Annotated in this window: 38 protein-coding genes (2 of these 38 running past the window's edge); 7 read left to right on the plus strand and 31 right to left on the minus strand. The window is 52.8% G+C overall.

From position 1 onward, the window contains the following. The 7 genes from KJW29_RS22725 to pdxR all read right to left on the minus strand — a co-directional run. Positions 1-988 carry the beginning of a beta-xylosidase family glycoside hydrolase gene (locus KJW29_RS22725; protein WP_214626315.1) on the minus strand. Its footprint begins 4,253 nt before the window's first position, so 988 of the gene's 5,241 nt are visible here — the first part of the coding sequence; the start codon lies at positions 986-988; the stop codon falls past the left edge of the window. A 118-nt stretch (positions 989-1,106) separates the two neighbouring features. Continuing rightward, complete coding sequence (locus KJW29_RS22730) at positions 1,107-1,988, minus strand: carbohydrate ABC transporter permease (protein ID WP_214626316.1); 882 nt, start codon at positions 1,986-1,988, stop codon at positions 1,107-1,109. 11 nt (positions 1,989-1,999) lie between these two features. Further along, positions 2,000-2,926 carry an ABC transporter permease gene (locus tag KJW29_RS22735; protein ID WP_108994031.1) on the minus strand — a complete coding sequence of 309 codons (927 nt, stop codon included), beginning with the start codon at positions 2,924-2,926 and terminating at the stop codon, positions 2,000-2,002. Positions 2,927-3,021: 95 nt separating this feature from the next. After that, positions 3,022-4,722: an extracellular solute-binding protein gene (locus KJW29_RS22740; protein WP_246608341.1), complete on the minus strand. Its 1,701-nt coding sequence runs from the start codon at positions 4,720-4,722 to the stop codon at positions 3,022-3,024. 148 nt (positions 4,723-4,870) lie between these two features. Then, on the minus strand, positions 4,871-7,246 hold the full coding sequence (locus KJW29_RS22745; RefSeq protein ID WP_214626317.1) for an AraC family transcriptional regulator: 2,376 nt from the start codon (positions 7,244-7,246) through the stop codon (positions 4,871-4,873). Positions 7,247-7,265: 19 nt separating this feature from the next. Then, entirely contained in the window at positions 7,266-8,399 is a 1,134-nt protein-coding gene (locus KJW29_RS22750; RefSeq protein ID WP_214626318.1) for a glycoside hydrolase family 88 protein, read from the minus strand. Positions 8,400-8,617: 218 nt separating this feature from the next. Then, a complete protein-coding gene (gene pdxR, locus KJW29_RS22755) occupies positions 8,618-10,078 on the minus strand; it encodes a MocR-like pyridoxine biosynthesis transcription factor PdxR (protein WP_214626319.1) in 1,461 nt (486 codons plus the stop codon). 125 nt (positions 10,079-10,203) lie between these two features. Here pdxR and KJW29_RS22760 point away from each other — a divergent pair, with 125 nt between their 5' ends. Next, positions 10,204-11,088, plus strand: coding sequence for an arylamine N-acetyltransferase family protein (locus KJW29_RS22760; RefSeq protein ID WP_214626320.1), 885 nt, complete (start codon positions 10,204-10,206; stop codon positions 11,086-11,088). A gap of 72 nt (positions 11,089-11,160) precedes the next feature. Here the strand turns inward: KJW29_RS22760 and KJW29_RS22765 are convergent, their stop codons facing one another. Beyond that, positions 11,161-11,613 (minus strand): AraC family transcriptional regulator, encoded by a 453-nt coding sequence (locus KJW29_RS22765; protein WP_214626321.1) that lies wholly within the window; start codon positions 11,611-11,613, stop codon positions 11,161-11,163. A gap of 219 nt (positions 11,614-11,832) precedes the next feature. Between KJW29_RS22765 and KJW29_RS22770 the strand changes: the two genes are divergently transcribed. Continuing rightward, the gene (locus KJW29_RS22770; RefSeq protein ID WP_214626322.1) at positions 11,833-12,312 is read left to right on the plus strand and encodes a hypothetical protein; all 480 of its coding nucleotides are present in this window, start codon (positions 11,833-11,835) and stop codon (positions 12,310-12,312) included. An 847-nt stretch (positions 12,313-13,159) separates the two neighbouring features. Here KJW29_RS22770 and KJW29_RS22775 read toward each other — a convergent pair. The 7 genes from KJW29_RS22775 to KJW29_RS22805 form a co-directional block, all read right to left on the minus strand. Continuing rightward, positions 13,160-14,335 (minus strand): response regulator, encoded by a 1,176-nt coding sequence (locus KJW29_RS22775; protein ID WP_214626323.1) that lies wholly within the window; start codon positions 14,333-14,335, stop codon positions 13,160-13,162. Continuing rightward, entirely contained in the window at positions 14,332-16,257 is a 1,926-nt protein-coding gene (locus tag KJW29_RS22780) for a sensor histidine kinase (RefSeq protein ID WP_214626324.1), read from the minus strand. The genes KJW29_RS22775 and KJW29_RS22780 overlap by 4 nt, the downstream gene beginning before the upstream one ends. 9 nt (positions 16,258-16,266) lie before the next feature. Continuing rightward, positions 16,267-17,151 carry a carbohydrate ABC transporter permease gene (locus tag KJW29_RS22785; protein ID WP_214626325.1) on the minus strand — a complete coding sequence of 295 codons (885 nt, stop codon included), beginning with the start codon at positions 17,149-17,151 and terminating at the stop codon, positions 16,267-16,269. A gap of 16 nt (positions 17,152-17,167) precedes the next feature. Beyond that, positions 17,168-18,061, minus strand: coding sequence for a carbohydrate ABC transporter permease (locus KJW29_RS22790; RefSeq protein ID WP_087567368.1), 894 nt, complete (start codon positions 18,059-18,061; stop codon positions 17,168-17,170). A gap of 103 nt (positions 18,062-18,164) precedes the next feature. Continuing rightward, the gene (locus KJW29_RS22795) at positions 18,165-19,511 is read right to left on the minus strand and encodes an extracellular solute-binding protein (RefSeq protein WP_214626326.1); all 1,347 of its coding nucleotides are present in this window, start codon (positions 19,509-19,511) and stop codon (positions 18,165-18,167) included. Positions 19,512-20,429: 918 nt separating this feature from the next. After that, positions 20,430-21,086 (minus strand): response regulator, encoded by a 657-nt coding sequence (locus tag KJW29_RS22800; RefSeq protein ID WP_214626327.1) that lies wholly within the window; start codon positions 21,084-21,086, stop codon positions 20,430-20,432. A 30-nt stretch (positions 21,087-21,116) separates the two neighbouring features. After that, a complete protein-coding gene (locus KJW29_RS22805) occupies positions 21,117-26,180 on the minus strand; it encodes a histidine kinase (RefSeq protein ID WP_214626328.1) in 5,064 nt (1,687 codons plus the stop codon). 370 nt (positions 26,181-26,550) lie between these two features. On the opposite strand from KJW29_RS22805, the gene KJW29_RS22810 reads away from it, so the two are divergent. After that, positions 26,551-30,858 (plus strand): RCC1 domain-containing protein, encoded by a 4,308-nt coding sequence (locus KJW29_RS22810; RefSeq protein ID WP_214626329.1) that lies wholly within the window; start codon positions 26,551-26,553, stop codon positions 30,856-30,858. A 66-nt stretch (positions 30,859-30,924) separates the two neighbouring features. Here the strand turns inward: KJW29_RS22810 and KJW29_RS22815 are convergent, their stop codons facing one another. After that, entirely contained in the window at positions 30,925-31,176 is a 252-nt protein-coding gene (locus KJW29_RS22815; protein ID WP_214626330.1) for a hypothetical protein, read from the minus strand. Then, on the minus strand, positions 31,173-32,024 hold the full coding sequence (locus tag KJW29_RS22820) for a patatin-like phospholipase family protein (RefSeq protein WP_214626331.1): 852 nt from the start codon (positions 32,022-32,024) through the stop codon (positions 31,173-31,175). The genes KJW29_RS22815 and KJW29_RS22820 overlap by 4 nt, the downstream gene beginning before the upstream one ends. Positions 32,025-32,256: 232 nt before the next feature. On the opposite strand from KJW29_RS22820, the gene KJW29_RS22825 reads away from it, so the two are divergent. Then, positions 32,257-32,787, plus strand: coding sequence for a hypothetical protein (locus KJW29_RS22825; protein WP_214626332.1), 531 nt, complete (start codon positions 32,257-32,259; stop codon positions 32,785-32,787). Between the two features lie 5 nt (positions 32,788-32,792). On the opposite strand, the gene KJW29_RS22830 is transcribed toward KJW29_RS22825, so the two are convergent. The 3 genes from KJW29_RS22830 to KJW29_RS22840 form a co-directional block, all read right to left on the minus strand. Then, positions 32,793-33,431 (minus strand): glycerol-3-phosphate acyltransferase, encoded by a 639-nt coding sequence (locus KJW29_RS22830; RefSeq protein ID WP_246608342.1) that lies wholly within the window; start codon positions 33,429-33,431, stop codon positions 32,793-32,795. Then, complete coding sequence (locus KJW29_RS22835; RefSeq protein ID WP_214626333.1) at positions 33,428-34,633, minus strand: glycosyltransferase; 1,206 nt, start codon at positions 34,631-34,633, stop codon at positions 33,428-33,430. The genes KJW29_RS22830 and KJW29_RS22835 overlap by 4 nt, the downstream gene beginning before the upstream one ends. A 148-nt stretch (positions 34,634-34,781) precedes the next feature. After that, positions 34,782-35,996, minus strand: coding sequence for an MFS transporter (locus KJW29_RS22840; RefSeq protein ID WP_214626334.1), 1,215 nt, complete (start codon positions 35,994-35,996; stop codon positions 34,782-34,784). A 128-nt stretch (positions 35,997-36,124) separates the two neighbouring features. Between KJW29_RS22840 and KJW29_RS22845 the strand changes: the two genes are divergently transcribed. After that, positions 36,125-36,928, plus strand: coding sequence for an AraC family transcriptional regulator (locus KJW29_RS22845; protein WP_214626335.1), 804 nt, complete (start codon positions 36,125-36,127; stop codon positions 36,926-36,928). Between the two features lie 79 nt (positions 36,929-37,007). On the opposite strand, the gene KJW29_RS22850 is transcribed toward KJW29_RS22845, so the two are convergent. From KJW29_RS22850 to KJW29_RS22895, 10 genes are all read right to left on the minus strand, one after another. Next, positions 37,008-37,766, minus strand: coding sequence for an N-acetylmuramoyl-L-alanine amidase family protein (locus KJW29_RS22850; RefSeq protein WP_214626336.1), 759 nt, complete (start codon positions 37,764-37,766; stop codon positions 37,008-37,010). A gap of 163 nt (positions 37,767-37,929) precedes the next feature. Further along, on the minus strand, positions 37,930-38,685 hold the full coding sequence (locus KJW29_RS22855) for a type 2 periplasmic-binding domain-containing protein (RefSeq protein WP_214626337.1): 756 nt from the start codon (positions 38,683-38,685) through the stop codon (positions 37,930-37,932). Positions 38,686-38,789: 104 nt separating this feature from the next. Continuing rightward, a complete protein-coding gene (locus KJW29_RS22860) occupies positions 38,790-39,965 on the minus strand; it encodes a WD40 repeat domain-containing protein (RefSeq protein ID WP_214626338.1) in 1,176 nt (391 codons plus the stop codon). Continuing rightward, positions 39,962-41,431, minus strand: coding sequence for a sensor histidine kinase (locus KJW29_RS22865; RefSeq protein ID WP_214626339.1), 1,470 nt, complete (start codon positions 41,429-41,431; stop codon positions 39,962-39,964). The genes KJW29_RS22860 and KJW29_RS22865 overlap by 4 nt, the downstream gene beginning before the upstream one ends. Before the next feature lie 3 nt (positions 41,432-41,434). Next, on the minus strand, positions 41,435-42,133 hold the full coding sequence (locus tag KJW29_RS22870) for a response regulator transcription factor (protein WP_214626340.1): 699 nt from the start codon (positions 42,131-42,133) through the stop codon (positions 41,435-41,437). 188 nt (positions 42,134-42,321) lie between these two features. Further along, the gene (locus KJW29_RS22875; RefSeq protein WP_214626341.1) at positions 42,322-47,673 is read right to left on the minus strand and encodes a DUF4838 domain-containing protein; all 5,352 of its coding nucleotides are present in this window, start codon (positions 47,671-47,673) and stop codon (positions 42,322-42,324) included. 15 nt (positions 47,674-47,688) lie between these two features. Beyond that, positions 47,689-49,707 carry a hypothetical protein gene (locus KJW29_RS22880; protein ID WP_214626342.1) on the minus strand — a complete coding sequence of 673 codons (2,019 nt, stop codon included), beginning with the start codon at positions 49,705-49,707 and terminating at the stop codon, positions 47,689-47,691. Positions 49,708-49,741: 34 nt separating this feature from the next. Further along, positions 49,742-50,626 carry a carbohydrate ABC transporter permease gene (locus tag KJW29_RS22885; protein ID WP_425517445.1) on the minus strand — a complete coding sequence of 295 codons (885 nt, stop codon included), beginning with the start codon at positions 50,624-50,626 and terminating at the stop codon, positions 49,742-49,744. 24 nt (positions 50,627-50,650) lie between these two features. Then, a complete protein-coding gene (locus KJW29_RS22890; protein ID WP_214626343.1) occupies positions 50,651-51,547 on the minus strand; it encodes an ABC transporter permease in 897 nt (298 codons plus the stop codon). A 96-nt stretch (positions 51,548-51,643) separates the two neighbouring features. Next, positions 51,644-53,341, minus strand: coding sequence for an extracellular solute-binding protein (locus KJW29_RS22895; protein ID WP_214626344.1), 1,698 nt, complete (start codon positions 53,339-53,341; stop codon positions 51,644-51,646). 211 nt (positions 53,342-53,552) lie between these two features. On the opposite strand from KJW29_RS22895, the gene KJW29_RS22900 reads away from it, so the two are divergent. Together KJW29_RS22900 and KJW29_RS22905 are read left to right on the plus strand one after the other, a co-directional pair. Next, positions 53,553-55,277: a sensor histidine kinase gene (locus KJW29_RS22900; RefSeq protein WP_214626345.1), complete on the plus strand. Its 1,725-nt coding sequence runs from the start codon at positions 53,553-53,555 to the stop codon at positions 55,275-55,277. Positions 55,278-55,297: 20 nt separating this feature from the next. Next, on the plus strand, positions 55,298-56,962 hold the full coding sequence (locus KJW29_RS22905) for a response regulator transcription factor (protein ID WP_214626346.1): 1,665 nt from the start codon (positions 55,298-55,300) through the stop codon (positions 56,960-56,962). 68 nt (positions 56,963-57,030) lie between these two features. On the opposite strand, the gene KJW29_RS22910 is transcribed toward KJW29_RS22905, so the two are convergent. Further along, a protein-coding gene (locus KJW29_RS22910) for an SDR family NAD(P)-dependent oxidoreductase (protein ID WP_214626347.1) crosses the window boundary here: on the minus strand, positions 57,031-57,671 show its 3' portion. The gene runs 124 nt beyond the window's last position; 641 of the gene's 765 nt are visible here — the last part of the coding sequence; its start codon lies off the right edge, out of view; the stop codon is at positions 57,031-57,033.

Here is a 57,671-nt window from a genome sequence, read left to right on the forward strand (position 1 = left end):
ATCGGTTAATCAGCCAATAATATTCGTTGAACGCGCCGCTAGACGGCTGCAGCCAGTCGGGGCCGTCCGGCACGCCCTGCCAAGAGAACGTATTGGACGCCTGCGTCTGCCAATCCAGCACGGCTTCTCCCCATGACGCGTCCGTGCGGATCACGAGTATATCCATCGTACCCGCCGACGATTTGCCGTGCAGCTTGATCGTAGCCGAATCTACAGTACCCGAAATGACTGGCAGCTCAAATGACAGAAACGTTCTCCGCGTATTGCTGTCAAACGGCGCCGTTGCCGCCAAACCGCTGTCCTGCACCTCCAACAGCGTCGAAGTGCCGTATTTTACCGTCTGTCCCGGCCTCGTATACGTATCCTTGGACGCCACGATCGGAGCAAGCGGCGAGCCGTCGACGACAAGCTCCAGCACAGGCTTGTTCGATGTTTGTTCTCGGCTGTAGAATTGCGCCAGCAGTTCATCGTCCTTATGCCGTCCCATCAAATACAAATTAAGCTCTCGGCCGCCGACCGTCGCTACCGATCGCACGCCGCCCGTAACATCCGCCGATACCGTCGCAAATGACGATCCGACGGTGAACTGGCTTTCCGCATATTCGCTATACGCCGTCAGTATGTTATCGGCCACAAGCTCGGCGAGGAACGTACCGGTTGTCGCCAGCGGAAACGCGCCATGTCCCGATCGGCCCCGATAATAGTCCAGCAGCTCCTGCTTGGCCAACGTATAATCTCTTAATTTGACAGCGCTTTCAACATTGGACAGCCCAGCAGAGTGCCCATAATTCAGCTTGCCCTCCGTCAACCAACTCCCCGCTCCGGCATCCCACTCTCCGAAAAACACCTCGTCGCTCATCGCGCCCGTATCCTCGAATGCACCGGCCCGCTCCGTCAAGGCCGGAGCCGCGTACGCCGCAGGCATCGCAAGCGCTGCGCATAACGCCAACTTGCAGCCCCATTGACATAGACGCCCCCATGTTCCCATCAACAAACACTCCTCTCCATAAATAACCGACATTATCCGCCGCAGGACCCGCTCAGGCTAGTCTTGCTCCTGTCTTGCCGATCCTGCTCCGGCGGTCTTACCCCGTGGCCTTATGCCGTTACTCCTTGATCGCGCCCAGCATCACTCCCTTCACAAAATAACGTTGCAGAAACGGGTACAACAGCAAAATCGGCACCGTAGCGACGATAATCGTCGCGTATTTGATCGTTTCCTGCACAAGTCCCTTGTCAAAGTCGCTGACTGTCGTCATCATCTGGTCGGTGCTGTTGGCGATCAGAATCTCCTGCAAAATCAGCTGTAGCGGATACAGCTCGCGGTCGCGCAAATAGATCATCGCATCCAGGTAGGAGTTCCAGTGCTGCACGCCGTAGAACAACGTCATGACCGCCAAAATCGGCAACGATACCGGGAGAAAAATGCGGAACAAGATGGTAAAGTCGTTGGCTCCGTCGATGCGGGCCGATTCCTCGAGCGCTACTGGCACCTGCTGAAACGAGGTCCGCATGACAAGCAAATTCCACGTACTGATCGCGGTGGGAAGAATCATTACCCACCGCGTGTCGAACAAATGCAAATTTTTAATTATGAGGTAATGAGGGATCAGTCCTCCGGAAAAAAACATCGTAAATACGATGGCGAACATCACTTTATTACCCAGCAGCGTCCCCCGACGCGATAGGCCGTACGCTGCGAAGGAAGTCAATAAAATATTAATCGCCGTGCCGATAATGACATAAAACAACGTGTTAAAGTAACCCGACGCAATCATCGGGTCGGCCAGTACAAGCTTATAAGCTTGCAAGCTGAAACCCTCGGGTGCAAGCAACAGGCCGCGATGCTGCATCAGCTCCGCCGGCGAGCTGAACGAAGCAAACAGCACGTACAAAAACGGGTACAGCGTTACGGCCATAAGCGCAATCATCAAAAGCGCGTTCAGACTGTCAAACAGCCGCTCGCCAAACGATCGGGAATTGAGCATACTGGCCCTCCTTACCATAATTTATGTTCGCTAAACCGGCGGCTAAGAGCATTGGCCGTCAGCAGGAGCGCAAAGTTGACGATATTGTTCATCAAACCGATCGCCGCCGAGAAGCCGTAGTCGAATTGCAGCAGCCCGCGCCGGTATACGAAGGTCGAGATGACATCGGCCGTTTCGTAGGTCGTCGGCTTGTAGAGCAGCAATATTTTTTCGAAGCTTCCGCCCGACATGAGATGTCCGAACCGCAGCAGCAACAGGATCATAATCGTCGGCATGATGCCCGGAAGCGTAATATTCAACAGTTGGCGGAAACGGCCGGCGCCGTCGACTCGCGCCGCTTCATACAGGGACGGGTCAATACCGGCGATAGCGGCCAGATAGATGATCGAGCCCCAGCCGACGCCTTGCCAAATGCCGGAGGAGACATAGATGGTACGGAACCACTCGGGCTGAAGCAGATACGAGAGGGGAGTTCCGCCGAACCAGGCAACAATCTGGTTAATAATGCCGTCGCTCGCAAGGAAATCGACCATCATGCCGGCAACGACGACAACCGAGATAAAATGAGGCAGATAAGTAATGGATTGCACGACGTTCTTGAACATCTTGCGCCTCAGCTCGTTCAGGAGAAGCGCCAGTACGATCGGCGCCGGAAAACCAAAGACCAGCTCGTAGAAGCTGAGCAGAAGCGTATTGCGCAGAATGCGCCAGAAATAATAGCTGTCGTAAAACGCAACAAAATGTTTAAAGCCCGCCCAGTCGCTGTGCCAGATGCCCTTCGTCGGCACGAAGTCCTTGAAGGCGATCTGCAAGCCGTACATGGGCAAATAAGAAAAAATAAAGTAATAGGCAACGACGGGCAACAGCATCATGTACACGTACTTGTTGCGGACAAGATCCTTGGATAATTTGCGCATGACAGGCATTTTTGTTTTCATATTAATATTCTCCCATGTGAAAACTTGGTCTAAGCGTTCATACGGCTTTGGTCGGAGAAGGAGATCTCCTTCTCCAACCGCTTTGCCGCTTGTCTTTATCGTTTCAGATAACGATCGTAAGCAGCCTGCTGAATTTGAATCGCTTCCTGCGCGCCCATCCCGTTCAACTTGTCAACGAAGGCGTCAAAGTTCTCGATCGGCTCCGCTCCCATAACAAATTTGTCGAACATCTCGTCATTGAACGTTCTAACGTCGGCCATAATGGAAGCGAGCTTTGCCGCCTCCTCGGTCGTCAACGACAAGGTCGGGAGCCAGCCGCTATTGTCAGCCTGCGTCCACACCTCCAGCGCGTGTTTCTGTTGCGGAAGAGCGGCATTTTGCTCCATATAACGCTTATCCTGCACAATCGGCGCGCCGAACGGAATGGCGTATTTCGTCAAAGCGACGCCGAAGGCAAGCCCTTCTTTATTTTTCATTACTTCGTCCGTATAAGTCGGATAGCCGTTCTCCATCGTGTAGCTGACTCCCTCGATTCCGAAATTGAACAACATCGAACCTGCATCGCCATATTTGTAATCCAGCCACTTGACTGTTTCGACCGGATGCTCGTTCGACTTGGAGATAGCCGCGCCGAGTCCGTTAAATATCGGTTCCTGCTGGCCGAGCGCCGGCTTGTCGCCTTTGTTCAGCGTCGGATACGGAGCCGCCACAAGGTCGAAGGTTGCGTGATTGTCTTTCATCGCGTTCAGATACGTGCCGATGCCGCCGCCGATCGTCACCTGCATAGCGCCTACGAGATCGCCTGTCACCTTGGCATTTTTTTGCTTGGCGTCCGTCGCGGCATAATCGGGATCGATAAGCCCTTCCTTGTACCACGACTGCAACGTAGCCAGGAAATCCTTGAACTGAGGCTGAACGGCTCCGTATTGTACCTTGCCTGTTGTCGTATCAAGGTAGAAGTCGTTGCGAAGTCCATAAGCGTTAAGAATTTCGTTGCCCCAATTCATGGTGCCTTTATCGAATAGCAGCGGCAGCTCGTCGGCCTTGTTGTTACCGTTCGGGTCCTGCTCCTTAAACGCCTTCAGCACCGTATGCCATTCGTCGATCGTCGTCGGCACCTGCAAATTCAGCTTCTCGAGCCAGTCTTTGCGCAGTGCGAGACCATAATAAGTTTGCAAATATGGATCGTTTCTAATGAAAGGGAACGCATAGATATCGCCGTTGTCCGTCGAAATCTGCTTGCGGATTTCCGGATTTTCGTCTAACAGCTTTTTGAGATTCGGCGCGTGTTCATCGATCAACTCGTTAAGCCGGATGATCGCTCCGCTGTTAAGCGCGTTCTGCCCGCCGCCCGGATAGCTGTTCCAGCCCCACTCGATCACATCCGGGTAATCGCCAGAGCTTAGCATCAGATTAAATTGATCCGCTTCCTGACCGGCAGCCGGGTGCTCGAATTCGATATGGATGCCTGTCTTTTCCTCCAACTCCTTGTAAGCTTCCATGTCGTTCAGGCTGTTCATCCCGCTCGGCCGATTCGCTGCCAGCTTGACGAAGTAGGACAACGTCAGCGGAGATGATACAATTTTGCCGTCCTCAGGCGCCGCCACAGAGTCGGCAGGCTTGCCTGACGGCGCGGTAGACGGAGCCGTGCCGCCAGCCCCTCCCCCGTTGCCGCTGCAGCCTGTCGCGACGACCGCCAACGCGACCAGCGCCGCGATAGCCGTCTTGGAACCGCGTCGTCCAGTCCTTCTATACGGCTTGTTGAACGATTCCCGATTGTCCATTTGGTATGCCATTGTCTGTTACCCCTTTTGTGATAGATTTGACCCCAGCCCCTCGGCGTGGTCCTGGATTCGATTGTAGCCCCGGCTAGCCTCGAACGGTATTGCCTCCTGCTAAGATCGGCTAACTGCTTGTAAGAACCGGGGTTATCTATCACTCCTATTACCTATCCGTATCCAAGCTGGTGCGGTAGGCACCTGGCGTCACGCCCTCGTATTTTTTGAAAAAACGGATAAATCCGATATCGTTGGCGTATCCGACACGAAGGGCGATCGCCGCCAATGTCTCCGAAGTATCGGCCAGAAGCCGCTTGGCTTCGCGAAGCCGAACCTCTGCGATATAATCCGCCAAATTTTGACCGCTTGCCTTCTTGAACACGGTCGACAAATATTGTGGCGTCAGCTCGAACGCATCGGCGATAGAGTTGACGCTAAGCATATTGTCGCCGTAATGCCGCTCGATATGTTCCCGTACGCCTGAGAGCAGACGATCCCCCGCGTCGCCTCGCCGCTCACGCAATAGCCCGCATAATGCGACATACACTCGCTTAAGTTCGCCAAATGCTTCGTCAAGGTCTCCTCCCTTATTATCCAGGGAAACCAGTTGTTCGGTTACGAGCTGCTTCAAGCCGGGATGGCTCTGCAAAAGACGATACATCGTGCCAGTCAGATGAACGAGCAAGTAACGTCCCGATACGGCTGAAATGCCCCGCTTGTCGAAGTTATCCGCGCAGATCGCGTCCAGCAGCTTGATGGCCCGCTCCGAATCGCCGCTCTTAACGACATTAAGGAGCTGCTGCTCAGCCTCCAACGGGTAGTAGTAGCCTGTCTCATCCGGCTCCGCTGACATAGGCACGAGGTCGCCTGCGCCTCCGGTCGGACCGGCGGCAGGATGTTCTCTGCCGAGGGAAAGCTCTTCCTCCAGCGCGGCAAGCGCGGCAAGGAAAGCTTCGCCAATCCGCGAGGCGCCAGAGACCGGACCTCCGACCGCCACCGTCGCCTGCAAGCGGAAGCGGTCGGCAAGCAGGGTCGACAAACCTCCCGCGACCGCTTTGAGATCGGCTGCGGCCTCTCCCTCCCTCTCCTGGCGGACATTAACCAGCATCGCTACGCGACCGCGATCGAGCTCCACCGGATAGCCCTGATGCCGCTCGTTCGCCAGCTCTCCGGCGATATTGGCGATAATGAAGCTGACAAACGGCCATTCCCGTTCTCCGGCCTGGGCGAAGCCGCTGATATCATCAACCTCGATCAGCAGCACCGCGAACGACTGCCACTGAAAAGAGAACCCGGCAAAGACCAGCGCCTCCGGCTTTAATTCTGCCGGATCGGCGTAACCTCTAATGAGGCGACGCAGAAAATTGACGCGGATAATCGGCGACTGTTGCTCCAGTCGCTCCCGCAGCCGCGACTCGGTCAGGCGGGCGGATTCGATCGTGCTTCGAATAAGATCGTATTCGCCCCCGGCCTGCTCCTGCACCGTATCCGAAGCTCTCCATGTCCGGATAGCCCTTACAACGTCGCGCACCGGCCTATAATTGCGGTAAGCCAAATATAAGGAAGCTGCAACGCCCCCTACGACGCATAGAGTCAGCAAAATCAACGCCCACTTCTTGACGGTGTAAACCTGATCGAGAAAAACGTCGCTCGGAACAACATATACATACTTCCAGCCGTTGACTCCGGAGGTCGTGTAAGAAGCTATCGTCGCCTCTCCTTCCGAAACCAGCTCCTGCTTGCCCGTTTCTCCGTTCAGCCCGCCGTAGCTGAACAAGCCGGCGCTGGAAGAGCTGCCGTTCGTCGCCGTAGAACTGACGATCCGATTCTCGCTGTCGACGATATAAATCTCGCCTTGGTTGACAGCGGCCAACTTGTCGAATAACGCGCGGAGCTGCGACTCGTCGATCATTACGATAAGCGATCCGCGCACATCGCCGGGATTGCCGTATGGCAGCGACTGCCGATAGGTAATCAGACTCAGCGGAGCGCCGTCGCTCGACTGCACGGAGACAGACGGATCGTACTTCCGCATCGCCAGCCGCTGAAATTCTTCTGTCCAATCCTTGCTTGATTTGCCCGGAAATCTATATACCCCGTCGAACAAGATTTGCGGCGTCGATTTTACGCCGGGGCCGACCAGTGTCTGCGAAGCGTCCGCATAAATATAAAAGTCATAGATGAGCAGATTGGCTAGTGTCTTGAACCGCCTCAACTCGCTGGCAAATTCAACGACCGCGTACGCCTCCTGCTCGGCAAGGACCCTATCGCTGTTCAGCAGCTTCCCAAGTTTGGGATGAAACGCGATCTGCTGCTCCAATTGCTCGATCTCCCGCAGTCGTCCGTCCACCACCTCGCGCAACTGCTGCAGCATCGCGGCGTTCGAGTTTTCCACGGTATGCTGTACGATCGTCGTTGCTTTCCAATACAGCATACTGCCGATCACAATGGCCAGCAGCAAGATGACGATATAAGAAGCGAATAACGGCACCATCGCGCTGTCCTTTCGCTGTCGCCAGCCTTGCATCCACCCGCTAATCATTCCGCCGCCCCCTCTGTCTCTATCTTTCTCTCGACCACATATGCCAGTTGCGGCCCGTTGCCTTAAGAAGCGCCTCCAAATAATAGTAATCGCCCCAAATCGTATACATATGCGATCGCCTTCCCTCAGTCCTTCCATAACAACATGAGAGAATACCGCTGACGGCGGGATCGGAGGCCGAGGAATAGCCGACGAGGGCGCTTAACATGTCCAGCGCCCGTCTCCGAAGCTCCGCAGCCCGCTCGGGCTTATCCGCCGCAAGCGCATCGGCCAGATCGAACAATCCGGATATCGCAATGGCGGCTGCCGAAGTATCCTTTAGCTTGATCGCGCCCTCAGGCAGCCGGAAGTCCCATAGCGGCACCTGATCAGACGGCAAGTTGCGGATGAAGTAGTCCGCCATCCGCTCCGCCGTCTCCCTAAACTCCTGCCGCCCCGTCCATTCGTACGACATTTGAAAGCCGTAGACACCCCATGCCTGTCCGCGCGACCAGGTCGACTCGTCGGCATAACCGTCCTCGCAGCGGCCGCCAATCGGCTCGCCGCTATCGGGATCAAAGTCGAATGTATGGTAGGTCGAAGCATCCGCCCTGAGCAAATGCTTGCGCGAGCTGTCCGCATGGCCTTCCGCGGCCTCGCGGTACTTGCTTGCGCCCGTCAACGCGCTCGCCTCATAAAGCAAAGGCAGATTCATCATACAATCAATGATGATCTTCCCCCTGCGTTCGTCGGTATGCAGCGGACCCCATGCCCGGATAAATTGTCCGCGCTCATTGTATCTCTCCAGCAGCTTGTCCGCGGCGTCCACGGCAAGGCGCCGGTACTTCTCGTCATCCGTCAGCCGGTACGCCTCGACGGCATACAACTGATATAGGAAACCTAAATCGTGATCGGTATAACCGGTTCTCAAGCGTTCTTGATAAAGCGGAAAATAGTGCTGCAAGTAGTCGATATATCGCGAATCTCCCGTCACTCGGTAGGCAAGTCCCACCATGCCGGTCCAGAACGACCCTGTCCAACTTCCGTCTTCCGCAAAATTCTCGGCGTAACGCCCCTCCCGATGGAGATGTGGGAATCTTGCTCCGTACGCCTCCATATTTCGATCAATCTTTTCGATTATCCTGTCAATTTCTTGCTGAAATTCTGTTAACATCCCTTCTCCTACCTCCTCCTTATTCGGACGACGAATCGTCCAAACCAATTGTATCAAGGAGGGGGCCTTCTACGAACGATACATCTGTACGATTGGCTGCCTGTTTGTAAGACAGATTCCATGTATAAGCCATTCCACTGCGCCATCAATCCGACTATCGCCTTTTCTTCCCGCTCTCCCGAAGTCTCATAGCTGGAATTCTCCACCATGAGCGGTCCTCATCTAGCAATCGCTTCCCCCCACGCTTCGCGCAGCAACGACACTCCTAACGCCAGCTCCTCCTCGCTCAGGTCGCCGAAGCCCAGGTACACGGTCGCCTCCCCCTTGCCGGGAACCGACCCCATCCAGGTTCGGGCGTAGTCGTAAACCCGAACGCCTTCGTCCGCGGCCAGCTCCATCAGCTCTGCCGCCGAGCGCTCCGTCCGCACGGTTACGCCGATATGGAGTCCGGCGCTGCCGCCGGAGACGGCGATGGCGTCTCCAAAATGCTCCTGCAGGAGCTGCGATAATCGCTGATGCTTTCTTCGATAGGCATTGCGCATCCGGCGGATATGCCGATACCAATGCCCCTGCTCGATAAATGTCCGCATGGCCAATTGGTCCATGCGGGAAGGAACGCTTAGCAGATGGCCAATGGCGCCCAGCCGGGGCAGCAGCGCTTCCGGTATGACCATGTAATTCATGCGGAAGGCGGGCGCGAACGCCTTCGAAAACGTCCCGACATAGATCACTCTGCCTTCGGGATCAAGGCTTTGCATGGAGGGGATCGGCTTGCCCCGGTAACGAAATTCCCCGTCATAATCGTCCTCGATAATGTAAGCGCCCCTCTCCCTTGCCCATTCCAGCAACTTCAAGCGTTCTCCGTACGGCATAACCGCGCCGGTAGGAAATTGATGCGAAGGCGTGACGTAGACGATATCCGCCTTGCTCTCCGCAAGCCCCTCCAGACGGATGCCCAGCTCTCCGACGGGGATAGGCTCCACGACGGTTCCGGCCGCCAGAAATACATCCCTGACGGTCCGGAAGCCGGGCTCCTCGATCGCCGCGATTGCGATGGGATCCAGCAGAGACAAGATCACCTTCAGGCTGCCGGCCATGCCCACGCCGACGACGATCTGCTCCGGCGAACAGACTACGCCCCGCGATTGTCCGAGATACTCCGCCAGTATGGCGCGCAACTCATACTCCCCCTGCGGGTCTCCGTAACCGCTGTGATTCAGGAATTCATGCTCAAGCGTATCATGCAGCGCCTTCTTCCACGCCCGAAGCGGAAACAAAGCCGCATCCACGCCAACCGTGTTGAAGTCGATGCGAAAAGCTTTTGGGGGCTGGAGAACGCCCTCCCGGAATTGCCGTTCCGACAGCGGGATGTCGGGGTATAACCCCGCCCTCCCATGCTTCTGTTTCCCCGCGTCCGGGATCGTTCCCGCTCGGGGAGCTACGGCGAACAGCCCGGATCGCGGTTTGCTCACGGCGTACCCCTCGGCGACAAGCATCTGATACGCGGTTTCGATCGGCGTCTTGCTCAGCTGAAGCGCGGCTTGCAGCGCCCGTACGGAAGGAAGCCTCGATCCGTCCGCAATGCTTCCGTTCGTAATCCGATTACGGATTTCATCATAAAGCTGCCTGTATTGAGGCTGGTTGGAGCCCGAGTCGGCGTCCAGCCAAATGTCCAGCATATTTGTCCCTCCTCATCGAGGTCAATCTGTCTTTTAATTTTTGCGAATTCTGTCCATTTATTGCAAGTCAGTTTTATTGTAAAGTAAGCTGCATGAACCCGCAATGATGAAGGAGAGATGCTCTTATGATACTTACCGCAACGGAAATAAAAGCCTATCTAAAGCGGCTGGATATATCGGACATCGAAGCGCCGAGCTATTCGTACTTAAAACGATTGCACCGCGCCCACGTGGAGCGGCTGTCCTGGCAAACGCTCGATATCGTCGCCGGCAGACCGGCGTCCATCGATCTTGAGCATTCCGTCGGACTTGTCTTGAGCGGGAGAAGCGGCTACTGCTTCCACTTAAACGGGGCGTTCGGCACGCTGCTTCGTTCTTTGGGATTCCGCGTGAACTGGCATCGGGCGGGCGTGCAGCCCTCAGGCATGGAACCAAGGATCAACGGCTTTCATCTGGCTCTTACGGTCGGAACGAGCAATGAGGACGGCGAAGAGGAGCTTTGGATCGCGGATGCGGGGCTCGGCGATATGCCCCATGATCCGCTTCCTCTTGCGGAAGGAATCTATCATCAGGGACCCTTTGCTTATACCGTAACGCATTCGGAACTGGCGGAGAACGGCTGGCGGCTTGTGCATGACCCCCTAGCGACGTTCGCCGGGGTCGACGTGGCGCCGGAGATCGTTCAGGATTTGACCCCGTTCTACGACAAACACGCCTATTACAGCACATCGCCGGAATCCCCTTGGCTGCATACGTTTTTGCTTCGCCATCGTCATGCGACTGGCAGCAACGAATTGCGGGGCTGCGTGTGGAGCAGGCGCGAGGGAGGGCATATAACCAAAACGGAGCTCGCTTCTCAATCCCAATGGCTGGACGTGCTCGGAGACGTGTTCGGCGAACCTCTTGTCGCCTATGACTCGGCAGACCGGGATGCCTTGTGGAAGCTGGTGCGAGGCTGGCACGAGGAGTGGTTGCGGTCGCGGGAACAAGCCGGCGCGGTCGACGGCTAAGCCGCTGTCTTGCCGCGCCGGGCAACAGAAATCGCTTTAAACTTTGATTTTCATTCCGCTGCGCCGACAGGATTACCGTTCGACCGGCACGCAAATTTCGCAAAAATCATGGATTTCCATATTGCCGACGTATCTTTCGATAATCGGCTTATCGGCCTGACGAAGCCCTCTATTGTGCAGAGCCGGGAAAATAGCGCCCCATGCTCTTTGAACATCTTCTGACGTATGTTTGACCGTAAATATCGCGTATTCTCCGCCAACGAACCCCATTTTGCCGATCGACTCATCAATCGCGTTATGGTCGGCAAGAACAATACAAGCATCGTATCTGCATTCCTGGGGTGAAGTTGTTCGAGGATCGTCGTTGGCGATTCCCAATAATACGGTCGAATCCGTAAGCAGCCCCTTCGCCTTCGACCATTCCTTTATTTGTTGCATGGCTAGAGTATTGGCCGGGCCGTATGGCCCCGTCTGCCTCACGTAGGCAAGGCGGTAATTCGGAAGAATCTCCATTTTCATCTCCATAGCACCATTCCCTTTCGGTTCATTATGCGTTACCCATCGAATGCTAACATAATATAAAAAGATATGCATGATTATATTAAAATGAAAATATTTACATTTAATAACATTGATTATACGATGGTACTATAAAAGATAGAACTTCTTGCATAGTCCTTTGTGCAGTATGATGCAAGTAATGGAACGCGGAGTGTGTTCTGCACGAAGGGGGAATACCGCAATATGCAGGTGTCTTTCAAACAAATGTTCATGAGAAAGCTGATAAGCGCAGCTATTGCGACTCCCTTATTTTCGATCCTTTACGCCTGGTTTGGTCCCGATCCATTTGGCGACAATGCCAGCTATTATTCTTTGGGCGACCGCCTGCACGAAGCCATTGGCTATACGATGGTTTATATGATGTATGCTGCACCCGCTATTTATATCTACGGAGTCATGACATCCGTTATTAGCGAGCTGATCTCCCGTGCCGCAACATCGCATCTATGGCTGCGACTGGTTATATCGGCCATCCTGCATATCGCTTTTGGTCTGATTCTGCTGTATATCAGCCTTTTGGCAGCCGTCTTATTTTTCCTGGCCGATACCCTTCTTGCTTTATTCCGCAAGAAATCGTACACCATACAGTTCGCGCTGGCCAGCCTGCTTCTGCCTCTTTCCATTTGGCTTGCGTGCCTGGCCTATATGCATGTCGTGGGCTGACATGCAGCGAGTACAAGAAACTGTAGAGAGCGACAGCATTGAATAGGAGCACGATGGCGATCAGCTGCTACTTCAGCAAGGGAAACAGCCCCATCGGATCAGGCAGCAGCTTCCCCAGTAGGCGGCAAGTCCGGCGGCGGCCCATGCCGGGAATAACAGCGACGGGCCATGCAGGAATAACGACGGTTCAACACGATGATGCAGAACGCTAACGGACATGGGGAGGCCGTCGATTCATTGTGTGCAAAGCTGGAAATGAAGCTGCAATCCATCATCGCCAACCTGTTAACGGAAATAAGGGCCCTTATATGGATCGTTTGGCGTGATATTAAAATCTAAACGGAACTCTGCGACGTTATTCGTGAGAAATCCAGGCAAATCGCGGACTTTTGCCCATCATAAGGGCTGTCAGTTCCATTAGAATTGCGAAGTGCCGCTTTTTGCCGAAATAACGCTTTTCATTTCCGTTACAGTTGCTCCCGTTCATTTCTAACCGGACACTTGCCCGCAATTTCATCTTTGCACAATGAATAGACACCCCCATGGGAAACCTTATTATGATGAAATCGCCCGCACTCGTATTCTAAGAGACAAGAACGACGCTATATGGGCCAAAGACCTCTCCAAACCGCTCCACGGCCCCCAATAGGGTCTTTCCTGTCTGTTAGAATTGGAAATCGGCATTTTCCGCCCCAATAACGTCGCTAGTGTCCGTTAGCCGCACAGCCCCAACACAGCCCCAGCCCCAGCGCCATTCCATCCGCACCAAAAAAACCTGCCCAATAAAGGACAGGTCGACTCATGCAATAGAGGGGCAATTCCGCTTCCCGCCTAGACCCGATGGGTCCTAAAGGGTTGGTGCTGTCGTGTTCTGCCGGTATTCCGAAGGCGTGCAGCCTGCCTTCTTGCGGAAGATCTGGGAGAAGTGGCGGACGTCGGGATAACCCACCTTCTCGGCGATCTCGCCGATCTTGAGCTCCGAGTCCCGGAGCAGCTCCATCGCGCGCTCGAGACGCAGCCCCGTCACGTATTCCTTGAAGCCGCCGCCCGTCTTCTGCTTGAACAACTGGCTGAAGTACACAGGGTTTAAATAGACGACGGAGGACACCTTCTCCAGCGTCAGCTCGGAGGCCATATGGGACCGAATATACTGAATCGCCACCTCCACCGCCTTCTCGCCGCCGCTGGCATAATGATCGTAGACCTGCGATTCCGACGACTTGCGCATCCTCTTGACCTGCTCCGGCACGGCGTCCAGGTCGGTAATCCGGTCGGAGTGCACGACCTGGAACGGTATCTTGAGATACCGCTTGAGATGCGAACGCATCTGCTCGATCAGCGGACCCACCCCCTGTTCCTCCCGCAACGTGACGAGTCCAAGCAGACTCTTGGAGTCGACGCTGGCGACGAACCCGTCTCCAGCGGAGTCGATCAGCTCGGACATGACGTTTTCCACGATAAAGTGCTCCAGCCCGAGATCGGTTTCGCTGTCGAGACGCAGCATGATGAGATGAAAGTAAGGATGGTTGCCTACAAATGGCGCCAGATCGATGCCTCCCAGATCAAGATCGGAAGCCCATCTGGCAAAGATCGCTTCGCGCAGGAAGCGGAGATTGCGAGACAGCAGCTGGGCTTCCTTGTTCCGTTCGTTCTCCTTCTCGATCTCCAATTCCAGCTCCTTGATCTTGCCGATCAGCGTATCCTTGCCGATCGGCTTCAGCAAATAATCCTTCGCCCCGAGACGCACGGCCTCCTTCGCGTAAGCGAATTCGGAGTAAGCCGAGATAACGATCCACTTGATATGGGAGTGTCGGCCCCGCGATACTTCGATAAGCTCCAGCCCCGTCATGCCCGGCATAAGCACATCGGTCAGCACCAGATCGATTGGCAGGCTCTTGAGCAGCTCCACGGCCGCTTCGGGACTGTCCGCCATGACCACGCGATGCTGCGGGAACGCTTTGCGTATCGTCCGCTCAACACCGCTCCTTATCACTTCTTCGTCGTCGACGACCAGAATGTTCATCCCTTTGCCTCCTCCCTCCCTTGAGCCGGGAACGACGCGATAACAGCCGTCCCTTGCCCCTTGACGCTTTCGATACGAAGTCCGTACGTTTCTCCGAACATGAGCCGGATACGGCGGTGGACGTTGAGCAGCCCGATGCCCCTCCGCTCTTGCGACTGCCCGACGCCGCCCGAAGCCAACATGCTCCCTGCATCGCCGATCGATCTGTTATCCTCTATTCCGATTTCTTTCGAAGCGTCCGAAGCGCGATTAGGCAGAGTCGACTTATGGGATGATCCCCAGCCTGACTGCCCCGGCATGACGGAATGCTCCTCCAGCATGTTGCTCAGCCTTGCGAGCGTTTCTTCATCCATGCCGACGCCGTCGTCCTCCACGACGATTTCTACCCGGCCGCCGTCGGCCTCTCTGGAATAGACGCGAAGCAGACCCGGACGGTTCAGCGGCTCCAGCCCGTATTTGACCGCGTTCTCCACGATGGGCTGAAGAATCATTTTCGGAACTTCGATATCCAGCCACTTCTCCTCGACCTCGATGGAGGTCGTCACTCTATCCCCCAAGCGAGTCTCGATAATCGTAAAATAATGCCTGAATTGCTCCAGCTCCAGCCGAAGCTTCGCCTTCGACGCTTCCTCCCAATCGCTGCTGTAGCGGAAGATGCGGGACAGCGCCAAAATGACGCGGCCTAACCGGTCGTTTTCCCGCTCGTCCAGCATCCAGTAGATCATATCGAGCGTGTTGAACAGGAAGTGCGGGTTCACCTGCGATTGCAAGGCTTGCAACTGCGCATTCTTCTCGCTAATGGAGGCCAGCTTGATCCTCTCGATCAGTTCGTCCATCTGCTGAACCATCCGGTTGAAGGAGCCGACGAGCACGTTAATCTCGTAATACGAACGCACTTGCACTTCGCCCTTGAAATTGCCTAGTTCGACCATCTTCATCTGCTGGATGAGCCGCTTGAACGGCGAGGAGAACGAACGCGAGACGAAAGTGGCCAGCACTGTTGCCGCGACGATGAGAATGAGCGCAAGCGTAACAAGGAATTGCTGCGTTTCCCTGAGCTCCAGCCGCAGCTCATTGTTCGGCGTGACGCCGATCATCGTCCAATCCGCCATGCCGATTCGCGCTGCCGTCGACGTGACGTCATCCGAATCGCGCACGACGACCTCTCCCTGTCGCAGCGTTCCCGGCCATTCCGCTGGCACAAGGGCCGGTTCGACGCCCTCGGAAACACCGGTGCGAATGATTTCTTCGCCTCCCGCGCCTCGAATAATAACCTGGCTCCCCGGCCCAAGGCTTGCGTTCGTAAGCGCCGTCTCGATGGCGTCGGCGTCCGTCTCGATCAGCACGATGCCGATGGACTTCAGCGTATCAAATTCGTACAACTGTCTCCCGAATGCAAAAACAGGCCGCTGAATTCCCGCGCTCATTAGCGATTCCGGAAACACGCCCAGCCATTTCATCTCCCCCGTCGATCCCTTGAGCTCGGTAAACCAGGACGTCTCCGAATATTGCCTGACGCTGGCTCCGTTGGTCCGGTCGAAGCTGAACACCTTGTCGTAGTTGGTTACGATATGGATGCCTACCGTATCGCTGCGCGAATAAAAGATGGCGCCGATAATGTCGGTAATCCGCTTCTCCAGCTGCACGGCCTCGACGGATTCCGATCCGGCGTATTGCTTGAGCAGACGGATGAGCTCATAGTTGCTGTTCAGCGATTTGGTGACGCTGTCATACCCTCTTAGCAGCAGGTCGAACAGATTGACGGTTTGCGATATATTTTTTTCGGCGATGGAGCCTACCCGATCCCTGATCTGCTCCGTCGCCCGCTGGTAATAAACCACCGTGACGACGAGCAGAAGACCCAGCATGCTAAGAAGGAACATGGGAAACAGGCGGCCGTGAATGGATTGGAATTTGTTCATTTCTCCATCTTACCCCTTTACGGCGCCGGCTACCATCCCTTTTGTAATCCGCTCGGAGAGCAGGAAATAGACGACGATGACCGGCAACGCGCCAAGCACCAGGAATGCGCCGATGGCGCCATAGTTGACGGAATACTGGCTGACGAAGCTGTTTACGCCGAACGGAAGCGTCTTGAGCTTCTCCGACGAGATGAATGTCGCGGCCAGAATGTATTCGTTCCAAATATTGATGAAGGTCAGAATGCAAACTGTCACAATAGGCGGTACGGAGATCGGCAAAATGATGCCGCGGAAGATCCGAAATACGCCCGCGCCGTCGATAATCGCCGACTCCTCGATCTCGTGCGGGATCGCCTTCATGAAGCCGCTCAGGATGAAGACCGAGATCGGCGTCTGGAACGCGATGTACGGCAAGATCAGAGACAGGTGCGTATTTAGAATGTCCATATTTTTGAAAATAATCATAAGCGGCAGCAGCGTGCTTTGCAGCGGAATCATCATGCCGAGCAGGAACAGCAGCAGTACCAGCTGGCCATACTTCCAGCGGAATCGCGTAATGGCGAAAGCGGCCAAAGCAGCCAGCACGATGACGCTGGCCATCGTAATCGACGTGACGAACAGGCTGTTGCCGAGGTATCTCCAGTAATTGCCGCTCTCGATGGCGGCGCTGTAGTTCTCGATCTGCCAGACGGACGGCAAGGAGAAGAAGCTGCCGGACAGAATCTCGTCGTTCGTTTTGAACGAATACAGGAACAGCCAGAGCAGCGGGTAGAGCTGCGTGACGAGCAGGATGCCCAGCACGATGTAGATCAGCGGCTTGGCGACGGAGAAACGGCTGCCGCCCGTGCGGACAGTCGCGGCTGGCTTGGTCGCCGTGATCGCGGTTCGGCTCATGACAAGCGCCTCCTTCTTACGTATACTTTTTGTCCAATCGATTGAACAGGAAGTTGATAATGACGGTCGCGATCAGACAGACGGCGACGAGAAAGGTCGCGATGGCGCTTCCGTACCCGAACTTCTGCGACAGGATCGACATCTTGTACATATGGCTGGCAATCACGTCGGTTGCGTTGCCCGGCCCTCCGCCCGTCATAACCATAATCAGGTCGAAGGACTGCAGGGAACCGATGAAGGACAGCACGACGGAAATTTTGAAGATCGGGATGATCATGGGCAACGTTATATAACGATCGGCCTTGAAGCCATCTGCGCCGTCGATCTTCGCAGCTTCGTAGATATCGGCCGGAATGTTCTGTACGCCAGTGAACTGGATGAGTATATGGTAGCCCAGGTACTGCCACAGGCCTACGACGATAATCGCGAAGATCGCGATCTTCGGCTCGGTCAGCCAGGAGTGGGTCCAGCTCTCCAGCCCGATTGTTTCGAGAATTTGGTTGATCATGCCCCCCATGGATCCGGGGTTATAGATCGTTTTCCATAGTTGGCCAATAACGACCACGGACAGAATAACAGGCAGAAAATAACTGGAAACCAAAAAATTCGGTTTGCGCACGTAACGGCTAATTAAGATCGACACGAACAGGGCAAGCGGCAATTGAATAAGCATCGAAAATCCCGCAAGCAGGAAGGTGCGTCCGACCGCCGGCCAGAACACCGTGTCGCTCGTCAGCATGTACTTGAAATTATCCAGCCCGACGAACGTCGAGGCTCCGATTCCGTTCCAATCCAGCATGGCGCTGTATACGGACACGAGGATCGGTACAAAAACCAGACCGACATATAACAAAACGCAAGGCAGCACGAACGCCGCGATGGTCCACTTGGACACTTTCAATACGTTCAAGGCATCCATCTCCTTCTCACAAAACCTTCGCTAGCCGACACGGGCGGAGGGAGCGGCGATCAAGCTGCCCCCTCCGTTACCACATCAACGGCTATGATTGCATTTACTTGTTGTTTTCTTCGAAAGCTTTTTGATGTTCTTTGGCGACGTCCGCCGCGTCCTTCTTGGATACGAACAGGTTCTGGATGCTCGTCAAGTGGACTTGGGACGTGCCAGGGTTCATCGTGTTGTCGAAGGAGATGTCTCCGCCTTTAACATCCTTAAACAAATCAAGGACTTGAATCGCCATGTTGGAATAGCCTGCAGCCGCGAAGTCCTCTTCGATCGTCTGGGCGACACCTACCGCGCCTTTCACCTTAAACGCTTCGATCGGGTAATTTTGCATGAAGTAGTTCAGGAAGTCCAGTGTTACGTCCAGATGTTTGCTGTTCTTGGATACCGCGAATGCGGAGCCCGGAGCCAGCATGAATTCGTCAGGGTTGCCTTTGCCGTTAACCGTAGGGAACTTGAAGACGCCGATGTTGTCGTCCTTGTTCACTTCGGATGTCTCGATGCCGCCCGTTGCCCAGCTGCCCATATAGTACATGGCCGCTTTGCCCGTTTTGAACAGGTTCTCGCCCGCATTATAGTCGAAGGAAGTTGCGCCCTCCTGGAAGGCACCGGCTTGAACCAGCGATTGGAACGCGTCTACGGCTTCGGCGAAAGCCGGGTCATTGAACGTTTTGTTGCCGTCGGCTACGTCCTGCAGGAAGCCAGGGCCGTTCGTGCGGAGCAGGACGTTCATAAAGAGGAACGAACCCGTCCAGGAGTCCTTCTCTCCGATTGCAATCGGAGTAATACCGGCTGCTTTTAACGTTTTTGCCGCTTCTACCATGCCCTCGAAGGTCGTCGGCACTTCGACGCCGGCTTGCTTGAACAACGCTTTGTTGTAATAAACAAGGCCGATGTTGTTGCCGTCAGGCAGCGCGTACAGGTTGCCATCGAAAGTGTAGTAGTCCAGAATGCCTTCCTGGAACGTATCCTTGAGGCCGTTTTTCTCCACCATTTCGTTGAGCGGAGCGAACAGGTCCGCTTCCACGAACGGCTGCATTTGGGCGGCAGGGTTCACGATCGTAATGTCCGGCACTTCTTTGGAAGCCGCTTGCGTTTTGAGCTTCAGCTTCTGTTGGTCCGTATTCAAGGAATCCAGCTCGATCTTCACGCCCGGGTGATCCTTTTCGTAATTGGCTACGATCGTACGGATCATCTGGTATTTCGGATCGGATGAGTCCGGGTAGATGTTCTGGAACGTGATCGTCGCTTTTTCTCCGCCTTTATCCCCGCCGTTGCCGCCAGCGGCGCCTTCGTTTGTTCCCGTATTGCCTCCGTTATTGCCTCCGCAAGCGGTAAGACCGACCGCCAGGGCGCCAGCCATTAATACGCTGAATGTTTTGGTTGTTTTGTTAGCCATTTGTGTTTCCCCCTTAATGGTTATGACGTAATTATGCGCCAGGCTGACGGGTCTAACAATAAAGTTAATTAGGAGTTCATGTTTGTTTTTTTAAGGTGGAGAAAATATAGGGGTGCGGGCATACGGCGAGTGCTAGAGCGCGGGGAGTGAGCGGAGGGCGGAGGGCGGCGAGTGAAGAATGAGGGGTTGTGCAGCTTTAGGGAGTAATCAAAACTCCTCGGAGACATCCCGCTCCGCTAGCCGATGATAACCCGCTCCACTACTTTAATGGGAATATGTCCCTCTAATTTCGTCTATTCCCCCCTCATCAATCAAATAATAGGAAAAATGCCTTCTAATTCCTCTCGAATCCATCATACGTACAAAAAAGCAGCAAATTAGAGGGCGTATTTCCCTATAATCAGCGAAATCGAGGTTACTCTCGTGAATTAGAGGGCAGTTTTCCTTCTATTTTTCTTAAGCCAATTTTTCTTTCCCGCACTTCATACTTCCTCCTTCTAATCCTCCATATTCCTTCCTCCACTCTTCCTCCACCCTCTAATACTCACATACCAAACCTCCATCCTGTCTTCTCCTTTTTCTTCCACATCCCATCCTCTATTAAGGTGAGATCAAACGGTGCATAGGGATATGGAATTTAGTTGACCTCCAGCCCACAGATTACCGAAGATGGGGTGACCCAGGGGCTTTTTAGCTTTTCATTAGCATTTCAGGTCATAGCAAACTCGAAAGTTTCTGTTTCGGTTGACGCACTTCGGTTGGCGCACGAGATGTCCGTAGTATTTCCGTTGTATTCCCGGGTTAAATTCTCGTACAAATAACAAACAGCCGTCTCGGTTTAAACGGCTGCTTGCTGCTAAATATAAATCATAAGAAATGAAATGCCGTCATTCTTCCAGGCCTATGCCTGTTGCCACCTTAAGAGCGAAGCAACGACTGGAGCAGCACAATCGCCTGCACGCGGTCGGATACCTCCAGCTTGGAATAAAGCGTGCTGATATAATTGCGCACCGTGCCTTCGGCAATGTGGAGCTGCGCCGCAATTTCGCGGTTGCTGCAGCCCTTGACGATCAGGGCAGCCACCATTTGTTCCCGCTCTGTCAATTCGGGTCTGCGCAACGTCGAATGCTGCGAGGCCGCGACGCTCTCCTTCGACAGCTCCGCAATTCGGCTAGCCAGCTTCGCGGCCACCTCCGACGGCAGAATGAATCTCCCTGCGGCGGCATCGCGAATGGCTTCGATCATTCTGTTCGTGTCCATATCCTTCAGCAGATAACCGATAGCGCCGCCCGCCAGCCCGTCAACAATATACTTTTCCTCCAGATAAGTCGTTAGAATAAGCACCCGGGTTGCCGGATATTCCGATTTGATGCGTTTGAGTGCCGTTATCCCGTCGATTCCCGGCATCTGGACATCCATCAGCACGATGTCCGGGGCAAGACTGGCCGTCAATTCGTAGGCTTCACTCCCGTTCATCGCAAGGCCAAGCACCTCCATATCCTCCTCCAGTCCGATGATGGTGCCAAGCCCTTCTCTGATAAGCATCTGATCGTCCGCTATTACTATTCTAATCATGTTCGCTCGCCCCTCCTATCCGCAGGCCAATCAAGCGCCAGACGGCAAATCGATTCGCAGCATGCAGCCTTTGCCCGGCTCGAGCTCAATGTCCAGCTTGCCATGGAGCTGCTTGACGCGGTCTCTCATCATCTTCAGTCCGAAACCCGGTTCAATCGTTTTCGCGCCAACGCCGTTGTCCGCCAATCGAAACCGGTACTGCCCGGCCTCGAAGATAAGAGTAAAGCTGAATGCTTTCGCCCCGCCATGCCGCAGCCCGTTCGTCAACCCTTCCTGAAGCGCATGGTAAATCACCTTTTTGTGCAGAAAAGACAAATGTCCGATAGGAGCGATGCGCGTATGTACGACGACGCCCGCATGCAGCTCGGTCTCCCGAATCAAAGTATGCAGAGCTTCTTCAATATCGTAATATTTATCCTCCCTCAGCATATGAACGGAATTGCGTATCTCGTTCAAGCTGTGGCGCACCAAATCCTGCGCGCTGCCGAGACGGGATTCGGCGCTCTCCGCATCCCTGCTGATCAGCCGCTTGCCCGCCTCGATCTGCAGAATGGTCGATGTCAGCGTATGGCCGACAATATCGTGGATCTCCTGCGCGATACGCGTTCGCTCGGCATACACCGTCATCTCCGCGAGCGCCTCGGAGTTCGCCTCCATCGACTTCTCCAAGTCTCGCGTCCGCTCCTCGACCTGCTCCTCCAGGTGATTCGTCAGGAACTGAATGCTCTCATACAACTTCGCGTTGGTGATCGAAATGGCGCATTGCGAGCCCAGCAAAGCAAGTACGTCGCGACGGCTCTGAGTGAACACGCCGGCTGCCAAATTATTCTCCAGATACAGCATGCCGATCAACTGATTCTGAATCCGGATCGGCAGGCACATCACCGACTTCAGCCCGCCGTGCAAGACCTCGTCGTTTCTCCCGAAGCTGCTCTTGGCGGCATCGTGCAGAACGATCTCTTCCCCGGTCCGAATCGCATAGCTGATAATCGAAGCGGGTACGAGTCCCCGGGCATCTTCTAACGGTGTCCTTGCATGCTTTAGCTCCCGTGCCGTGCCGTAAACCTCCAGGCTCCATTGCTTATCTTCTTGTATGAGCAGCGCCCCATACTCCGCACCTGCATTGCGAAGCATCGTATCCATCAGCATGGAGAGCAGGTTCTCCATCCGCATCTCTCCCGATATGCTCTGAGCGGACTTCATGACCGCCAAGTAGTCGATGCTTTCGGTTTCCGCATGTCCTCTTCTTCCCTGTTGGAGCAAATGTCCATAGCGGCGCTCCAGCTCTGCTGATTTGGCTAGAGCCCCCCACTTTACGTAATATTCGTAAGCCTCATTCATATAAAATCTGGAGATCAACGGCTTGTTCCGCCGAATCCCATATTTGGCGTAACATTCGGCTATGATAGCGCAATCGTGAATATATCCTCCTTTGTGCGCTGCTTCCAGAGCTGACTCGTATGCTTTTTCCGCGTGTGAAAATTCACCCTTGAGCCGGGACAGCACCGCCTTGGCCAGCTCATACTTGTGCAAATGATGTCCGGGCACTTTTTTCGCCAAAGCCTTGAGAGCCGACAAGCTCCGTTTGATCCTGCCGATATAGTTTTCTTTTTCCGCATCGTTCGCGGCTTCGCAAAGTCCATCAAGCACCAGAACAACATAATAATGCTGACTGGATATATCAAAAAACTGATTGGAGTTCGACCGAATCATGCTCTCGCATTGATCCAGCGCCTGCAGCGCCTTCTGATAGTCGCCGAACAAGTAACCTGTAATATAAAAGTTTACGCACAAATTTTGGCTTCGGACAAAGTTGTCCCCGTCCGCCGCCACATCCAGGACCACATCCGTATGGAGCGGAACCGGCGGGAACGGGTCTTGTTCCGACTTTTTCCCCGTCAGCTTTACAAGCATATCTGCCAGAATAGCCGCATGTTGGATATGATTATCCGCTTCTGGCAGAAGAAAATATTCGGCATTGGCCATCAAACTGTCATAGATGGAGCCTAGAGGATAACTAAATTCAATCTGCAGCGCCCAATTAATCATCGACGTCCAGTTGAACAGGGCCAGATCGCCGGTCTGAATGACGGAATCTCTGACTTCATTCCCGAATTTCATCAGAAAGTCGGGCTCATGCTTGCGCCAACTCAGGAAACAAATGGAGAAGGTGCTGTATACATGGGCATAGATATCCGGTTGGTCCCTTGCAACATCGCAGGCAACCTTGCCCCAGCGATAAGCCGTATCATAACGGCGAAAGACGAAATCCAGCAGCAAAGCGTAGCTTGCGAAGCCATGCCCGGATTCGGGTACGAGACCGTGCGATGCCGTAAGCTCGATCATGCGGAAGATGGCGCAAGCCCATTCCCCTTTGTGCAGCACGAAACTGGACTGGCTCATGTAGACCAGAACGGACATGGCAAGCTTGACACGCTCGTCCTTCATGGGGGCGGACTTGCCAAGCGCCTCCACAGACCGGCCGCGAAGCCTCCAGCGCATGGACGACCAGCTCCGCAGAACCTCCGTTATGCCGGGTTTATCAGGGTAGCGCTGGCCCAGCAAGGCAAGCGCAAGCCTTCCTATTCGGAGTACCTCATCATAATTCTCACGGCTTTTCTCCATTTGAAGCATCAAGATGTACGCCTGGACGCGATCGGCATCGGTAGCTGCTCGTTTAAGCAAGTCCTCCGCCCGACAGGCGGCATCATCGTATCGCTTCAATAAAATATCGGCCTGTGTCAGCTCCTTGTTCACCTTAAATACAAGGGGGTAGCAGTTGTCCCATTCATCCTTCAGCAAACCCGTCGCCGTCTTCAAGAACGGCTCTGCTTCTCTGATGTTCATCCGTTCCTTGGCAGCCGTGCCTGCTTCGAGATTCAATTCCGCGAGAGCGACTCTCTTCGCCGCTGTATGCCTTGCGTCCGGACGATTCAAATGGACGAGGAGCTCGCTAAGCGGTACGCTGCCAGGCTTGCCGCGCATATCCGCCAGCCTCCAGCCGATCTCTTCATGCAGTTCCTCTCTTCTCTCGACGGGGATACTGAGGTAAGCCGACTGACGGATGGCCTCGTGCTCGAAAGCGAAGAGGTCGCCGTCAATCGAACGGACGAGAAGACGCATTGCCGGGGTGGCGAGTCCTTGCATACATTCTTCTTTTGAACAGCCGGCTATCTCCTCAAGATCGCGTATTCGGAACTGCCTGCCCAGAAAAGCAGCCGTGCCGAGCAAGACCTGTTCCCGCGGGGACATTTGCCCGATGAGCGCGGTGCGGAGAGCGGCAATCGCTTCGGGCAGCTCGATGGCCGCCACTCGCGCCAGATCGCATCGTTGCACCCGCTCTCGCTCATCATAGGCAACCATCCCCTCTTCCCTCATTTGCGTAAGAAGCTGATTCAGATGAAGCGAGATGCCGTCGGTTTTGCCCAGCAGCAAGCCGGTAATCTCTCCAATGTCCGCTATGTCGCCGGGCCACAGCTGATGGAGCAGCTTGCCGATTGACGGCTCATCGTATGACTGCAGCCGAATCGGAGGCAAAGCCTCTTCTCCGTCACCAATCGGCAGCTTTAGAAGATCATGAATGCGACTCGTTCCCGGCAGTTCCTCTTCACGATAAGCGCCTATGACCAAGACGGACCGATCCGAATGGTCTAATAACAGCTCCGCCAGCACGGAGGCGGATGCCGGGCCGCAGCGCTCAAGCCGATCCAGGAACAGCACCAGAGGTCGGTTCTGGTCCATAAATGGCTTTAACAGACCCCATATGAGATGGACAGCGTCTCCGGGCTTGGGGACATCCTCCCAAGCGCTCTCCACGGCGGCAGCGCTATCTAGCAGCATCGTCAGTCTCGGAGCTAATCGAGGCAGGCTGCTCTCCATCCCTGCCGCGGCCTCTGCAATCCGCGCCTTCCACACGTCAAGTTCTCCTTGCTCCAGCGAGAACAGATAAGCCGCCAGTTGATCCAGCACGTCCGTCCATAGCCCGAAGGGCCGTTCCAAGTCCGCTGTTTCTACCGAATCCGCCATGACGAACAAGCCGTTTGCCGGCAGCACGCGACGTATTGTGTCCGTCACTAGCATCGTCTTCCCTTGCCCCTCGCCACCGCATACCCATACGGCATACGTTCCGCCTTCCGTAATGACACGCCTAACGGCTTCCGCAAGTCTATCCCGCTCCGCTTGGCGTCCCAGCAATCGATCCTCGATGCCGGATCGGCCAGCCGTATCCCGCACTCCGAGTCGAAAGGTGTTCATGCGTCCACTTGTCCGCAGCTGCGTCAGGCATTCCTCCAGGTCGGCCTTCAGTCCAAGCGCGCTGTCATATCTGTGCTCGCGCGACTTGTCCATACACCTCGCCACAATGTCCGATAACATGCGCGGAATCGATGGATTCCGCTCGCAAGCCGGGACAGGAACGGTCGCCATGTGATGGTACACGTAGTCGATGGAGCTATTCACCTCAAAAGGATGTTGATTCGTCAACCATTCATACAACATAACGCCAAGGGAGTAGAAATCGGATCGGTAATCCGGCACGATGCCCATCCGCCCCGTCTGCTCCGGGGATAGATACGGCCAAGCACGGCGTGATCGGCGCATAGCCACATGTCCGGCTCCTGGCAGCTTCTCTACCGTACAGCCCCTTAAATCCCATACCTCCGCGCTTGAGCAATCCGATCGAATCAGTAAACGATCAGGCGTTAATTCATTGAACGAAATACGGCTGTCGTGCAAACGGCGTATGCATTCCGACAAGGCAATAGCCACGGCAAGCTTCTCCTGCAGCGGAAACGACGGTCCCGTTGTCCTCATCAATTGTTCAAGCGTCAGGCTGCCGTCGTCGCGGAACAGCATGACAGGACGTTCGCCAGTCTCCTCAAGTCGAAGTGGCTGCAGCGCCCCCTTGCCCTCCAGCTTGCGCAGCAGGGCGTACTCGGACCGAAAAGCATCGAACTGCTCTCTGCCCGCGTACACGTCATATGGAGTTTTTGCATAATAGCGGGTATCGTCCTCTTGCCCCACGACGCGAAAAAAACCTACTTTTTCGTCACCGCCTACAGACTCTGTAATTCGATATCCTTGTATAACAATCACGCTTACGCCACCCTGCTAGATTTGTAGGTGCTGATAGAATAACAATTTACACAATACCTATTATATAGATTTCAAAGAAAAAATGATGATTACTCGCGAATCGGGCAGAGAATTTCTCCGCATGACGGCGTACAGAACAGCTTTCCTATATTCTAAAGCTTTGCCGCCAATACCTTAAGTGAGTGTTGTCATCATTTTGACCGTTATACAATCCTTTATTTTACATATGTAACGTGACATATTCATGACACTGCTCACTACTGACCACAGACAGAATGAAGTAATTTGAATAATGACAATAACAAAATCCATGGAAACATCCGCCTTGCGCGGTTCATCCAGGATTAATAAGACACAGGGAGTGACAGTATTGGAAATATCGAGTTCAAAAAGCCCCGCCAGACACGGGAAATGGCAAATGGCCTGGTCCAAGCTGCTTGTAGCGGCTATGATGATCGGCCTGCTGCAGCCCTTCGCCGCTCCATCGAGAGTCGCGCACGCAGACGCGGGCGATGCCGCTTCCGGCAACCGTATCGCAATATCGATGGGTTCGAACAGCAATGGTCAGCTAGGAAGAAGAACGGTAAAGGACGAAGCTAATTTTTCTGATATTCAATCGCCAGACGGCATTAATGTTTTGTCCGAGCTTCATGTGAAGGCTATTGAGGCAGGAGAGAAATTTTCTTTGGCTCTCACGGAAGAAGGAGACGTATACTACTTTGGCAACAGGCCCGGCCAATTCTTGGATTCCGATCATATAACGGTGCCTTCAAAGCTTGACGGGCTTCCGCCGATCCAAAAAATATCCGCAAGCTATAAGCACGCCCTCTTACTGACCGAAGACGGTAGTGTATACGCCTTCGGCAACAATGTATGGGGGGAGCTGGGTCTCGGTCATGCCCATTCAGTCTCAACACCGACGCTTGTCCCCAACCTATCGGATATCGCCGAAATATCCGCAGGCTATAGCTTCTCGTTTGCCCTGACGAATACGGGACAAGTCTATGCGTTTGGCAATAACTACAATGGACAGCTGGGACTCGGCGGCAGCGGTGACTACCTCTACACGGCTCAGATTATTCCATATTTTTCAAACGTAAAGGCCATTTCGGCAGGTACGGATCATTCGCTTGCTTTGTTGGACAACGGCGAGGTGTACGCCTTCGGCAGAAATGGCGTGGGTCAGCTCGGTCTAGACAGCTTCACCGATTTCAATACGCCTCAGAAGGTTACCGCACCTGCTGGCGAGCCTTCCGGATGGGGAGTTGCTGTGGAAGCCGGCAACAATGCCTCGTTTGTCGTGGCATCTAGCGGCAAAGTTTATGCTTTCGGTATGGCTACCCCAACGGGGCATTTGGGGCTGTACAATCCGAGTCAGTCCTATACGCCATACAAAACTCCGACAGCCCTGACTTTAGAGAATGTATCGGCCGTATCCACCGGTAATGAACACACGCTGTTCCTGACAACCGATGGCAAAGTATACGGAACGGGCAGCTCAAGCTACTGGGGAACTTATCAGGGCGCTACCTTGAGAGAGCCTAAAGAAGTCTTGAGCGGCATCTCCGATATCACTCATATTTCGGCAGGCTATAAACACTCCTTGGTCATAGGAAAAATAGGGGGCAAACTGGGTCAGCAGACCGCTTCTTTTAATGTGTTCCGCCCTGAAAATGAAACCGATTTGGCCATCGACGTGAAACGGAACGGCAATGCGCTCGTTAGCGTCGAAGATGAAAACGGGCAGCTGACGGCCGGAGAGGATTACGAGATTGTCGACAATCAATTCTACCTCCTCAAATCCTATTTGACCGGTCTGGAAGTTGGCGAGTACGAGCTTACGTTCCGATTTAGTTCTGGAGCCCCGCAATCGCTGGAGCTGTCGATCTACAACAAGTCGTTAAGCTTCGTCCTGACGCCAGGTTTCGTGTTCGATCAGAACCCTTCGCTGCTTGCGGAGCAGAACACCGATATCGAGCTTGAGCTGAACGGCAACACGTTGTCCGGCATCAAGCTTGCTTATCTCATCGGCAACAGTCCGTCTAGCATAGACTTGCTTGCAGGGAGCGACTACACAATTGATGGTAATAACGTCACCATCTCCGACAGTTATCTGGCTTATTATTCCACCTGGAATAAAAGCAGCTTTTCGCTTGTTTTTACATTCAGCGACAACACGGTAATATCGATTCCGGCGCACATTTTTAGAAGCAATAACAGTACGCTGGCACAGAGCAACTATTACAATTTAATTGAAAGTATCCTTGTTGAACGCGATGGTCAGTTCCAAGGAAATACTGAAATCATCGTCAATTTATACGGAAATCAATTCCTGGGCATTCGCAACGGCATGACCACCCTATCCGAGGGAGTGGACTATTGGACGGCGTCCCCGGACAGCGGCAAACAACTAGTAACCATCTCGTCGGACTATCTATTGTCTCTGACGGGCGAACAAGCTGAATTGACATTTCAGATGGATAAGGGCGTTCCTCCCAAGCTGACGGTCCATTTGCTCGATTCCGTGTACGGAGAAGACGGGTTATACGCCTTTGGCGAAAATTATTACTTTCAGCTGGGACTTGGCGATGACGAGGATCGCCTGCTTCCAAGTTACATGGAGGTTCTTCGCGGCAAACCCATCCGCGAGGCGGATGGCGGCTATTTCTACTCCATGGCTGTAACGACAGAAGGCGACGTATACGCGTTCAGCGCTATTTTCCCAGAGCTCGGAGACGCAGAGGAACCGATCGTTGTCTTCAATAACCTGCCTGAGATCGCGTCCCTGTCAGCCGGACAAGAACATGCGCTGCTGCTGAGCGAATCCGGCGACGTCTACGGCTGGGGCCTCAACAATTACGGACAACTGGGCTCGGAGCCTTCTTCGGAACAGGAGTTCTACGTTCTGGGCCCCGTAAAAGTGGAAGGGCTCAGCGGCATCAAAGCGGTAGCTGCAGGCGGCGCTCATTCGCTTGCGCTGACGGAGGATGGCAAAGTATACGTTTTCGGCCGCAACCAATTCGGACAGCTTGGCTTTGAAGGCCCAGCCGCTCCTGGCGCGCCCGATTACCTGACGGAGCCGGTTATGCTCAAGGATATTCCGGAGATTGCGGCTATCGCTGCCGGCCCCGGACATTCGCTGCTGTTGACTGCAGACGGACGAGTTCTCTCGTTCGGCAGCGGACAAAATGGAGAACTAGGACTCGGCGATAGCGACAATGTGTTCGTACCGACCTTTGTAGATACAGACAACTATACGATCACTGCAATCGCGGCGGGAGGCGATTACGAATATTACGAAAACGCTGAGGAGGAATACTCCTATGCTTATGGACGCTCATTTCTGGCGACAAGCGACGGCAAGGTGCTTGCCTTCGGAAATGGCAGCAGTGATAGGCTTGGTTTGGGCGAGGATATTGACGATGACATCTACGAACCCACGTTGATTGAAACGGATATGCCTCCAATCAAGAAGATTATCGCAGGCGGTCAACATACGCTGCTGCTGGCCGAGAACGGAGATGTCTACGGCTTTGGCTTAAACTACGAAGGTCAGCTTGGTCTTAACGACACCGCGATCCGTTATATACCTACGAAGCTGGAGCGTCTAAGCGGCGCGAAAGGCGTAGCGGCGGGATTTATGCACTCTCTAGCCTGGTTCCGTACGGATAACAGCGAGCTTAATCCCGGCTCTGCAGCCTTCGACCGCAATGTAAACAAACAACAGCCGATCGAGATCACGTTGACGCTTAATTGCAATTCGCTTGAGGTCATCTCTCTCGGCGAGGTGGTCCTGGAAGAAGGTGCGGACTACCAGTTGCAAGGAAACAAAGTCGTGCTTGAGACGGCTTATCTAAGCAAGCTGGCTGTTGGCAGCCATTCGCTAACCTTCTCCTTCAGCGATGGAGAGCCTCAAATCTTGACGGTTGCCGTTACGGACAGCACACCAGCCGGTGGCGGCAATGGCGGCGGTGGAGGCGGCAATAATGGCGGAACCGGCAACGGGACCGGAGGCGGTCAGGGCAGTAACGAGCAAGGAAACGATGGTACCAATAGCAATGGAGAAGAAGATGGAGATGGAGACAACGACAACAGCGGTGAAGGCAGTCATGGCAGCGGTGGCGGACAGACCGTACCGACGAACAAGCCGAGCGATACGGCCGGCCATTGGGCGGAGTCGCTTATCGACCAGGCAATCGCCAAAGGACTTGTCAAGGGATATCCGGACGGAACCTACAAGCCCGACCGCGGCATGTCGCGCGCGGAATTCGCGGTTATGCTCGCGTCGGCCCTGAAGCTGGAGCCAGCTTCTTCCACGCACAGCTTCGCCGATAGCGCGGCAATCGGTTTGTGGGCAGTGGATGCCGTTAATCATGTGGTAGCTTCCGGTTTGATCGGCGGCTATCCTGACGGTTCCTTCAAGCCGGGCAAAGGGTTAACGAGAGCCGAGCTTGCCGTTATTATAGCTCGCGCCCTTCACTTGAAGGATGATCGCGAGGCGGCTTCCAAATTCACGGATGCAGACATCTTGCCTTCATGGGCCGTTGGCGCGATCGGCGCGCTGTCGGAGGAGGACATATTGCTAGGACGAAACGATGGCCGCTTCGATGCTAATGGCATTGCAACCAGAGCGGAAGCCGTTACAATATTGCTTCGCGTGATTAACATAATAAAATAAATATCCATGAGCAATAGAACAAGGCAGCCCAGGTCGCATTACACCCCGGACTGCCTTGTTTCATGCTTACCATCGAATTTTGAACAAAGTCGCCTTTAAGTTCGCAAGTTGCTTCACGGGCATCTCCCCATATTGGAGCTTCGTCAACAGGCGCTCCATATTGGAGTAACCCCTGGCAATGCCGTTCAGCCTGACCGCGACCCTCGTGTCCGTCCATGTTTTCTTGCCTTCAACCGCGGCGTTCGGTTTGTTATCCATCACTTTGCTCATCCCATTGTCCGATGCACGCTTCTCCATAAACGCTCCGCCCGCCATCATCCCATCCACCTCCTCAGCTCCGGCAACAGCCGCTTGGCATCCTCGTAGCCTTGCTCGTACAACGCCCCAAGCTTGGCCGGATCCCGCTCCATGCGGCCGACCGTCAACGTCTCGGATGGACGAATGACGAATGCGGCGCCGGAACGCTCTTGCTCGGCGATGTAGGCCAGTGTCTCATTATAGACATCATGCCTGCGCATCATCGTTTCCACCAGCCCGGGATACTTGCCGTACGCGCGGCGCGCCAGCCAGCCCATACGGTTCGGCGATTTGCGATATGACTCGTTGCGAGTCAATATAAGCACGTTGCGGCTATTGCCGTCCCCCTCGGACTTCCGAAGAGGAATGGGATCCGATAATCCTCCATCCAGCAGCTTCCTGCCGCCGAACTCCACGATTCTGGCGATAAAAGGAAGCGAGCTTGACGCTCGCAGCAACGGCAGCATATCGAAGCCGGGCTCGCCCTTTTCATAATAGACGCTCTCCCCCGTCTCGCAGTCCGTCGTTCCAATGACGTATCGCTCGGCGCTGTTCCAGAAGGCCTCATAATCAAAGGGCACCAGCCGGTTCGGAATCTCGTCGAAAATAAAGTCCATTCCAAACATCTCTCGCTTCTTCAGCAGATTGCCCCAAGAGATATAGCGCGGATCGCTGACGTAATCTACGTTGACCACGCGGTTGCGCCCAACCTGCCTGGACAAGTAGCTCGCGCCCATGCAGGCGCCCGCCGACACTCCGATATTATAAGGAAAGTACACATCATGCTCCATCAAACATTCCAGCACGCCAGCCGTATATACCGCCCGCATACCGCCGCCTTCCAGCACGAGTCCGATCGTTTTCGACAAAGGGTTACCTCCTCCGATGATGCCAATCTGACCCTAGTATACACCTGCGGAGGCGAAACGGCGAAATAAAGCCTCCGGTTCCATCTAACATTACTTCGATCAATTACGCCAGCATGACAACGATGACAAACTTCATGACAGGGCGTAACTATCTGCTTCCGGGAAATTGATCTACGATAGGGGAGTCACGGCATTGTGACGCATTATTCTTTCGATCGGGAGGAATTTAATCATGGAGTTAAAACAAGTCATCAAGGTACTTGCTATTGTGGCCATACTGGGGGGCATTGCGCGAATCGGCATGGCGCCAAGCGCCTATATTTGGGGATCCGACAGCATGCCAGAGCTGGTATGCGGTTTTATCGCTTGTATATTTATGGGGATCGGCATCATCGGCGTGTACCTGCACTCCTTGCCGCGGACGGGAATAACAGCGCTCCTTTCCGTTCTGTTGATCGCGATCGGCAGCATGCTGACCGTTGCCCTCGTCTGGTCGAACATGCTGGGCATTCAGACGGAGGATGACCCCATCATCGCGCCGGTGCTGAGCGCAAACTCCATCATGACTCTTCTGGGACAGATCGTCCTTGGCGTCATCCTGATTCGTGCGCGAATTTATCCGCTATGGGTGATGGTATTGTTCATGATCTACCCTGCCATCTACTTCATCCCCGCCATCTCCAATATGGGATCGGTCGCATGGGGGCTCTGCTACATCGTATTCGGTTGGTATATGCTGAACGATCGCAGAGCCAGGGCGTAAGACGCTCAGCCTCCGCTTTTTGTTCCCGTGCGCATCGCCAGCAACGACTTAAGCTCCCTACGATGAGCATAAGCCAGCAGCAGCGTGTTGACCATTCCGAACACGGCGAGATGAAGCTCGGCGAAGCCGCTCCAGAGGAGTATCAAAGCCGTCAGCAGCAGCATGCCAAACACGATCTGGGAGCCGTCCGACACGCTCGAAGACGGCTTCCCCCTGCGGAGCAGCTTGCCGCCGAGCAAAAGAATAGCCAATAGGATCGCATACGCAAGCGCGGCCGCAAACCCTGTAAGCGCGCTCCACACCCCAAACGTGACGGCAACGGCCTTGCCGCCTTTCCCCCGAAGAAACGGCGAGAACATATGGCCCAGCACGGCAGCTGCGGAAGGAAGCACTAAATAGTAGCCGTCCACGCCTCCTGCGTGAATGAGCAGCCATATCGGAAAAAAACCTTTGAAGAAGTCGAGCACAATGCCCCAAATACCAAAAACTGCGCCCGCTGATTTCCACAGGTTCGCGGCCCCGGGATTGCCGTCCCCGACTCTCTTTACGTTATGACCCGCCAGCAAGCCAAGCCAATAGGAGAACATCAATGACCCGCATAAAAAGCAAAGTATAGTCCAGCACACGTATGGAGGCACCATCATGACGGCCTCCTTCCCGTCCCATCTCTGGCCGCCTCGGTCTCCCCAGTACCCTTAGTCTCGCTGTTCCCGCCATCTCCTCTCCCCTTGCCACCTGCCCCATCCCCCCGCTTCCCGCCAACTTGCACCGCCCTGCCTTTCCAGGCGACTCGGCCAAAAAAGGCGACTTGAATGACGGAATAGAGCATAACGAACAGGAAGAACAGCGTGCTGATGCCGTGAATCGCCGGAAGCCATCGTCCGAACATCCCCGTGTAACGAACAAAATAATAAATTTGCGCCGTATACAGCACGTAAGCGATGCCCAGCGGAATCCCCCATTGCGTCCCCAAGAAAAATGGCGCGGACTCCGACACCGCCAAACCGATCAGCCATATGGCGACGAGCAGCGTCGTCCAAGGGCTCAGCTTGCTTGTGCTAAGCACGGCACCCTTGCTAAAACCTTCCAACTCGCTGCGTATGCCGCCGGGATACATGCGGAAGGAGACCAGACCATGACCGATATAGTTGTGAATGGCAATGCCGGCTTCCCTGAATCGGGCGCCTAGTCCCAGATCGTCGAGCAGCTCCCCTTTCACGCCTTCATGACCGCCCGCCCTCTCGTAGTCCTCCCTCGTCGCCACGATGCAAGCCCCGTATAAACCTTGAGCGGGATTGCGCCGTTCCATGGGCGAGGTGAAAGCGAACAGTCCCAGCAGATTGGGAATGAGCGAGAGCCGCTCGTAGAAACGTTCCGTCTGATGATAGGGCACGACGGATAATACGCCGCCCATCCTCTCTCTTGCCGCCAGCAAGGAGAACAGCGAATTCGGCGCAAGCCGGACATCGGCATCCAGGAAGATAAGAATGTCGCCTTTTGCAGCTTTGAAGCCGGTCGTCACCGCCCAATTCTTGCCCGTCCAGCCAGGAGGCAGCGGCGGGCTTGCAATGACGTTGACGCCGAAGCTCTCCGCGATGGCCCTCGTACGATCCTCGGAATAATCATCGACGACAATAAGGTCCAGCCCTTCCATGGACTGGACCTGAAGCGAACCGAGCAGGTACGGCAGATTGCTCTCCTCGTTCCTGGCCGGAATAATAACGGACGGCTGTCCGTTCATGCGGAACACGCCCCCGTTCTCCCGGGGAACCGTATTCCTGCGGAACAGCAGAAACCCCGCCGCGCAGGACGCGGCAAGGAGATAGACGAGAAAAATCCCTGCCATGCCTTCGCCTCCCTCAGAAGGGTGTAGAGCTATTCTCTACATTATATGGCGGTCCTCTCCTCCGATATGAGCATCGCATTAAAATCATTCCAGCGCGCCCGAGCTTGCCACATCAGCCCGAGCGTGCCGGATTTTAAGCCGAAGCCTGTCAGGCTCCCCGCATGATCTTGGAATCTCTCGGCAGAAGCAAGGCCAGCAAACCAAGGAGCGGCAAATAGGAGCATGCCTTGATAACCTGCTCGACGCCATGAGAATCGATCATGGAGCCCATGACGACGGAGCCGAGTCCCGCCAGTCCGAAGGATACGCCGAAAAATAGACCGGCAATCGTACCTACATGGCCGGGCAGCATTTCCTGGGCGTATACAATAATGACGGAGAAACCCGACATCAGAATAAGCCCGATTGCGATGCATAGCAGCACGGCGGCCGTCGGCCCCGCGTAAGGCAGCAAGAGCGAAAACGGCGCGGTTCCCAGAATGGAGAACCAAATCACTTTCTGCCGGCCGAACCGGTCGGCCAGAGGTCCGCCGAAGAACGTGCCCGCCATCCCTGCGAATTGAAGCGCGAATAAGCAAATTTGCGCGCTTTTCAGAGAGAGTCCATATTTGTCCATATAGTAGAAAGAATAGTAGCCGGTCATGCCGGCAAGATACACGAATTTCGCGAACAGCATCAGGACGAGCACGGACATGACGTAAATGATAAACGGTTTGCCGAATGTTGCTTTGCCTGCCGCACCGGTCTTTTTCTTAGCGACAGGACGGTCTTTCACATGCTCCCGATACCACTTGCTTACGCGCGTTTGTATGACAATCCCGACAAGAGCAAGCAGGACGAACCAAAGGAAACCGTATTGCCCTTGCGGGCTGATTACGTAGGCGACCATAAGCGGCGCGAGCGCCTGGCCGGTATTGCCTCCCACCTGGAAGATCGACTGCGCGAAGCCTTTGCTCCTGCCGGCGGCCAAGTGCGCGACTCGAGAGGATTCCGGATGCAAAATGGAAGACCCCACCCCGATAAGGACGGACGCAAGCAACAGATAAAGCAGCGATGGAGCGACGGCGAATCCGATCATGCCCAGCAGCGTAAATAACATTCCCAGCGGCAAAAGACTTGGCATCGGCTTCCGATCGGTGTAAGATCCGATTAACGGCTGCAAAATAGACGCCGAGATATTAAGCGCAAAAGCGACCCATCCTATTTCCGCAAAGCTGAGTTCAAGCTTTTGCTGGAATAGGGGGAAAACGGCGGGAACGACGGACTGCATAACATCGTTTAACAGATGCGCGGCGCTTACGCTAAGAAGAATGGTGAAAGCCGTGTTCGTACCGGCTTGGGCGACTGCCCCTCTTGGTGACATCGTATGTAGACATCCTTTCTGCCAATGATGTTCTAATGCTACAACCAAGCATGTCACGGCGTCGCTCGCGATTATTGCTCCCTTCGAGCACGAATTGCTATAGTCTAACGGGGAGATTGGTGAAAAACATGCAAATTCAATTATCGCTGCCAGATATAGAAGTTTTTCAAATCGCGAATGCGTTCGAGAACCTTCCTCATACGCATGACGGACATTATCAACTGACGATTCCTACGCACGGCACCTGTTACTTCACGCATGAGAATAAGCAAATGACGCTCGTGCCGGGAGAAGCGCTTCTTCTTCATGCCGATGACCGGCATTGCTTCCATATCGGAGACGACGCTGGAGTCATTATTGCCATTACGGAAGGCGGGCGATTTGACGCCTCTCTTCCAGAGGTACGAGGACGTGACGAGACTGCACTGCGCCTGCAGGTAGAGCCCGGCCTTGTTAAAGCCCGCTTCCGCAGGTGGCTGGATCTGTCCATGCCCTCCGGGGAGCTGCTGGCCGAACAGCAGTCGGAGACGCTGATCCTGAACGAACTGCTCGAGCTCATGCAGGGAGGCGGGGAGAAGGGGCTCCTGTCCGATAAGGAGCTGTCCCCTCAGTTGTCGGACAAACATATTACGCAGGCAGTCGAGTATATACGGGCTCATTACACGGAGGCGATCAGAATCGACGATGCGGCGGCCATTGCGCTCCAGAGCCGGTTCCACTTCATCCGCTCCTTCAAAGCCGCTACCGGCTATGCGCCCTATCAATATGTTCTCCATCTTCGCATGGAGGAAGCGCGGCGACTGTTGAAGGGGACGGCGCATACCGTGATGGAAATCAGCTTTATGCTGGGCTTCTCTACGCCAAGCCAGTTTTACCGGGTTTTCGAGAAGTCTACGGGAGCGACCCCGGAGCAGTATCGTCTACGCCAATAGGTGTGACGACCATAAAAAGAACCACGGCCCAAAGCTGGCGTCGTGGTTCATCTGATCTTATCCCATCTATCCTTCTCGGCTACATACTACTTCCCTTTGTTTGCTCATAGTACGCCTTCAGTCCGTCAACGATGGCCCGAGCCATCCGATCCTGCCCTTCCTCGCTCAGGATAGCGGTTTCCTCCGCCACATTGGACAGGTAGCCGGTCTCGATGAGCAACGAGGGAACCTTGCTCAGGGTGAGTACCTTCAGCTCGTTCAGACGGATCCCCCGATCCCTAAATCTCATTGCGTCTACGAGTTCTTCATGAATCGCCTCCGCCAGCAGCAGACCGTTATCGTATCGATAAAACGTCTCCGAACCAGAGACGCTGCTGTCTTCGTAGGCATTGCCATGAATGGAAACGAAAGCGTCGGCCGGCCAGTCATTGGCCATACCCGCACGGTCCTCAAGCTCCACGAACGTATCGTCCGTACGGGTCATCCGGACCTCGAAGCGCGAATCCTCCAGCAGCAGATCATACACACGCTCCGCGATTGCCAGATTGCTGACCTTCTCGAATATTCCGCTGAATCCCGTGGAACCAGGATCCTTGCCTCCGTGTCCAGGGTCAATCACTATTTTAAACGTATCCTTCGCCGATTCGGAATCGGAATCGAGGCCTCCCGAGCTGACTTGCTCGGTCTGATTTTCTTTTCCTCCGAGCGTTTTCGGCATCTCTCCGCCATTTTTCGCAAATTGAGTCATATAGAGAAAGATACCTGCAATGGCAACGAGCAGCAGCAGCGAAAGCGTCTTGAATCTGGCCGATCTTGAATATCTTCTGGTTCTTTCCATTAAGATGACGCCCTCCCGAATATGGATAAATGATGCCTCTACTACGTTATATCATCCAGAAATCATGGGATCGTCTACAACTTGCAACAAAAATGTCTCCAAATAAATTCTAACACGAAAAAAGATAGAGCAGTTCATTTAGCCAGATTAAATTTTAAAGCGCTTACTGCTGAAGCTCGTTGACGGGGACTCCGTCAGCAAGCATCCACTGACCCGACATCATAAACTTGATAAATGCCCAAGCTTCTTGTTTTACCGTGGATGCGGCGTTCATCCCGACCGTCGAATCGACATCTTCGGCGAAGCCCCGGTGGAAGAAGGACAGCGGCATCCCGTATAGGCCGCCTCCGACCTTTGCATGATCCAGCATGTTGGCGAAATATAGCTCACGATTAAAAGTCGCATCCCGCTCGATCAGTGTCTCCAGGTCGACGAGCAAGCCGCGCTGCACGTAATGCTCGATCGGCAATAGATCCATTTCCAAAATATCCGGCCCTTTGCCCGCCAGCATCGCCGCATTCGTCGTTTTTACGAATCTCTCCAGATCCTTCTCGAATCTGGAGTCGTTTGTTTGGATATAGTGCAGCTCGATCTCGATATCGGGATGCAGCGCTTCGAACCTGGTCTTCGCTTCCGCGAAGCGGACATCCGGCCAGAAGGTCGCAAATACAACTTTCCGCTTTCCTTTGCCGCCCGATGCCATGCCTTGGCCGGTTCCATGAATTGGGCCTCCGTTCCATGCGGCGCCTTCGCCACCGGCATAACTTCCGCCTGTAGACGTACCGCTTGCGCCTCCCGTAAAATTGCCCGACGAGCTGCCGCCGCCCGCTCCCCTTCCACTGCAAGCAGCCAATAGGATCACGAGCAATAAGACCAGCGCCACGGCCATGATTCCGATTGTCCCTCTTAAGGTTATCATTGTCGAACACACCCTCTCATTCTGATGTCGTCCGGCTTACGCTTGCACCTCTTAAATGTAGGACAATCATGTCACCAAAGCTTGCCCGAGATGTCTACAAGTTGTCATGAACGAAAGTCGATCACGATCTGCTGGAAGCTGTAGTCATCCACAGCCTCGGCTTCTTTCGCCACCGGCTGCAAGGCAGCCGCATCGTCGTAGGGTTTCCGGCCTTGGATGAGCAGGGAGCCCCCATCCGGACTCCATGTCAGCCCATCCGCGACAATGCCTCGGTAAACCGTTGTTTTGTGCAACAGATTGTTCCCTTGCAGCTTCGCTACCTCGACGGTTGCATCAGGGGTTGAGTAGGCGATGAAGGAGCGATCCTGCGACAAGGCAAAATTCCCGACCTGGTCCAGCAGCACGGCATAACCGTCATTGCGGAGATCATAGGCGAACAAGGTGCCGTCCGAGCCGGTAAACGCGACCCGGTCCTGATCGATCCAATCGACCGAACCGTTCTGGTGCATCGTATGCTCATATTGCGGGATAAACTCGCCTTCCTCCAGCTTGCCCAGTACGAAGAACTGCGGCTTTCCCTTCTCTTCTTTAATCACGATTGCGCTTTTTCCATCCTCCGACAGCCTGACGGAATAATAAAATGCAATCTCGCTTGGCTCCGGCATCCTGTACGTTTTCATGGCTCCGCTCTCCATATGGTAAGCTCCGATGCCAAGCTCCCCCTGCTCGGTAAAGGTGAAAAACGAAAAGTATGCGCTGTCGCCAGACCATGTAATGCTTCTCGAGCCCATCCTCAGAACGGAACGGAGCGAGCTCACTTCCTTCTCCTCCCCGCTTTCGAGAGATACAAGCGTCAACGCGGACTCCTGTCCGGCGTCCTCGCTGTAGGAGTACCCGATGAGGTAACGCCCGTCCGTAGACAAGTTTCCGATATCGAGAAGATAACCGTCCATTTCGCGGACGCGCTCAGCCTTCTCGAACGGCGTTGTATACTTGTCGACAATGATGTCGCCCTTGAAGCCCCACGTCACGCGGATCAATTCGTCGTTCCCGGTCCATTGGAACAAGCCGGCATACTTGACGTCCCCGTTCGGGAGCCGGTACAGCGCGTCGATCTCGAACGCGTCGCCGCCTATCGCCGCAGGCGTCTCTTCCGCCCCATCCGGTATGATGATCGTTTCTGTTTTAAGCGTTCCCGCGCAGGCGGAAAGCGCAAGCGGCAGCAGGACGGCAAGGAGACATGCCGCTCCCGTTATACTCCAATTCCGTTTCCGCTTCATACAGTCCTCCCCGCTTTCGCGCCGCGCAGCTCCATGGTTACTTTGTTCATTCCATCTTCGCTCATAATCGTAATCGTGCCGCCGAGTTCGTCCATAATCGACTTGGCAATGGCTAGACCGAGACCGACGCTGCCTTGTTCCCTGGCTGCTCTGCCTTCGGCCCCGAAGGGCTGGAACAAGCTTGCCAGCTTCTCCTGCGGGATCGGCTGGCCCGAATTGGCGATCACGATCCTGACGTTTTCTGCCGCAACCGAGCTTGCCGATGCCAAGATTTCCGCCCCGGGATCGCTATACTTGATCGCGTTGTCGAGGATGTTGATAAACAGCTGGCGGAGCTTGTCCGGTTGAGCCTCTACGAGCAGTTCATGGCCGGTCTCGCAACGGATGGCCTTCTTGTAACGCTGCGCCTTGAAAGACATGGCGTCGCATACATCCCTTAGGAGCGATCCGGCTTCGATCCGCCCGCTCTCCTCCCAGCCTCCTTGCTCCTTCGACGTTTCCAGCAGGGATACGACCATGCCGTGCAGCCGCTGGCTTTCGCCCACGATATGATCCATCCCCTTGCGGAAAAACGCGGGATCGCTCTCCCCGTTCTCCCGGATAAGCTCCGCATAGCCCAGAATGGACGTGAGCGGCGTCTTGAGCTCGTGGGTGACGTTGTCGAAGAAATGTTTGCCCTGCAGATGCAGCTTCTCCAGCCGATCCCGATCCCGTTCGATCTTCCCGATCTGGCTCTTGAGCTGACCGATCATGTCGTTGAAGTTGTCCGCCAGCCGGCCAATTTCATCGCGCCTGTTGACCTCAAGCCGGACGTCCAGGTTTCCCCGCATGACTTCGGTCGAAGCGCCCTCCAGCTTGGCCAGGGGCACCGAAATATGCCGCGACAGCAAATACGAAAACAGGAACGCGGCGCCAAAGATCGCCAGCGCGATGTAAAAGACGGCATTTAATATCCGGTCGGATTGCTCATAGAGCAGGTCGAACGGCTTCGAATAACGAAGAATGCCCACCTTTACGCCGTCGATAACGACGGGATAGGAATAATAAACCGCTGCCGTCCCGCCCTCATAGGAAATCGTATAAGCCGTCGCTCCCCGCGTTGCCTGCTTAAGGTCGTCTTCCCCCGCACCCGAAAACGCGGACTCGTCGGAAGCATGGATGAGCTCGCCGTCCACCGTGTAGGCGCTGACCTCGCTCGACATGGCGTACCTCAGATCGCTGATCATTTCCTCCGCGATTTGTCCGAAGTAGATGTCGTCATTGCCGAAGTGATTGATCATAAACGCTTGACGCACATAATTGTTGCTTGTTTTTTTGAGCCCGATCAGATCGTCGGTTATAATCTTCTGATTGCTGGTCTGGATGATATTCGTAACCGTCCAGCTGAGGAGCAAAAACGACACCGCGAAGATGAGGAAAAAACCGACGATGAACTTGGTCCTGATGGACCGGAATCCCCCGCGCATGGACTAATCCGCATCCTTCTCGAATTTGTAGCCAATGCCGAATACCGTCGTAATCAGCTCGCCGACATCAAGCTTCTTGCGCAGCCGCTGGATATGGTTGTCGACGGTTCTCGTCTCTCCGACGTAATCGTAACCCCAGACCAGCTCCAGCAGCTCTTCTCTCGTAAAGATTCTGCCGCGGTTGCCGCACAGCTTCAGAAGCAGATCGAACTCCTTAGGCGTTAAGTCCACCGTCTCGCCGCGCCGTTTTACCATCCGTTCGCCGCGGATAATCTCGATATGATTAAAGCGCAGCGTTTCTCCGCCGGCCTCCTCCTGCGAGGTTTGGCTCGCTTGCGCGAATCGCCGCAGAATAGTGCGGATCCTCGCGATAACCTCGCGCAGGTCGAACGGCTTCGTGATGTAGTCGTCCGCTCCGAACTCCAGGCCGAGTATTTTGTCGGTGATGTCGGACTTGGCCGTTACCATCAGGATCGGAATATTGTGGCTCGCTGTCACCTTCTTGCAGATGTCCAGCCCGCTGCCGTCCGGCAGCATCCAGTCGAGAATAAGCAGATCGGGGCGGAATCGCTCTACTTCTCGCATCCCTTCGGCGCTGCTCCCGGCGGTCTGCACCTCATAGCCCTCTCTCGTCAATCCGTATGCCAGCAGCTCCGCGATCGCCGCTTCGTCTTCAATGATCAGAACCTTTGTTTTCTCCATTGGTCGGCGTTCTCCCGTATGCCCTGCTGCAGCAGGGCGAAAGTTTGCCTCCATCATAGCATGAAGTTGTCATCAAGATGTAACGGGCTTCAATTCATCGAAATCCTTTACTCAACAAAAAGAAGTGGCTCCCCGTTAATGGTGAGCCACTGCTGATTAAGTCATTGGATTAACAACCGATTATCCATTCACTTTTTTACCAATGTGATATCATCCAGATAGACTGTCTCGTTGGCACCGACGAAATCCAACGCTTCAATCCCGATTAGCGCCTTGGCGACTGGCGTCCCGTTTATTTCCTCTGGAATATCGACTGTCATTTTCATCTGATACCAATCGCCGTTGCCGACGGTCGCTGACGTGATGAGCGGTCCCGCATACGAGCCCAATTGCGTGCCGTCCGCCGCCTGAATAACTACGAACATCTGAAGCGTCCCGCTTGTCGTCATGCCGGGCGGCTTATAAAGATAAGCGCTGTATTCGTACTGTCCGTAGCTGGTCAACGAGACAGGCTGGCTCGGCCAAATCGCCCAAATCTGTCCGGACAGCTTCAAGCTGTGTTGTCCGGTTCTGGCTTGTTCATCGCTTCTCGCCGTGACACAGGATGCCGGTTGGCCGCCGCACCCATATTGCCAAGGCCGGGCATGAGCATCCTCCCCATATCCGATTTCGAAGGAAGTATTCTTCAGCACGGAGGCTTGCGGGTCAGCCGCGATGGCAATTTCCGGGCTCACAAGCATGTCCTCGCCCTTATACGTCACCCGATATTTCACGGATTGCGCCAACTGAGCCGGGGTCACGCTCGGCACGGTTAGCGTCGCCGTATGCGCAGCCGCATTCCAGCTTACAATGGCCGGATGTTCCACCGCCCCCTCCTGACCGTCGACAATCGCTTGTACGGTGAAATCTGCCGAAACAGGCGCCATTTCCGGAGACTTGTTGAATACGGCTTGCACTGTTCCGTTCTCGCCGGTTACTGCCGTTAACGATAAATCATCAGCCAACCATTCCGTCAATGCAAAATCGTCCGCATATACCCAACCAGCGCCAATTGGCTTGTAAATGACGATCGTGGCATGGGAAAAACCTTCAGGAGGCGTAAACGTGATCGTATATTTCTTATACTCGTCAGAGTCAACCGTTACGTGGGCTCCTGTCAGTCCAACATCGGGAACGTCCCAGAAATTCATGCCGACCAAATTTAACTCCGTTGCATCCGAAGCTTTCGCATAGAATGTAAGTGTATAGGTTTTTCCGCTTTCAACGAATACATCTTGCTCGACGCTGCTCCCTTTGACCTTCACAGCTTGATTTCCTGCGTGTGCCTCATTCGTCAGTTCGGCAACCGTATCAGGAAAATCGAACCACTCCGTCATTCCGTCTTCAAAGCCTGGATTTTTTACGGTTGTTCCGTCCACTGACAACAAGATTAACTTCATTGCATTCCGAACGGTTGAGGAAGGCGATTCTTCCGCCAGTTGTCCAACACGTCCTACGATATCGCCCTCTGGATGAGTTTTTATCCAATTTGAAAGCGCATTTGTTTCTTTGCTCGAAACAACTCCCCAATTAAGCGGGCCTTTATATTGGTAAAACAACTCATACGTCATATAATCGGCAAATTCCGCAACAAGCGTCTTCCTTAGATCCATCTTGGCGATTCTGTCCAGTATTTTGTTCAGTAAATCCGTCGCTTCAGCTTCACTTGCCGGCTTGGCAATCTCGGCTTTCATGTCCGCATAGCTCAGCTTCGACAACTCATAAAATTCAAACATACGCAGCAAGTCTTGCGCCCGCTTCTTCTGTTGCTGCGTCTGCGCCTTGGCAACAACGGATTCAAGAAGCTGCCTGCTGGCAGCTAAATCGCTCTCCGATATGTCTCTCAAATAATCCGGAGAGAGCAAAGGCATAAAGTTAGGTCTTTCCGGTGCATTCTTCCACGATAAATACCATTCGGTATCGAATATATCCTGCTCCCAAAATCTTTGCCAAAATGCATAGTAAGCCTTAAGATCTGCCGCTGCTTCAGGTCCAACTGCCCGTTCGTACCACTCTTCAAGCAATGCGTCTACATCCTGTTGCGGATCCCATTGCAGTTTGGCTGACAAGTAAGGCTTTGGACCTTCACCGAAATTGGCATACAGCTCGCTATAGTAAGCACCTACTCCAATAGAAGCCGCATACCGGTATTGGTCTGCCATCAGTTGGAACGGCGTTCTCGGCAGCACGTAGGGCGAACCAAACAGGTAATCATAGAAGGCTACAGTCGCCCCCACTTGCGTCCACGATTCTGACAATTCGTATGCGGTCTCCCGCATGTCCGGATCTCCCCATGAGACACGCTCATCGGTAATATAGACGACGACTCTCGGATCAAGCTTCACGTCAGTTGGTGGATCGTAAACATTTAAGTAAGCATAGGTGCCAATATATTTATCCGGATGCTCGGCGAAGACGCCTTTCGATACTTGATCTACCCAATCGAAATAAATATCCGACATGTCGACCATTCCGATGGAGTTCAGCTTGGCCGAAGGATCGGAAGGGTCTGCCTCGCAAAATGCCGTTGTATCATTTATCCCTAACGAGTAGGAAGCAGCCTCCGGATGTGTATCGAAATAGGCATTAATAATATCGATCGATTCGGCGACGATCCCGTTTGCTTGAAAACAAGGATGTTCCGTTTCTATATTTTTATCCAGCGCATTCGGTTTATAAAATTGAGGGTATTGGGCCACTGGAAGCATTCGATATAAGTTATGTGTGAACTCGATGCCTCCATACATTTGCATTCGCAAGTTTCTCGCCCACTCGGCACGAAGAGGCAGCTCTTCAAGTTGTTCTTCGAAATTTCTAGTGAAAAATGTCGGTTCTTGCCTCACGTTATCGCCTATCGGGACGGCCAAGCTTGTCGCCTGCGGAACGTCTTCCCATTCTTCCCCCGGCATTAACCAGCGTACGCCTACGTAACGCTCCAGAAATTCGTCGACACCATACTCTGTTCCCCACGCCGCCTTACCAGCAATCGTAATTCGTTGACCACTCTGATGAAATACAAATCCGTCAGCCCCCATCCCATCAAGCAATGTGGATTGCTCCTGAGTAGACAAGCCTTTCTTGCCGACATAAATCTGAGTCCCTTCGTACTCTTCGGGCAAATCCTGCTCGATCGGCTCTCCGTTGCCGCTCACGGGAGAATCTTGATCGATTGCTTCCGCATGGACTAAAGTTGCATCGTCGATGTAGACGACTTCACCCGCAGCGAAATTCGTGCCCTCAAATCCTACCAGCGCGTTTACAACTTGCTTCCCATCTATCTGTTCGGGAATTTCAAAAGTCAATTTCATCTGTTCCCAATTGCCGTTGCTCACGGTCGTTTCCGTGGCTGTTCCCAAATACTGTTTCAGCTGCATGCCGTCCTCCGCTTGAAGATTGACGAACATTTGGACCGTCCCGCTTGTCGTCGAACCTTGCTGCGTATATAAATAAGCCGTGTATTCATACTGTCCGTAATCGGTCAACAAGACTTTCTGGTTCGGCCATACTAGACTCGTTCCGGACAATTTCAAACTATAATTTCCGGTTCTGGCTTGTTCAGCGCTTCTCGCCACGAGACTGGCCGGCGCTTCGAAACCGCCGTTCCAATATTCCCAAGGTTTAGCATTGTAATACCCCGCATATCCCGCTTCGAAGGAGGGGTTCCTGAGCAATGAACCATGTGGATTGGCAGGAATGATGATCGTCGGACTGGAGAACGTTTCCCCCTCTTTGTTTCTGACCTGATATTTCACAGATTGCTGCACATTCGCCTTTTCGACGCGCCCAACAGTCAATGCTGCCGTCTTCGCAGCCTCATTCCAGGTTAAGCCGGCCGGGCGTTCATTTTCTGTCGCTATGCCGTCAATAATCGCCTGTACTGTGAAATCCGACTTAGCAGGCGGAGTGGCGGGCGTGTTAAAGTACTCAACATAAATCATTCCGTTCTCGACTGTCACTTTGTCTGAATTCAGACGATCAACGAGCAAAGGCAGCTCAACACCCGTCGATTTCTTGACATACTTGATCAACTTGCGAGCGGCTTCTCTCGTCTGGTCGTCGGTCGTGCCGCTGATGACGACCACAGCTTCGGCGCTTCCCGCATTTACGATTTTCAGCTCCGTGTCCGGTTCAGGACTCGGACTTGGACTCGGCTCCGGGCTTGGGTCCGGATTTGTCGGCGCAGTCGCACCCGACCCGGACGAACTGCCCTGCCGATCCTTGTCTACCAACTTTGCTTCGATCGTCACCGTAATCTGACTGCCGAAATTCACTTTATCCGGCCATTTGTTCAAATTGGAACCGCTAACAAAAATGTTTGCAATGTGAATCGTCCCGTCGCCCGTTACGGTGGCGATCGCGTCGAAAGTAAACGTCTCCACGATTGTCCCCGTTTTCAACACGACATTGACTCTGACGCCTGCCTGGTGAACTTGCTCGAATCGGCCCAACAGAACGATTTCCCGCGATTGGGCGGAATCCCTTACATTGACCTCCACGCCGTTAAAGCCGTCGCTCGCGCCGGTCAGTTCTCCTTCTTCCAGAAAACCTCCGCTCAGCATGAGAACATTGGCAATACGGGTTGCGCCGGAGACAAAAATCCGAACCGGGCCGTCTTGCTTGTTTACGACAAGTGTCCCCGTCAACCGGGAATCCTTGATTTTCACACTGTTGCTCCCGCCGCCGAACACAAATGTTTTACCTTTAACCGTTACACCGTCCAGCACAATATCTCCTTCGCCGACACCTTGCGTAATGTAGAGGTCTCCGGCGATCACGAGATTTTTCAGTTCGACGTCGGCGGTGCTCACAACCACATTGCCTGCATAATCCCGCTCATAAGACCCTTTACTCCGAACGAGAGAACCCATGACGTTGTTGATCATTCGCACGGTCTCTGCTCTTGTGATGCGCTCTTGCGGAGCGAAGCGATTTCCGTTTCTGCCGCTAATGTATTGGCGGTGGTGCAAAGAAGCAACTGCCGCAGACGCATAAGCGGAAATGTTCGCTTCATCGCTGAAGGCGGCCCTTTCCCCTGCAAACGCGGCATCCTCCAATTGAAAAGCGCGCGCAAGTATAACAGCCGCATCCTGCCGTGTAATGGCAGCTTCCGGATCGAACAAGCCCTTGCCCATTCCTTGAATCATGCCGGCGGCATACACATTCGCAATCGCGCCGGCGTACCATGCGCCGCTCTTTACATCCGCGAACGGATTGGCGTCTGCCGCCTGCTCCGGCAAATTAAATACGCGATGGATAAGCGCTGCGAACTCTGCTCGCGATATCGCATCGTTCGGGCGATAATTTCCTGCGCCGTCTCCGGTTAACAGTCCGTTATTCGCCCATTTCGTCATCGTATCCTCCGCCCAATGTCCGGTCAGATCCGATTGAACGCTGACTTCCTCGCCTGCTGCTGCACGCTCGGCAACTTGCCCCCATAGCGATACCACCATACTCACTACGATTACGATCGGCAACAAACGCCGATTGATCGCCTTTGTCATTCTTGTACCCTCCCTTCAAAATATAAAGCGATAAGTTTCGAATGATGCATGATCGGGCACGCTGTTTCCTTGCAAGGTAAGACGAACGCCGCCATCCGGATGTTCAGTAACGCTTGCATCGGCTTCTGTCCATACCCCCTCGCGAGAGAGCTGTTCCACTTTAGCAAGCTTGCGACGAGTCGGAATCCAAAGAGCAAGAGACGGGTATGTCTCCAAGCTGAAGTTGGCGAGTCCAAGCAGCACTTCTTTATCATCTTCCCACCATACTGGATAAATATTGACGCCGAATTCGACCATGGCCGGGAATTCGCCTACTGTCAGATAGGACATGATTTGTTGATACAGCCATTGTCGCCCTGTCTCTTTCAACAAGCCCCCTGTATGCGGCACAACCACCATTGGATATGGTTCTCTCGTCACTACGACCCCTGAAGATTGTCGATTGCCGAGGTTATCATAAATCTCCGACCATTCCTCGGCGCCTTCTTCTGCCGACAGAATATATTCCGAGTGCATCGGCATATAAAGCCAAGCGATTACGTCCTTGTTTCGCAACCAATCCGGCGCATGGGGAGCAACGATACGCTCGACTGTGGTTCGATGCGACATATCCCCCTTCTCTACGCGGATCGGACTATTCCTCAAGATACCTCGCTTGCACAGATGATAATAGGCTTCGGAAGTGATCACTGTTCCTTTTTCCAGCCAGGACGTTAATGTCTCTTCCGGATAAGCCATCGCCTCTTTCATTGTGATCAATGTCGGTGTATGACTGCCTGGAGCAACAGGTATACCGATACGGGTAAGCGAATGATTAAACCGCATTGACGGTTCGTCGCTTAAATCCATGCCAGCGATCACATCAGGCTCGTTAGGGAAAGGCAGCGATGTTCCTCTTCGCACTTTCCCGGACACAGCATTGGAGACAGCTTGCAAATAAGCTTTTAAAGGTCCCAACGTTTTTTGATAATTGCCAGACACGTCATCAAAACCCAGGAAGCCGTCGTTAATGCTTAAGGTCAATCGCGGACTGAAGCTTATAGACAGTACATAAAGCTCCAAAGCAAGAGCGCGTGCGGATTTCCCTCCAATGGTCCAAGGGAATTGCTCGATTTCGGAGCTGAGTTGGCTGGGCTCCGTGATCATGGCAGCCAACGCGTCAAACGTCACGCAACGATCAAGAATGCCCGGCAGATGCTCGTCGGTATAACTGGCGCCGCCGAGTCTGATATGCGGTTCCGGCTTGTTCTTTGTCCTGAGCGCTTTGATCTCGGCATCCAAATGACGACCGTGACGCAGCATCATTTCAATCGTATTGGTCATCAATCCCATCTGAATATCAGGATTGGCTGATTCGCATGCCTCGCGGAGCAGAACGCCAAACTCGACAAGAATATCCTCCTGGAACGCCCGCCAGTCGCGACGAAGCTGCAACTCCACAGGCGTGCATCCTAGAGGGTCCTTTCGCAACGCCTCGTTGATTTCATCACGGCCATATGCAACTCCCATTCTATTGGAAAACGCCTCCATATGCCGATCGCAGAAGCATAGAAACGAGTCCGTTTGAGCGCGGCCAAACAATCGAAAATCGTCATCGATCCATACCGCATCGACATCTAGCGAGGCAAACAGCTTGTAGGCCCCGTAAATATAGGAACGAAATTCCGGACAAAGCGGACACGGACAGCCATGTTCGACTCTGCCTTTCCCATCGACCATATCCGTAAATGCCTTGGCATGTTCGGCAGGCAGCATATTGGCATGACCCAGAGTCACGTAATAGTTGACCATCGGGCTCATCCCGGCAGCGCGAACTTCGGCGAACCGTTTAGCCATCAAAGGCAGACGCTCCCGCAGACTCTCAAGACTCGGATGATTGGCTTCCAAATGCGTGCTGAACGCCATAACCGCATCAGCGCGAATGTTTTTGGCATAGGCCATAAATGACTTCCACAGCGCATCATCCTGCAAAATGGTAAATAGAGGGCGCAAAATATATTGCACCTTCTCCGGTTTAGTGTTCGAATTGTTCATTGTTCCAATCCTTTCCCCAATATCCACCAGGTTTTTATTCTTTTACACTGCCCAACACAATTCCCTTGATAAAAAATCGTTGCAGAAACGGATAAATGATTAAGATCGGAAAAGCCGCTACAAAAATTTGCGCCGCCCGACTTGTCCGATTATTCATCAGCGCATTCAACTCTGCCTGCTTGGGCGTCAAATAAGCGGGGTCCAATTTGATAATAATGGTCTGCAGAAAGCTCTGCAGCGGATAATGTTCGGTACGATTCGAAAGAATCAGACCATCAAACCAACTGTTCCAATGACCAACTACAGCAAACAAAAGCAATGTAGCCAACGCCGGCATGGAGAGCGGAACGAAAATCCGCCACAGTACAGTAAAATATCCCGCGCCGTCCAGCTTTGCAGATTCCTCAAGCTCCTTAGGCAAACCTCGAAAAAAGTTGAGCAGAATAATGACATTAAAGATCGGGACAGCAGAAGGAATGACAAGCGCCCAGATGGTATCCAGCAACCCTGTATCCTTAATGATCATGTACCATGGGATCAGCCCGCCGCTGAACAACATCGTAAAAACAAAATACCAGGCGTAAATCGTTCTCCCCGGAAATTGGCTATTTTCCTTCGACAGCGGGTAGGCGATCAAAATGGTCAGCAGCATGTTGATCGTTACACCGATCGCGACCCGTTTAATAGACACCCAAAATGCAACCAGGTATTCTTTTTTTCCAAATACATTCTCATAGGCGGCAGTCGTCCAATCTACAGGCCAGAACGTCACTTCTCCGGCGGTTACGGCGGAAGCGGAACTGAAAGACAAGGCCAAAATATGGAGCATAGGAAGGACGCATGTAATCGCCAGAAGCAACAACAGGCCATTGTTTATGATGGTAAACAGGCGATAACTTTTTGATACTTTAACAGCCACTATATTCCCCCCTAATACGCTGTTCTAAAAGATGCGATAATTCGCAAATCGGTAGGCTAAGACATAGGACAATGATATAAATAGTAAGGAAACAACGGACTTAAACAAGCCTATCGCCGTAGCAATGCCATACTGCGCTTTCTGGATGCCGACACGGTACACGTAGGTGTCGATAATATCGCCAGTCTCGTATACAGGTATGCTGTACAAATTGAACACCTGATCGAAGCCGGCGTTAAGCACGTTTCCAAGACTAAGCGTACCGAGCAGCACAATGATCGGCAGCATTCCAGGCAATGTAACGTGCCAGGTCTGACGCAAACGATTTGCTCCATCTATTTCTGCGGCCTCGTACAACACCGGATTTATGCTCGTCAACGCAGCCAAATACACGATTGTACTGAAGCCGAATTCCTTCCAAATGTCGGAGAATACCAATGTAAAACGAAACCAGCGATTATCGCCGAGAAAAAAAATCGGGTCCACCCCGAATACTCCGAGCAACTTATTTACAATCCCCTGAGAGGGAGACAAAATATCAATCAGAATGCCGCCCAAAATAATCCACGACAGAAAGTGGGGCAAATAAATTAAAGTCTGAACAGTCCGCTTGAAAACCGCTTTTCGAACTTCATTAAGCATAAGGGCTGCGAAAATGGGTACAATCATTCCGGCTATCATCTTCATTAAAGCAATAATAATCGTATTGCGAATAATCTGCGAAGTGTCCGGGAGGGAGAGAACAAATTCGAAATTATCCCACCCTATCCAGGGCGAACCCCAAATTCCTTTGTTCGGCATGAACTTCTTGAACGCAATGATCAGACCGGCCATCGGTCCGTAGCTATAAACGAGAACCAGCAAAAAACCAGGCAGAATCATCAGATGCAGAGGCCAATATTTTTTCACTGCGGCAATCATTTCTCTGTCTCCTTCCTCTACGTTACTGAAAGCAAGCGGGCGAGAAGACGGTTATTCACATCTTCTCGCCCATCCCGATGCTCTCACTCCATCCTGTTACTGCATGTTTGCATACCATTCATTTACTTCTTCCGTAATCTTTTCTCCGCCCAGTTTGTTCCATTCTTCGACAAATTTATCAAATTCGTCAATGGAGGCGCTGCCGATGATGATTTTCGCAAACATTTCCTTCTCTTTCGTCTTTAACAACTCATCGCGTTCGACCATTGTTGGAGTTGCGGTGCCATAAAACTCATTGAAATGATAGCGGTCCTCCTTGAAATACTCGTACATTCTGGTAAATGCTCCTTCTTCGCCGGCTATTTTGCTTTGCAGCCAGAAGGTCGTATCTCCCGCTTCATATTTTTTAAGCTGCTCATACCGGTTCTTAAGGTCACCGCTCCACTCGATTGCCGAAGGGTCATTCGTCTTGAGCGCTTCCGTGATGTGTTCCCCGCCCTGAATGTAAAGATCTTGCAGGAGGACCACAAGCGGATTGACGGCCCATACTTCCTTCCCTGTCTCTTTCAGTTCTTTACCAAAGCTGTAAACAGCGCGCGGTTCGCCTTCGGCTGGCAATCCTCCAGTCAAAACGCCAACCCAATGATTCAGCAGTTTGAACACAGCTTCCGGATTTTTTGCATTTTTGTTGATGACATAGAAGGAGTTTACCGTTGCCGATACTTGCGTCATGCCGGGTTTATCGTCAATGGAAGGGATCATGTACACTCCCCAGTCCTGCGTCACCTTATTATCCTTGACAACTGCGTCTTGCAAGGCAGCGCTGTACCAGAACTGTCCAAAAATCAGGCCCAAGCGGTCGTTTGCTATATATTCCACATTTCTTGCATCGTCATTAACAGCCGCTTCCGGGTCAATCTGTCCGGCTTTATAAAGATCCTGCAGTTGTTTTAATGCGGTCTTTACTTCCGGCTGTATGCTGCCATAAACCAATTTCCCCGAGCTGTCTTTCACCCATTGCCCAGGATATGCGTGGTAACCGTTAAGAAAGCCCAACGGTTGGCTTATCGTTTCCTTATTCAGTCCCAGACCGAACACTTTCCCTTTGCCGCCGGAGTCTCTCGTCGCGAACGCCTCGGAAATGGCCAATACATCCTGCATCGTCTTCGGTTCAGGCAGATTCATTTCTTTCAGCCAGTCTTTGCGCACCCACACCATTTCCGCGCTGTTGAAAGGACTGTTCGTCTGCGGGATTGCCATTAGTTTCCCGTTAAAAGTCGCAGACTTCATTTGTTTACCGCCGTCGGATGTCAACATTTTTTTTGTTTTTTCATCGGCATACTTCTCATACGCTTCCGTCAAATCCATGACCATGTCGGATTCGACCAAAGTCGTTAAATCCTCAGCCGATACCAAGAAAAAATCCGCCAGGTCATTGGCTGCGATGCTGATCTTGAGCTTGGAATGGTACTCCTTGCTGTCCACAACCCAATTATTTTTAAGGGTAATTCCCAAATCTCTTTCATAAGCATCGTAGATGGCGTTTTTATCCATCGTTTCCTCTGGATAAAAATACTCAGGCACGTTGCCTCTAAACGTCGTTAATGTAATCGGAGGATCATATTTACTATTCATATCGATTTTTTCTTCAACAGCCGGAGCCGATTCTACCGGTTTCGATGTTGCGTCATTTTGTCCTTGCTTGTCCCCATTCGTGCCGCTGCATGCCGCCATTACCGGAAGCAAGGCGACCATACAAGAAAGCGCAAACCTTTTTGTTTTGCTGAGACTCATATCATTTCCCCCTTAAATTGTTGTACATCTGTCTGACTGATCTTTACTATATACTCAGAACTCTCCTACAACCATAAGCTTTCCTAAACTTTTATATACATCTATAAACTACTTTCAATAGCTTCGTCAGTCAGCCTGTTTATAACTTGACGATCCTTTGGAAAAACTCTTATGATGGTTCTACTGTCAGAGCGGAGGGAGTGTCGTTTGTATGAGAATATCCATATTCATCAAACTAACCCTCGTCTTTTTGGGTGTTTTACTGCCGTTCTACGCAATGACGCTGCTGATGAACGTAAAGGGCTCGCAAAGCATTCATACGGAGATCAGCCATTCGGTAAACAGCCGAAACGCATTTTATATGCAAAATCTTGAACAGGAAATCAACCGCCTCTCCCAAATATTTTATGAATTTACGGTAGACAAGGACCCGATGCTCATCGGTGTATCAGAAAACCTGCACGCATTGGATTTGCAAGATAAAGTTAAAGTTTTACAAAAAAGATTGATTATGGTCAGGTCATCCAGCACTTTTGTAAACAAACCAATGATTTACTTCCCCCTTATGAATAAGATGATCACCCCTAACAGCGTGTACGACTATAACAAGCTTGATAATCCCGATGAGGTAGACAGACTGTCCAGAAACGTAGACCCTGGCCGAATCTTTCAATTGGAGGACGGGCGATTATTCCTGAGCATGCGTTATCCAATCGACATCAATTTCGAGCGCCAACCCTTGTTTGTGGTTATGATGGAGCTTTCTGCCGATCAATTAAAAGACAGCTTGCGTAATATCGTCAGCCCGCAGCAAGGCGATTTTCTGCTGATCCACAGGTCGGAAGACTGGATGCTTTCCAGCGCCCAGGATGATACGATATTGCAAAATCTGAAAGTGCTTTCCGAGCATGATCGAACAGGGGACGTTCTTTCCGGAGCAGGCTCTGTAAAGCTGATGACGACAACCTATTGGAAATCGTTTATTACATCGGACAAGCTCGATTTATCTCTGTTCGTCTATATTCCGGAGGAGAATATTTGGGGTCAGCTGAGGAGCTATGAAAAGTGGGTATGGGTCATTCTCGTCCTATCGATTGCTGCGATTATTCTGCTCGCTTTAACCTTATACAGAATTATTCATAATCCGCTCCGAGTGCTTGTTTCCGCTTTTCGCAAGGTGGAGCAAGGCCGGTTTGCGCCAGTTGCAGTGAAAGCGACTCGAGACGAATTTCATTATTTATTTGCAGGATTTAACCGTATGGTCTCCCAGTTGAACATTTTGATTCATGAAGTGTACGAAAAGGAAATCAGCTCGCAAAGATCTGAATTAAAAAGGCTCCAGGCACAAATCAATCCACACTTTCTATATAATTGCTTTTTTATTATGGGCGGCTTAATTACGGATAAGGAATATGACAAAGCGGCTGCATTTAACTACCACTTACGCGATTACTATCGATTCATCACGAAGAATGAAGAAGACCTGATACCGATGGAAGAAGAAATGAAACATACGAAGACCTATGTAGATATTCAGACCATCTGCTACGGAGATCGTATTGACGTAGAGATAGAGCCGCTCCCCCACCAGTTGGGAAAAGCGCTTGTACCGCGCCTGATTATTCAGCCGATTATCGAGAATGCCTATAAATACGCGCTCGCCGCTCACACCTCGCAAGGGGAATTATGGATCCACTATGAACGGGAGGATAACATCGTGAGCGTAATGGTTGAGGATAACGGAACGAACATCGATGATGACCGGATCGCCGCCATGTCCGCCCAACTCACAGCGACTGTCGTGCCACAGGAAGAACCGACTGGATTAATCAATGTACATCGCCGTTTGCAGCTTACGTTCGGACATGACTGCGGCCTGAGTTTCTGCAGATCTCAACTTGGCGGCTTATGCGTAATAATCAAAATGAAGCAGTAAAAAGATGAGGAGGAACCGGCATGTACCGAATGATGGTTGTGGACGATCTCCCTATTATTGTAGATCGCCTCGTAACGTTAATGGATGAATGCAAACAATTGGAACTCGAAATGTACAAAGCCTATTCGGCTTTTGAAGCCATCGATATTCTCAAAAAAATTAAAATCGACATCGTGCTGACCGATATTAAAATGCCTGGAATGGAAGGTATCGAGCTGCTTCATAAAATTCGTGAATATTGGCCTGGCTGCAAAGTCATTTTTCTGACGAGCTATGGGGAATTCCATTATGCGAAAGCCGCTATCTCCGGCGGAGGATTTGATTTTATCCTCAAGTTTGAAAGTGACGAGGTTATTATCAAAGCCATATTAAAAGCTGTGTCGGCGCTCGACGACGAGTATGCGACAATCAAGCAGCTTCATGAGGCGCAAATGCAAAAAAGACAGGCGGTCCCGCTTCTGCAAGAGCAGGTTTTGTACAATTTGCTGCTTGGAAAAGGAGAGTTTCGCCGCAGCAAAGAACAATTTAGCCAGACAGGAATCACACTGAATGGCGAGCTTCCCGTATATGTACTTATGGGCAGAGTAGACGACTGGGCCGCAATTACCGGGACGACAGATCGAAAATTGCTGCTCTATGCCGCGCGGAATGTGACAGAGGAGCTGCTCCGTGTATCCGTCGATATCGTATCGGTTACCGTCGAAGAATCGAGAATGGCTTGTCTGCTTCAGCCCAAGGCGATCTTGAGCGACGAGTATAAAGGGGAAGTAGCTGACGAGGTGTGGGAACGGACGTTTTTCTTTGTCTATGAATCCATTCCTTCCATTCAATCCATATGTCGCGATTTACTTAAGGTTTCGTTTTCTTTTGCACTTGGGAAACAGCCTGTCATGCTTAGCCAACTATCGGAAATGTTTGACCTTCTCCGCTCTCAATTTTTGAGCCAAGCCGGCGCGGGCAAAGAGCTCAGGCTTACGAATCGGACCGCTTCAGACACGGACAATCCGACAGCTGCCACCGCCAAACATAAAATGCAAAGCTTCGTGATCAAAAAAATAGAGCTGCTGGCGCACTATTTGAAAAATGGAAAAAATGAGGAATTCGACAGACTATTCGAGGAAATCATGGTCGATACGAGTCACGAATCGGTCTCCGGTTTTTTGAAGCTGGAGGTCTATCACAGCTTTGCCTCCATATTTTCGTCCTACTTCCGTCTTCATCCGCCTGATTCTGCTCTATCAGCCAGGATCGAGCTTGGCAAACTGACGCAAGCGAACCCGGAGGACTTGTCTTGGGAGGAAATAAAAACTTACTTCTCCGCAATCGCCAATCAAATCTTTGCACACAAAGGAGAAGTAGAAAAGCCTGGCAAGGAAAATATCATTTTATGGCTAAACGATTTTATCGAAAAACATATTGAAGAGGATTTATCGCTGACGCGACTGGCTGAAATCGTCCATTTGAATCCCGTGTATTTATCGCGCTTGTATATTCAGGAAACGGGAATCGGGATTTCCGATTATGTAAATGTCTGTCGCCTGGAAAAATCAAAAGAACTGCTCAAAAATACACACTATAAAATCTACGAAATTGCTGAAAAGGTAGGCTATGATTCGGTTTTGTCGTTTATTCGTTTTTTCAAAAAGCAAATCAATATGACCCCTCAGGAGTATCGTAATCTCTAATTAGGCTTAGCAAAAAGCATTCAAGGACAATAAATACCTTGAATGCTTTTTAGCATCAACCGCAGCTCCTAGTGCATCACCCAGCCACCGTCTACGTTTAACGTTTGACCTGTCATAAAATCACTGTCAGGCGAAGCAAGAAAGATAAAGCAGCCTGCCATATCATACGGCAGCTGCCGCCGGGGAATCGCTTGCTCTTGCTCCAAATAAACCCTTGTTTCTTCTTGTACGGAAGCATCCGGGAAATCAAGCAATTCCTGTTCCGTCCTAACTGCACCAGGCGATATCGCATTAACGGTAATTCCATCGCCCCCTACTTCGCGACTCAACGCGCGAGTGAAGCCGATGACGGCCCCTTTGGAAGCAACGTAATGAACAAAATTTTTCTGACCGCGGAAAAAAGTTACAGAGGCCACATTAATAATTTTACCGTACCCTTTGCTTCGCATATAGGGAAATACGGCTTTACTCGTCAGAAAACAGGATTTGGCATTGACAGCCTGCACCTTATCCCATTCTTCTCCAGTAATTTCATGCCAGGTTTTACGCGGATAAATACCCGCGTTATTAATGAGTATGTCCACGCCTCCCCACTTTGCTTCTATTTCCCGAATCATACTCCCGATCTGTTCTTCACTGCTGACATCCGCACAAATAGCGATTGCCGTTCCGCCATTTGCTTCGATCTCCGCCACGACTTTCTCGGCTT

This window comes from Paenibacillus agaridevorans (assembly GCF_018604145.1).
In the GTDB taxonomy this organism is placed as follows: domain Bacteria; phylum Bacillota; class Bacilli; order Paenibacillales; family Paenibacillaceae; genus Pristimantibacillus; species Pristimantibacillus agaridevorans.

Bases quoted from the DNA above. Each gene is read 5' to 3' on its own strand.
- KJW29_RS22795 (WP_214626326.1), bottom strand. From the start codon at position 19,511: ATGGCTAACAAAACAACCAAAACATTCAGCGTATTAATGGCTGGCGCC.
- KJW29_RS22865 (WP_214626339.1), bottom strand. From the start codon at position 41,431: ATGCGCGGGGGATTCCGGTCCATCAGGACCAAGTTCATCGTCGGTTTT.
- KJW29_RS22830 (WP_246608342.1), bottom strand. From the start codon at position 33,431: ATGATGGTGCCTCCATACGTGTGCTGGACTATACTTTGCTTTTTATGC.
- KJW29_RS22835 (WP_214626333.1), bottom strand. From the start codon at position 34,633: ATGGCAGGGATTTTTCTCGTCTATCTCCTTGCCGCGTCCTGCGCGGCG.
- KJW29_RS22735 (WP_108994031.1), bottom strand. From the start codon at position 2,926: ATGAAAACAAAAATGCCTGTCATGCGCAAATTATCCAAGGATCTTGTC.
- KJW29_RS22905 (WP_214626346.1), top strand. From the start codon at position 55,298: ATGTACCGAATGATGGTTGTGGACGATCTCCCTATTATTGTAGATCGC.
- KJW29_RS22850 (WP_214626336.1), bottom strand. From the start codon at position 37,766: ATGGAAAGAACCAGAAGATATTCAAGATCGGCCAGATTCAAGACGCTT.
- KJW29_RS22900 (WP_214626345.1), top strand. From the start codon at position 53,553: ATGAGAATATCCATATTCATCAAACTAACCCTCGTCTTTTTGGGTGTT.
- KJW29_RS22785 (WP_214626325.1), bottom strand. From the start codon at position 17,151: ATGAGCCGAACCGCGATCACGGCGACCAAGCCAGCCGCGACTGTCCGC.
- KJW29_RS22780 (WP_214626324.1), bottom strand. From the start codon at position 16,257: ATGAACAAATTCCAATCCATTCACGGCCGCCTGTTTCCCATGTTCCTT.
- KJW29_RS22765 (WP_214626321.1), bottom strand. From the start codon at position 11,613: ATGGAGATGAAAATGGAGATTCTTCCGAATTACCGCCTTGCCTACGTG.
- KJW29_RS22895 (WP_214626344.1), bottom strand. From the start codon at position 53,341: ATGAGTCTCAGCAAAACAAAAAGGTTTGCGCTTTCTTGTATGGTCGCC.
- KJW29_RS22825 (WP_214626332.1), top strand. From the start codon at position 32,257: ATGGAGTTAAAACAAGTCATCAAGGTACTTGCTATTGTGGCCATACTG.
- KJW29_RS22855 (WP_214626337.1), bottom strand. From the start codon at position 38,685: ATGATAACCTTAAGAGGGACAATCGGAATCATGGCCGTGGCGCTGGTC.
- KJW29_RS22800 (WP_214626327.1), bottom strand. From the start codon at position 21,086: ATGATTAGAATAGTAATAGCGGACGATCAGATGCTTATCAGAGAAGGG.
- KJW29_RS22845 (WP_214626335.1), top strand. From the start codon at position 36,125: ATGCAAATTCAATTATCGCTGCCAGATATAGAAGTTTTTCAAATCGCG.
- KJW29_RS22760 (WP_214626320.1), top strand. From the start codon at position 10,204: ATGATACTTACCGCAACGGAAATAAAAGCCTATCTAAAGCGGCTGGAT.
- KJW29_RS22890 (WP_214626343.1), bottom strand. From the start codon at position 51,547: ATGATTGCCGCAGTGAAAAAATATTGGCCTCTGCATCTGATGATTCTG.
- KJW29_RS22815 (WP_214626330.1), bottom strand. From the start codon at position 31,176: ATGATGGCGGGCGGAGCGTTTATGGAGAAGCGTGCATCGGACAATGGG.
- KJW29_RS22730 (WP_214626316.1), bottom strand. From the start codon at position 1,988: ATGCTCAATTCCCGATCGTTTGGCGAGCGGCTGTTTGACAGTCTGAAC.
- KJW29_RS22860 (WP_214626338.1), bottom strand. From the start codon at position 39,965: ATGAAGCGGAAACGGAATTGGAGTATAACGGGAGCGGCATGTCTCCTT.
- KJW29_RS22870 (WP_214626340.1), bottom strand. From the start codon at position 42,133: ATGGAGAAAACAAAGGTTCTGATCATTGAAGACGAAGCGGCGATCGCG.
- pdxR (WP_214626319.1), bottom strand. From the start codon at position 10,078: ATGCTGGACATTTGGCTGGACGCCGACTCGGGCTCCAACCAGCCTCAA.
- KJW29_RS22740 (WP_246608341.1), bottom strand. From the start codon at position 4,722: ATGGCATACCAAATGGACAATCGGGAATCGTTCAACAAGCCGTATAGA.
- KJW29_RS22775 (WP_214626323.1), bottom strand. From the start codon at position 14,335: ATGAACATTCTGGTCGTCGACGACGAAGAAGTGATAAGGAGCGGTGTT.
- KJW29_RS22745 (WP_214626317.1), bottom strand. From the start codon at position 7,246: ATGATTAGCGGGTGGATGCAAGGCTGGCGACAGCGAAAGGACAGCGCG.
- KJW29_RS22750 (WP_214626318.1), bottom strand. From the start codon at position 8,399: ATGTTAACAGAATTTCAGCAAGAAATTGACAGGATAATCGAAAAGATT.
- KJW29_RS22875 (WP_214626341.1), bottom strand. From the start codon at position 47,673: ATGACAAAGGCGATCAATCGGCGTTTGTTGCCGATCGTAATCGTAGTG.
- KJW29_RS22840 (WP_214626334.1), bottom strand. From the start codon at position 35,996: ATGTCACCAAGAGGGGCAGTCGCCCAAGCCGGTACGAACACGGCTTTC.
- KJW29_RS22770 (WP_214626322.1), top strand. From the start codon at position 11,833: ATGCAGGTGTCTTTCAAACAAATGTTCATGAGAAAGCTGATAAGCGCA.
- KJW29_RS22880 (WP_214626342.1), bottom strand. From the start codon at position 49,707: ATGAACAATTCGAACACTAAACCGGAGAAGGTGCAATATATTTTGCGC.